Origin of the sequence: Streptomyces sp. NPDC101191 (assembly GCF_044767915.1) — a bacterium.
In the GTDB taxonomy this organism is placed as follows: Bacteria; Actinomycetota; Actinomycetes; order Streptomycetales; family Streptomycetaceae; genus Streptomyces.
Genome location: NZ_JBIWOU010000007.1, coordinates 337418 through 394772, shown reverse-complemented (window position 1 = coordinate 394772; position 57355 = coordinate 337418). Strand labels below are relative to the sequence as shown.

The window sequence follows — 57355 nt, the reverse complement described above, 5'->3', positions numbered from 1 at the left end:
CCTGATGAGAGCGAGGGTCCGGCGCGCCTCGCGCGGCAGCTCGGCCTCGGGCGTGGTGGGGAGCCCCGAGGAGACCGTGGGGCGGCCGGTGGCCCGCGTGGGGGCCCGTGACGGCGGGGGGACGGAGGCGACGGCCGCGGTACGGGAGGGGGCGACGTCGCCCGGTCCCGTGGCGCCGCCGGAGCACCCCGTGAGCCCCGTGAGCCCCGTGAGGAGCAGCGACAGCCCGGCCAGGAGGGCGAGCCCGAGCCGGGCGCAGCGGTCGATCATGCACCGATGCTGCCACCGCCCCGTCGGGGGCGCCGGTCGGGGCGCGCCCGGCGGGCGGAGTGGGTCGGGTGGGCGGCGGAGGACGGGCGCGGGGCCCGGGCCGCCGGCAGGCGCTACTTGCCGTCCGGGTCCGTGCGGTCGAGGGCCGGGCGGGTGCCCGGGCTGAACTCGGTGAGCAGGTAGTCGGCGGCCGAGCGGTCGGTCACCAGGCTGGTGACGAGACCGGAGCGGAGCACCGCGCCGATCGCCGCCGCCTTGCGCTGACCGCCCGCGATGGCGACGACCTCGGGGATCCGGCGCAGCCGGTCCGCCTCGACGGTGATGCAGCGCTCGCCCAGGTCGCGGCCGACCCGGCGGCCCTCCGCGTCGAAGAGGTGCGCCGACATCTCGGCGGCGACGCCGAGCGAGGCGTAGTGGGCGCGCTCCTCCTCGGAGAGCATGTCGTGCACGGTCGAGATGCCCGGCTCCCAGGAGCCGATGGACACGCAGGCGACCGTCACCTTGTCGAAGTACTCGAAGGCCCGGGCGATACCGGTCTGACTGCGCAGCGCGTTCGCGGTCGCCGCGTCCGGCAGCAGCATCGGCGCGTAGATCGGGTGCGCCTCGCCGCCGGACACCTGGGCGGCCCGGCGGACCGCCTCGACGGAGCCGCGCTCGGCCGTGCCCGCGTCGTACACGCCGGTGAGCTGGACGACGGTGCAGGGCGGCAGCCGGTCGAGAGCGGCCGCCATGTGGATGGTGGAGCGACCCCAGGCGAGGCCCAGGACGTCTCCCTCGGTGACCAGCTCTCCGAGCAGGTCGGCCGCGACCTCGCCGAGGTTCTCCGGGTCGGGCGACTCGTCATCGCCCTCCGCCGGCGACTCGACGACCACGGCATGGCGCAGCCCGTAGCGGGCGCGGAGCGCGTCGGAGCGCTCGGCGTCCAGCTCGGCCGGCACGCGGATCTCGATGCGCACGAGGTCGCGCTCCAGGGCGGTCTCCAGGACCCGGGCCACCTTGAAGCGGCTGACGCCGAACTCCTCGGCGATCTGGATCTTCGACTTGCCCTCGAGGTAGAAGCGGCGGGCCATGGCCGCCGCCTGCACGAGCTCCGCGGGGCCCATCCGCAGGGCTGACCGTCCCGCCGACATACCCGCCACCGCGATCTCCTCACTGCTGTTCACGTACCGCTGCTCATCCGCCGTGTTTCGGCCGATGCTGTTCACACTCTGGACTCACCGTTCATCCTGTCAGATCCGGCGGGCCCGAATCGGCCGTGTCGGCGGCCCGACGGGCCGCGTTCACGTACCGGTGGGTCAGTGGAGGCTCAGTGGCCACACGCCCACGCCGCCGAGGCGGTCGCGGTCTCGGCCCTGGCCCGCAGGGAACGGACGGCGGCGGCCGGATCCGCAGCCCCGTAGACGGCGGAACCGGCCACGAAGACGTCGGCGCCGGCCTCGGCGCACCGCTCGATCGTGGACTCGGCGACGCCGCCGTCGACCTGGAGCCAGAGCTCGAGCCCGTGCTTGGAGATCAGCTCACGGGTGCGGCGGATCTTCGGGAGCATGATGTCGAGGAAGGCCTGCCCGCCGAAGCCGGGCTCGACCGTCATGATCAGCAGCATGTCCAGCTCGGGCAGCAGGTCCTCGTACGGCTCGATCGGCGTGGCCGGCTTGAGCGCCATGGACGCCCGGGCGCCCTTGGCGCGGATCTCCCGGGCGAGGCGCACCGGCGCGGCCGCGGCCTCCACGTGGAAGGTGACGGAGCCCGCGCCGGCCTCCACGTACTGCGGCGCCCAGCGGTCCGGGTCCTCGATCATCAGGTGGCAGTCGAGGGGGGTGTCGGTCGCCCGGCTGAGCGACTCGACGATCGGCACGCCCAGCGTCAGATTGGGCACGAAGTGGTTGTCCATCACGTCGACGTGCAGCCAGTCGGCCCCGTCGACCGCCTTCGCCTCATCGGCGAGCCGGGCGAAGTCCGCGGACAGAATGCTGGGATTGATCTGCGCCATGTGCCAAGCCTGCCATGTTCTTGAGCACTTCTTTGCCGCGAAGCGGAATGGAGGGTGTGGAGACCGATTCACGCGAGGGACTTAATGGTACAGACCAGCTGATTCCGCCGTCAGGGGTCGGCGGCATCGGCTGTCACACGTCCGCGGACTGCGGACCGTCAAGGGGCGTCGTGACCGCCACCAGCACCGCACCGGTGTCCGAAACGGCGACCTGCGCGACCGTGCGCTCGTCGGGCCGGCCGGCGACGACGCCCGGGGCGCCCCCGGCCGTCGGCATGGGACGTACGCGCCATCCCGCGCCCTGGAAATACGCCTGAGCGCGTTCCACGGCCCGTACCTGCTCCTCCTCCGCCAGCGGCACGGTCGACCAGGCGTGGTGGACCGCGTCCCCGGACTCGTCCCGGACCCTGCGGAGGCCTTCACCCGGCCGCGTCGGCGCCGCGCCGACCCCCAGCACGTCGTAGATCCGGCTGGAGTGGCCGAGTGCCCGGCGCGCGGCGGGAGAGTCGGCGTCCGCGGTCTCGAACGCGGCGGGGTCGGCCGCGGCGGCCGAGCCCTTGCCGGGCGGGAGGAAGCAGGGCGAGGTCACCTTGAGGGAGGCGACCCCTTCGCCCTTGGCCCGGTCCACGACTCCGGTGACGGCGTCCATCCAGAAGTCGTCGGCCTCCGTGCGCATGTAGACCGTCGGAAAGGCTCCGGCCCAGTCGACCTCGCCCGAGGTGTTGTACTTGTGGCCCTTCTTGAGCCAGGCATCCCGTGCCTGGCGCACGAGGTTCTGGGCCTGGGCTCCCGGAACACCGGTCAGTTTGTAGATGAGGGTCACCTGCACCCGGTCGTCGGCACCGTGGTCGTCCCTGGCGATGCAGGCGCCGACGGGCGCGTTGCCCATGCGCTCCAGTGTCGGTCGGGGCGACATTCCGTCCACCGCCTCGCCGATGATCTCCTCTGCCCGGTCGATCGCCTGCTGCTCGTTCATCGTTACCTGCTTCGGTGCGTTTCCGCCGGTCTGTCCGTCCCCCTGCGCCCCGCACGCGGTCACCATGGTCGTCATGGCCAGCAGTGCGAGAGCCGGGATTGCCTTGCGTGGATTCACAGTCGTCCTCCGGTCACGATCTTCCCCAGGGTGCCGAGGGGCTTTTCGTCCCAGTACTGGGAGTGCGCGGGCATGACGTCCCAGTCGTGCACGAGCGGCAGCTTCCCGTTGGGGACCTCGAAGACCTGGCCGCCGAAGTCGTCGGAGGTCGGGTCGGTTCCGTGCACGATCGCGTCGTGGTCGAAGAACGTGTCCCAGTACCCCTTCGGGCTGAGGTAGTCCTTGGCGAACGGCGGGGCGACGTTGATGAGGTCGTTCTGGGCAGTGGCCGCGAAGACGTGGTCCGGCGGGATGTTCAGGTCCTTGGCGTGGTCCACTCCGACGCCCGGGCTGCCCACCATGATCGCATTGTCGACCGGCAGGTCGATGTGCGTGCTCATGGTCTCGCCCACCACCAGGGAGCCGTAGCTGTGACCGAGGAGCGTCTGGTTCACACCGCCCTCGCGGTGGTTGGCCTCCTCGATCCCCTGGATGAAGTTGCCGAGCGGCTCCTTCGCGTCGTCGGCCCACTTGGTCTCCGTGGCATCGGTCGTGATGCTCTGCGGAGCGTCGTAACCGAGCCACACGATCGAGGCCGTCGAGTGGGCCCCGTCCTGGCGCTCGGCCTCTGCCTGGAGCGCCACCGCCCGGTCCATGTCTCCGCCGATGGACTCCAGCTCGGCGAACGTCCCGGGCACGTAGGTCACCACGTTGTCGGCGGTGTCCGGATTCCCGATGGAGACGATGGCACGTCCCATGTTGTTGCCGTCGAACCCGAGGAGGTAGGGACGGTTGCTCTCGCTCGTGAAGCCGTCGAACCGCTTCTGTATGTCGTCCATGCCCTTGTAGCCGCTCTCGAGCTGCTTCCGCTTCTCGTCCCACTCCTTCCATTCCTCCGTCGGGACCATCGCGCCCTTCACCTCGCGCCCCGTGACGGGGCTGATGTAGGGCCTGTAGTGCGTCGGTTCCTTCGTGAGCCAGGCGTCGTACTCCAGCTGCTTGGCGGCGCGCTGCTCCACGAGCACGGTGCGGTTCGCCTCGTCGCGTACGGAGGAGGGGAGGCCGTCGAGCGCTCCGATGCTCGCCGGGTGCATGGTGACGTAGGCTTCGCGCTGCTCGTCGGTCAGGCCGTTCCACCAGTTGGCGTTGTCCTGGGGCCAGTCGTTCTTTGGCGGCGCCTTGATCGTGTGGAGGTAGGCGTCGGCCGCCTCGCGCACGCCCCCCGTGTCCGACGTGACGTCGGTCCAGTCCTTGGCGGACACGGTCAGGTCGTCGTCGGCCTTGAGGGCCCGTATCTTCGGTTCCCACTTGGCGTCCGCGTCCGTGGCCTCCTTGAGCGCGTCGGCGATCCGGTCGGCGTATCCCGCGGCCTTGCCGAAGTTCGGGTTCGGGTGGATGTTCGCCGCCTGGCGGTCCAGGGCGTCGGAGGTCTCGTTGCCTCCGGCGCTCCCCGTCACCGTGCCGCCCTCGGTGTCGTTGTCCGCGCCGGGCTTCCGACCTGCCGGATAGGTGACCGAGCCGTCCGCGTTCACGGTGCAGCCGTCCGCCGCGGCGTCGCCGACCGCCGCCTCCAGCTTCCGCTGGGCGGCCGCCATGTCGTAGGCGAACCCGTTGAGGGCCGTGCTGATCACGTGGCACTCGGTCACGGTGTAGTGGAAGTTCTTCGCCAGGGCTTGGAGCTGCTTCTGCGACGCGTCGTGCGCCTCGCCCGCCAGCGACTTCCGCATGCCCGTGGCGACCGTGTTCTCGATGTGCTCCTTGCCGGCCTGCGCCGCGTTGCCGAGGGCGCGGTACCCGTCGGCCGCGCCCTCGAACTCGGAGGGCTTGAAGGCCTTGAGGGTGGCGTAGTCCATGTCCGCCCTCACCGGCCCTTCGTCTGGCCGCCGACGGCGTCCGTGTCCGCGTACTCACGGCTCAGCCGGTCCATCTCACCCTTGACCGCGTCATCGGTCCTCAGCACGTCGTGGCCCACCTGCTGCAGGACTCCCTGGAGCGCACCGCACCGCTTGCCGACGCTCTCGGCGTACTTCTTCCAGGAGTCGTAGACGTCCTTCTGCGCGGCGGCGCTCAGACAGCCCGTGGTCGCGCCCAGCCCCGCCTGGCCCTCGTCCAGCTTGCTCAACCCGGTGCCGATGCCCTGCCGCAGGGAGCCCACGCCCTCGCCGGCCGTGTTCCACGCCTTCTGGCTGGACTTCAGGCCGCCCGTCACGGCGCTGGGCCCGCTGTCGGGCTCGACCGGGACATGGTTGAGCCGCATCGCCGCGGGCTGCCGATCGGCCACTCCGGCCTTGATCTGTTCCCACTCGTCCCACGCCACGTGCAGCCCCCGTATTCACCGTTGTGGATCACAAGCCGGAGAACACTCCATCGCACCGCGGCGCTCAACTCATGAGTATCCGTACCTATCTGACTGAGCATCTGACGCGCTCGAGGGCGGCACGGAGGGTGGCTGGGGGCGACGGGTGGCCCGGAAGCCGGCCGTGGTCCAGGGGGCGACGCTGCCGGCGGTCCAGCCCGGAAGCCGACCGCCGTCAGGGGCGACGGGCGGGCCGTCCGGAAGCCGGCCGCCGTCAGGGGGCGACGCGCGGGCGGCCGGGAATCCGGCCGCGGTCCCGGGGGCGATGCACGGCCGGTCCGGAATCCGGCCGCGGTCCCGGGGGCGATGCACGGCCGGTCCGGAATCCGGCCCCCGTCAGGGGGCGACGCTGCCGGCGGTCCGGACCGGGCCGCCCCCTCGGGCGCGGTTCAGGTTCAGGCGGTCCGCCGGATCAGCGCCAGGTACATCGCGTCCGTGCCGTGCACATGCGGCCACAGCTGGACGTCCGGCCCGTCGCCGAGGTCCGGCACGCCGGGCAGCAGCGGGCGGGCGTCGATCAGTTCGGCGCCGCCCACCTTCTTCAGGACGTCGTCGACCACCACGCGGGTCTCGGCGAGGTGCGGCGAGCAGGTCGCGTACCCCACCACTCCCCCGACGCGGACGGCCCGCAGCGCCTCGGTCAGCAGTCCCCGCTGCAGGGGGGCGAAACCGTCGAGGTCCGAGGGGCGGCGGCGCCACCGGGCCTCGGGGCGGCGGCGCAGGGCGCCGAGACCCGAGCAGGGCACGTCCATGAGGACCCGGTCGAAGACGCCCTCGCCCCACGGCGGGCGGGTCCCGTCGGCGGCGATGACCTGGTACGGGCCGGGGTTGCCGGCCAGCGCGCGCTCGACCAGGCGGGCGCGGTGCGGCTGCTTCTCCGAGGCGAGCAGGGCGGCGCCGCGCTCGGCGGCCAGGGCGGCGAGCAGGGCCGCCTTGCCTCCGGGGCCGGCGCAGCCGTCGAGCCAGCGGGCGTCGGGGCCGTCGAGGGGCGCGTTGGCGAGGGCGATCGCGACGAGCTGGCTGCCCTCGTCCTGGACGCCGGCCCGGCCGTCGCGGACGGCCTCGATGGCGCCGGGCTCGCCGCCCTCGGAGAGCCGCAGGGCGTACGGGGACCAGCGCCCGGGCTCGGTCTCGGCCGCGGCGGCCAGCTCCTCGGTGGTGGTCCGGCCGGGCCGGGCGACGAGGGTGACCTCGGGCCGCTCGTTGTCGGCCTCCAGCAGGGTCTCGATGCCGGCCCGCCCGCCGCCGAGGGCGTCCCACAGGGCGGAGACCACCCAGCGGGGGTGCGAGTGGACGACGGCGAGGTGCTCCTCGGCGTCCTCGTCGTAGGGCGGCGCGACCCGCTCCACCCACGTCTCGAAGTCGTCCTGGGCGATCTTGCGGAGCACGGCGTTCACGAACTTGGCCCGCCCGTCGCCGAGCACCACACGCGCCAGCTCGACGGTCGCGGACACGGCGGCGTGGCTCGGGATCCGCGTCCCGAGCAGCTGGTGCGCGCCGAGCGACAGCACGTCGAGCACCGGAGGGTCGACCTCGCGCAGCGGCCGGTCCACGCAGGCGGAGATGATCGCGTCGTACGTCCCCTGCCGGCGGAGCGTGCCGTACACGAGCTCGGTCGCGAGCGCGGCGTCCCGCCCGTCGAACTTCTCGGGCCCTTCCTGCTCCCGCGCCTTCTTCAGCATGGGCGGCAGCACCAGGTTCGCGTACGCGTCCCGCTCGTCCACGGCCCGCAGCACCTCGAAGGCGAGGATCCGCACGGGATCCTTCTTGGGCCGCCGGTGGGGCCTGGGGGCCTTGCCCGTGCCGGGCCTGGGCGCACGACGACGTGCCTGCTCGCTCAAAGGTGCTCCGCGTGAGAAGTGATCCGGTGGAGAGGGTCCGGCCGCCGGGGGCCGGCCCCCTCAGCCTACGTCCGGGCTGCGTACCCGGGAAAACGTGCCCCCGCGGCGGGCCGGGCCCGGGGGGCCAGTGCCCCGGGGGCCAGTGCCCCGGGGGCCCGTGCCCCGGGGGCCGTGCCGCGGGGGCCCTTGCCGCGGGGGACCCGGTGCCGTCCGGGACGGCCCGGGTCGGTCGGGACGGCCCGGGTCGGTCGGGACGGCCCGGGTCGGTCGGCTACGCGCCGACCCGCTCGCCCGGGGCGATGCGGACGCCGCGGGCCCAGTCCGCCGCCTTCATCGGCTTCTTGCCCTGGGGCTGGACCCACAGGAGCTCGACGGCGTGGGAGCCGGTGCCGACGTGGACGTTGTTCTTGGCGGCGGCGAGTTCGCCGGGGGCCAGATCGGTGCGGTCCGGGAGGAGGGCGACCTGGATCAGCTTCAGGCGCTCGCCGCGGAAGAGGGTCCAGGCGCCCGGCGCCGGGGTGCAGCCGCGGACCACCCGGTCGACGCGGAGCGCCGGGGCGGCGAAGTCGACGTGGGCGTCCTCGACCTGGATCTTCGGGGCGAGCGTGATGCCGTCGGCCGGCTGCGGCACGGCCTTGAGGGCGCCGTCCTCGATGCCGTCCATGGTCGCCGCGAGCAGCCCGGCGCCGGCGAAGGCCAGCCGGGTGAGCAGGTCGCCGCTGGTGTCGGTGGGCCGGACGTCCTCGGTGACGACGCCGTACACCGGGCCCGAGTCGAGGCCCTCCTCGATCTGGAAGGTGGACGCGCCGGTCACCTCGTCGCCCGCCATGACGGCGTGCTGCACCGGCGCCGCGCCGCGCCACGCGGGCAGCAGCGAGAAGTGCAGGTTGACCCAGCCGTGGGCCGGGATGTCGAGGGCCACGCGGGGCAGCAGCGCGCCGTAGGCGACGACCGGGCAGCAGTCGGGCGCGATCTCCCGCAGCCGCGCCAGGAACGCCTCGTCGCGCGGCTTCTCCGGCTTGAGGACCTCGATGCCGGCCTCCTCGGCGCGCTGGGCGACGGGACTCGCGACGAGCCGTCGTCCGCGCCCCGCGGGGGCGTCGGGCCGGGTGACGACGGCGGCCACCTCGTGCCGCCCGGAGGCGAGCAGGGCGTCCAGGGCGGGTACGGCGACCTCGGGGGTGCCTGCGAAGACGAGCTTCACGCGGGAAAACCTCGCATCTCGGGGCGATGTGGGTGCCTCCCCGCTCGACGAGCGATGCCGAGAGCTCGGGGGAGGGCAGCGCACCAGTCTAGGCCGGGTCGGGCGCACCCCGCCCTGCGGGCCCGTGCTCGGCCCCAGGGGGCGTACGCGCGGACGAGCGCCCTCCGCATATGCCCATACGCCCCCGCAGCGTGACCCAACTCCCGGTGGCGCGTTGGTCAAGAGAGATTGACCGAATCGGGTCGCCCTCCCCCAGCGGCCCGCCCCTTTGTCACGCCGGTTCGAGAGGCTTATCCATGGCCGACCACGCAACCCACGACGCCCAGGCCCGGGCGAGTCTGCACCTGCTGGTGCGGGACATCGAGCGGGTCCGGCGGCAGGTGGACGCACTGCGCACGCTCACGGCCCAGCTGGGCAATGTCTACCGCCCGCGTCGCTCCACCCCTTCGACGGGCTTCGTCGTCTACGGACGCGCCCCCGCCCCCACCGTCCGGCTCGCCCAGGAGCTGCGGGACAGCGTCGAGACCCTGGTGACGGCCGCCGTGGACTTCGACCGCTCGCTCGGGTTCTCGTGGGACGCGGTGGGTTCCGCGCTCGGAGTCACCAAGCAGGCGGTCCACCGCCGTTACGGCTCCCGCCGCGCCCCGCAGCCGGGCGTCGCCCTGGAGCCGGAGCGCGCGCCGGAGCCCGCCGCGGCCCGCCCGATGCCGGTGGTCCCGCCGGCCCGCAGCATGCCGCCGCAGCCCACCTCGGGCAGCCAGACCCTGCGCGAGGAGACCCGCCCCCCGGCCTTCCCGGCCCCGCGCAACGGCTGAGCCCCGCGCTCCCGCGCCCGGCGCCGGTGCCGTAACGCCCGTCGCCGCCCGGCGGTCGTACGACCGCCCTGGACGTCCCTCGTGCGACCGCCGACCCGTACGAGCCCGCCAGGGCCCCCGAGGCCCCTGGACGCGCGCCGAAAAGGCCGCCCGCTCCCCCGCGGGCGGCCTTTCGCGTGCGCCCGCACGTCTCTTCGGTCCCTCAGGGCGTCCGCACGTCCCTTCGGTCCCTCAGCGCGTCCGCACGTCTCTTCGGTCCGTCAGCCGATGTCCGGCGGGTCCACCCGCACCCGCACCGGCTCGCCCCCGCCCCGCGCGAGGCGGGAGGCCTGGGCCTTCTTCAGGGCCGTGGCCAGCGCGTGGCCGCTGCCCGGCCGCACGCGGATCAGGGCGCGGTCCCACTGCTCGCCCGGCGGGGTGTCGCCGGGCCGGCGCGGGCCGCCGGGGCGGGTCACCGGGAGCGGGACGGGGCCTAGGACCTCGGCGTCCCGGGGCAGTTCGGCGGCTTCAAGGAAGGCCGTGAGCGCCTCCGGCGGTCCGGCGACCGCCGCCATGCGCGAGACCGGCGGGAAGCCCAGCTCGGCCCGCTCGGCGAGTTCGCGCTGGGCGTGGCCGACGGGGTCCCAGCGGACCAGGGCCTGGACGGGCCGCAGGGTGGGCTCGGCGACGACCACGACGGTCCCGCCGGCGGCCTGGCCCCGCACCAGCGAGGCAGCGTCGATCCAGCGGCGCAGCGCCTCCTCACCGGCCCGCAGGTCGGGGCGGCCGAGCATGGCCCAGCCGTCGAGGAGCAGAGCGGCCGCGTAGCCGCCTTCGGCGACGGGTTCGGCGCCCGGCGTGCTGACGACGAGGGCGGGCCGGCCCGGCACCCGGTCGAGGATGTGGTCGCGTCCGGAGGTGCGGACGGGCACGGCCGGGAAGGCACGGCCGAGCTCCTCCGCCGTGCGGCGCGCGCCGACGACCTGGGCGCGCAGCCGGTGGGACCCGCAGGCCGGGCAGTGCCAGTCGGCCGCGGTGCGCCCGCACCAGCCGCAGTGCAGCTCCTGCTGCTCGGGGGCCTCCAGGGGGCCGGCGCAGTGCCGGCAGCGGGCGGGCGTGCGGCAGCGCTCGCAGGCGAGCCGGGGGACGTAGCCGCGGCGGGGAACCTGGACGAGGACGGGGCCGGTCTTGAGGCCCTCCCGCACGACCTGCCAGGCGAGCGTGGGCAGCCGGGCGGCGCGGGCGGCCTCGTCGCGGGCGAGGTCGGTGTCGCCGACGGTCCGTACGAGGGGCGCGGCGATCCGCACCTGGTCGCGGCCGGCCGCGAGGGGCTGGGCCCAGCCGGACTCGACGAGCTGGGCGGCCTCCACGGTGCAGGCGGTGGAGCCGAGCAGGAAGGCGCAGCGGTCGTGGGCGGCGCGCAGCAGCAGGACGTCACGGGCGTGCGGCTGCGGGGCGTGGGGCTCGCTGTGGCTGGTGTCGCCGTCGTCCCAGATGACGGCGAGCCCGAGGTCGCGCACGGGCGCGAACATGGCGGCGCGGGTCCCGACGACGGCGCGGACGGCGCCCCGCCGGACGGCGAGCCACTGCGCGTACCGCTTCTCGGGACCGGCCTCTGCGGTGAGCAGCGCGTGCCGCCCGTCGCCGAGGAGGTCGGTGAGGGCCTGGTCGACGCGGGCCGCGGCGCGCCCGTCGGGGACGACGACCAGGGCGCCGCGCCCGGAGGCCAGGGTCGCGGCGACGGCCCGGGCGATCTCCTCGGCCCAGTGCGGGCCCGGCAGGGCGTTCCACACGGCCCGGGGCACCCCGCCGCGGGCGAGGGAGTCCAGGAAGGCGGGCCCCCGCTCGTACCGCGTCCAGCTCCCCGGCTCGGGGGCGGCGGGCGGCGGCAGCGGCTCGGGCGAGGGCCGGCTCTCGGCGCGGGCGTTGCGCGGGGGCACGGCGAGCTGGAGCACGTCGGCGAGGCTGCCCGCGTAGCGGTCGGCGAGCGCCCGGGCGAGGCCGAGCAGTTCGGGGCCGAGCACCGGTTCGGGCGAGACGACGTCGGCGAGCGCGGCGAGCGGCCCGGAGTAGTCCGACTCGGCACGCCGCTCGACGAGGAACCCGTCGATCAGCCGCCCGCCCTCGCGCCGCCCGCCCCGCACCTGGTGCGCCCCGGCACCGAAGCGGACGCGGACCCGCACTCCGGGCTGCGCGGCCTCGTCGAGCTCCTCGGGCACGGCGTAGTCGAAGAACTGGTCGAGGTGCAGCACGCCCTTGTTCACCACGACCCGGGCGACCGGCAGCTCCTTGGCGAGGGCGGCCCCCCGCCACGTCCGGGGCTTGGCCCGCGGCACCTTGGCCTTGCGCACGCTCTCCCGGATGAGCGCGAGCTGCTCGGGCTCCGCCTGCCCGGGCGCCCCCTCGGCCTTCTCGTTCTCGCTGCTCACAGCCTCATACCTACCAGACGCCACCGACAGGGGAGCGGGCACGCCGAAGGCCCGGCACCACGAGGGTGCCGGGCCTTCGTCCCGCCAGGGGGGAGCCGGGGCTCAGACGCCGGCGGCCTTCTTCAGGGCGTCCACGCGGTCCGTGCGCTCCCAGGTGAAGTCCGGCAGCTCGCGGCCGAAGTGGCCGTAGGCGGCGGTCTGGGAGTAGATCGGGCGCAGCAGGTCGAGGTCGCGGATGATCGCGGCCGGGCGGAGGTCGAAGACCTCGCCGATGGCGTGCTCGATCTTCTCGGTCTCGATGGTGTTGGTGCCGAAGGTCTCGACGAAGAGACCGACGGGCTCCGCCTTGCCGATCGCGTACGCGACCTGGACCTCGCAGCGCGAGGCGAGGCCCGCGGCGACGACGTTCTTGGCGACCCAGCGCATGGCGTAGGCGGCGGAGCGGTCGACCTTCGACGGGTCCTTGCCGGAGAAGGCGCCGCCACCGTGGCGGGACATGCCGCCGTAGGTGTCGATGATGATCTTGCGACCGGTGAGGCCGGCGTCGCCCATCGGGCCGCCGATCTCGAAGCGACCGGTCGGGTTGACCAGGAGGCGGTAGCCCTCGGTGTCGAGCTTGATGCCGTCCTCGACGAGCTGCTTCAGCACGTGCTCGACGACGAACTCGCGGATGTCGGGCGCGAGCAGCGACTCGAGGTCGATGTCGGAGGCGTGCTGCGAGGAGACCACGACGGTGTCGAGGCGGACGGCCTTGTCGCCGTCGTACTCGATGGTGACCTGGGTCTTGCCGTCGGGGCGCAGGTACGGGATGGTCCCGTTCTTGCGGACCTCGGTGAGGCGGCGGGACAGGCGGTGGGCCAGCTCGATCGGCAGCGGCATCAGGTTCGGGGTCTCGTCCGACGCGTAGCCGAACATCAGGCCCTGGTCGCCGGCGCCCTGCTTGTCGAGCTCGTCCTCGTCACCCTCGACGCGCGACTCGTAGGCGGTGTCGACGCCCTGCGCGATGTCCGGGGACTGCGACCCGATGGAGACCGAGACGCCGCAGGACGCGCCGTCGAAGCCCTTCTTCGAGGAGTCGTACCCGATGTCGAGGATCTTGTTGCGGACGAGGGTCGGGATGTCCGCCCAGGCCTTGGTGGTGACCTCACCGGCGACGTGCACGAGGCCCGTCGTGATCAGCGTCTCGACGGCGACACGGGAGGTGGGGTCCTCCTTGAGCAGCGCGTCGAGAATGGTGTCGCTGATCTGGTCAGCGATCTTGTCGGGGTGGCCCTCGGTCACGGATTCCGAGGTGAACAAGCGACGGGACACAACGCTCCCTGAGGTTGCAGCGGCTGCTGGCTAGGCGATTGCGGACCGGCAGGGGGCTGCGCCCCGCGACGTTCCGAGGACAGTCTATCGGTCACGATCGGGTATCTGGCCAGGTCCCCCGGCATGCTCTTGCGTGATCCGGGCGCTCGCCGCCGTGTCGGGCCGGATTTTCGTCCGGTTTTGCGGATTTTCTCTCCGCCGGCGCACCGATATCCGGCCGCCCTGCTCCGTTGGCGGGGAATTCACCCGGTCGCGGAGCCCAGACGGGGTACCACGAGGTCCCACACCGTCTCGGCCAGCGCTTCCTTCGGCCCGTACGGCACGGGGGTCTCGGTGCCGTCGGCGGCGAGGACCACGGCCTCGTTCTCCTCGGAGCCGAAGGTCTTGCGCTCCCCCACCTCGTTGACGACGAGCAGGTCGCAGCCCTTGCGCCGGAGCTTCTCGCGCCCGTTGTCGAGGACGTCGTCGGTCTCCGCGGCGAAGCCGACGACCACCTGGCCGGACCGGGCGCGTTCGGCCGAGATCTCCGCGAGGATGTCCGGATTGCGGACCAGCTCGACGGTCGGGGCGCCGCCGTCGTCCGTCTTCTTGATCTTGCCGGTGGCGTACGCGGCGGGGCGGAAGTCGGCGACCGCCGCCGCCATGACGACCGCGTCGGCGTCGGCGGCGGCCTTGAGGACGGCCTCGCGCAGCTGGACGGCGGTGCCGACGCGCACGACGTCGACGCCCGCCGGGTCGGGCAGGCCGGTGTTGGCCTCGATCAGGGTGACCCGGGCGCCGCGGGCGGCGGCCGCCTTGGCGAGGGCGTAGCCCTGCTTGCCGCTGGAGCGGTTGCCCAGGTAGCGGACCGGGTCGAGGGGCTCGCGGGTGCCGCCGGCGCTGATCACCACGTGCCGGCCGGCGAGGTCGGGGGCGGTGACGCCGCGGGCCAGGACGCGGCGGCAGATCTCGAAGATCTCCGTCGGGTCCGGCAGCCGGCCCTTACCGGTGTCGACGCCGGTGAGCCGGCCGACGGCGGGCTCGATGACCACGGCGCCGCGGCGGCGCAGGGTGGCCACGTTCTCCTGGGTGGCGGGGTGCTCCCACATCTCGGTGTGCATGGCCGGCGCGAAGACGACCGGACAGCGCGCGGTGAGCAGCGTGTTGGTGAGCAGGTCGTCGGCGAGGCCGTGAGCGGCCTTGGCGAGCATGTCGGCGGTGGCGGGCGCGACGACGACGAGGTCGGCGGCCTGGCCGATGCGGACGTGGGGGACCTCGTGGACGGACTCCCACACCTCGGTGGAGACGGGGTTGCCTGACAGGGCTGACCAGGTGGCCGCGCCGACGAAGTGCAGGGCGGAGTCGGTGGGCACGACGCGCACGTCGTGTCCGGACTCGCTGAGCCGGCGCAGCAGCTCGCAGGCCTTGTACGCGGCGATGCCGCCGCTCACGCCCAGGACGACCTTCGGCTTCGTCACCGCGCTCAACTCTGCTCCCCTGAAGGCTCGGATGCGTACGTCTCCATGAGACACCACAGGCCCGGCGGATGTTCCGCCGGGCCTGTGGTGACAAGCGTTACAGCCTTACTGAGCCGGACCCTCGATGGCCTCGGAGGTCAGCAGGCCCGCGTTGATCTCGCGCAGGGCGATCGACAGCGGCTTCTCGTGGACATGCGTGTCGACGAGCGGACCGACGTACTCGAGCAGACCCTCGCCGAGCTGCGAGTAGTAGGCATTGATCTGACGCGCACGCTTGGCCGCGTAGATCACGAGGCTGTACTTGGAGTCAGTCGCCTCGAGCAGCTCGTCGATCGGCGGGTTGATGATGCCCTCGGGCGCGGTGATGGAAGAGGACACGCTCTACCTTCCGAAGATGGAAAAAGGATCAGACAACGTTCATCAACGTTAGCAGCTCACGCGCGACGCCCTCGACCGAGGTGTTGACGAGCGTGCTGTCGAACTCCGACTCGGCGGCCAGTTCGACCTTCGCGGCCCGCAGCCGGCGCTCGATGACCTCGGGCGACTCGGTGCCGCGGCCGGTGAGCCGGCGGACCAGCTCGTCCCAGCTCGGCGGGGCCAGGAAGACCAGCTGGGCCTCGCCCATGGACTCCTTGACCTGACGCGCACCCTGGAGGTCGATCTCCAGGAGGACCGGCTCGCCCGCCTCCAGGCGGTCGAGGACCGCGCGGCGCGGGGTGCCGTAGCGGTTGCCCGCGAACTCGGCCCACTCGAGCAGCTCGCCGTTGGCGATCAGCTTGTCGAACTCGTCGTCCGTGACGAAGAAGTACTGGACGCCGTGCTTCTCGCCGGGACGTGGCTTTCGTGTCGTGGCCGACACCGAGAGCCAGACCTCGGGGTGGACCTTGCGCATATGAGCGACGACCGTGCTCTTGCCCACCCCTGAGGGGCCGGAGAGCACGGTCAGTCGCGGACGTACCTCTGCTGCCATGCAGCGATTATTCCAGCTTTGCCGGGGTGCCCGGGACGCCTTCTCCCGGACGGGGTCGCCGTCAGGCGCCGGCGCCGCCGAACTCGCGCTCCAGGGAAGCGATCTGGTTGGAACCGAGGCCGCGAACCCGGCGGCTCTCGGAGATGCCCAGTCGCTCCATGATCTGCTTGGCGCGGACCTTGCCCACGCCCGGCAGGGACTCGAGCAGCGCGGAGACCTTCATCTTGCCGATGACGTCGTTCTCCTGGCCCTGCTTGATGACCTCGTGGAGGGAGGCGCCGGAGTGCTTGAGTCGATTCTTGACCTCGGCCCGCTCCCGGCGAGCCGCGGCGGCCTTTTCGAGCGCGGCTGCGCGCTGTTCAGGGGTAAGGGGCGGAAGAGCCACGCCTACGTCACCTCGGATGTCGAACTGTCGGATACGGACCGGTGGGAAGCCGGGCACCCCGCGGCGAAGCTGGGCGCCCCACACCAGTGGAGCAACGCCCGACGTGGAGTACGTCGAACGCCGACTCTGTCCCGGAGACTAGCGGCCAAGGCCGCTCCAGTCAGCGAGAACAGACGAAAAGTCCTGGTCAGCATCGACCGACCAGGACTTTTCCGACATAACGACGCTGTTTTGGGTCAACTTTTGGCAAGGAGTGAGACGGCGAGGACACGCCGCCCGACCTGCGGATTGGCGAGAACCGGCCGAAACCGGCCCGCGAAGTGCCTCAGGCGCCCACGGCCTCGCGGATCTCGTTCGCATAACGTTCCGCGGCCGCCTTCAGCGCGACGGCGTCCGGACCCGCCTTGAGCACCCCGCGGCTGACGTTCGGGACCACGTTGCGGACCGCCGCGCCGAAGACCGCCGGAAGGTCCGCCGGGGTCGCGCCCTGGGCGCCGATGCCCGGAGCCAGCAGCGGGCCGTTGATGTCGAGGTCGAAGGCGGACAGGTCGCCGAGCGTGGCGCCGACCACCGCGCCGAAGGAGCCCATCGGGGTCTCCCCCGCGTTCTCCTCCGCCAGGTGCGCGAGCATCGTCGCGCCGATGGTCCGCCCGTCCTCGCGCACGGCCCGCTGGACCTCGGCGCCCTCCGGGTTGGAGGTCAGCGCGAGCACGAAGAGCCCGGCGCCGCTCTCCCTCGCCAGGTCCACGGCCGGCCGCAGGGAGCCGTAGCCGAGGTACGGGGAGACGGTGAGCGCGTCGGAGAAGAGCGGGGAGTCCTTGCGCAGGAAGGCCTCCGCGTAGGCGCCCATCGTCGAGCCGATGTCGCCGCGCTTGGCGTCCATGACGACCAGGCCGCCCGCCGCCCGCAGGTCCGCGACGGCACGCTCCAGGACGGCCACGCCGCGCGAGCCGAAGCGCTCGAAGAAGGCGGCCTGCGGCTTGAAGACGGCGACCGTGTCGGCCAGGGCTTCGACCACGGTGAACGTGAAGCGCTCCAGGCCCGCGATGTCGTCGGCCAGGCCCCAGGAGTCCAGCAGGGAGGCGTGCGGGTCGACGCCGACGCACAGGGGGCCGCGCTCGTCCATGGCGGCGCGGAGGCGTGCACCGAAGGAGATCATGTGGTGGCCTTTCGGGTGTCGGCGCCGACGGCCTCGGCGAGGGTGGCGTACGGGGAGGCGGCCAGGCGCGCGGCGAGGCCCTTGTGGACGGCGCGGGCGTAGAACGGCCCCTCGTAGATGAAGGCGCTGTAGCCCTGGATCAGGGTGGCACCGGCGAGGATCCGCTGCCAGGCGTCCTCGGCGTTCTCGATGCCGCCGACGCCCACCAGGACGATCCGGTCGCCCACGCGCGCGTAGAGGCGGCGCAGGACCTCCAGGGAGCGCTGCTTGACGGGCGCGCCGGACAGGCCGCCGGTCTCCTGGACGAGCGCGGGGTCGGACTTCAGGCCGAGGCCCTCGCGGGCGATGGTGGTGTTGGTGGCGATGATGCCGTCGAGGCCGAGCTCCAGGGCCAGGTCGGCGACGGCGTCCACGTCCTCGTCGGCGAGGTCCGGGGCGATCTTCACCAGGAGCGGGACGCGGCGGCCCTCCACGGACCGGTCGGCGGCCTCCCGGACGGCCGTGAGGAGCGGCCGCAGCGACTCGGTGGCCTGGAGGTTGCGCAGGCCCGGGGTGTTCGGCGAGGAGACGTTGACGACCAGGTAGTCGGCGTGGCGGGCGAGCCGCTCGGTGGACTTCACGTAGTCGGCGGCGGCCTCGTCCTCCGGCACGACCTTGGTCTTGCCGATGTTGACGCCGACGACCGTCCGGAAGACCGGGTTACGGGCGCCCAGGCGGGCGGCGACCGCGGCCGAGCCCTCGTTGTTGAAGCCCATGCGGTTGATCAGTGCGCGGTCCGGGACGAGCCGGAAGAGGCGCTTCTTGGGGTTGCCGGGCTGGGCCTCCCCGGTCACCGTGCCGATCTCGACGTGGTCGAAGCCGAGCATCGCCATGCCGTCGATGGCGACGGCGTTCTTGTCGAAGCCGGCGGCGAGGCCGAAGGGGCCGTGCATGCGCAGGCCGAGCGCCTCGGTGCGCAGCTCCTTGTGGCGGGGGGCGAGGACGGCCGCGACGAAGGTGCGCAGGACCGGGGTGCGGGCGGCGAGCCGGATCCAGCGGAAGGCCAGGTAGTGGGCCTCCTCGGGGTCCATCCGCTTGAAGAGCAGGTTGAAGAAGAGCTTGTACATCGTCCGTTGTATCCCTCGTGCGCTCATGAAGAGGGGGACACCGCGGGTCCTGCCGGTGTCCCCCTGCTTCTTCGGGCTGCTTAGTCGCGGGCCGCGGTCAGGTGCTCCGCGTGCTCCTGGAGCGAACGGACGCCGACGTCGCCGCGGCCCAGGGCCTCGATGCCCTGGACGGCCGCCGCGAGCGCCTGGACCGTGGTCAGGCACGGGACGGAGCGGGCCACGGCCGCCGTGCGGATCTCGTAGCCGTCGAGGCGGCCGCCGGTGCCGTACGGGGTGTTGACGATGAGGTCGACCTGGCCGTCGTGGATCAGCTGGACGATGGTCTTCTCGCCGTTGGGGCCCTCGCCCTCCGACTGCTTGCGCACAATCGTGGCGTTGATGCCGTTGCGCTTGAGCACCTCGGCCGTACCGGAGGTCGCGAGCAGCTCGAAGCCGTGGGCGACCAGCTCACGGGCCGGGAAGATCATCGAGCGCTTGTCGCGGTTGGCGACCGAGATGAACGCGCGGCCCTTGGTGGGCAGCGGGCCGTAGGCACCGGCCTGCGACTTGGCGTACGCCGTGCCGAAGACGGTGTCGATGCCCATGACCTCGCCGGTGGAGCGCATCTCCGGGCCGAGGACGGTGTCCACGCCGCGGCCCTGGATGTCGCGGAAGCGGCTCCACGGCATCACGGCCTCCTTGACGGAGATCGGCGCGTCGAGCGGCAGGGTGCCGCCGTCGCCGTTCGCCGGCAGCAGGCCCTCGGCGCGCAGCTCGGCGATGGTGGCGCCGAGCGAGATGCGGGCGGCGGCCTTCGCGAGCGGCACCGCGGTCGCCTTCGAGGTGAAGGGGACGGTGCGGGAGGCGCGCGGGTTGGCCTCCAGGACGTAGAGGATGTCGCCGGCCATCGCGAACTGGATGTTGATCAGGCCGCGCACGCCGACACCCTTGGCGATCGCCTCGGTGGAGGCGCGCAGGCGCTTGATGTCGAAGCCGCCGAGGGTGATCGGGGGCAGGGCGCAGGCCGAGTCGCCGGAGTGGATGCCGGCTTCCTCGATGTGCTCCATGACGCCGCCGAGGTAGAGCTCGTGGCCGTCGTAGAGGGCGTCGACGTCGATCTCGATGGCGTCGTCGAGGAAGCGGTCGACCAGGACCGGCCGGGTGGGGCTGATCTCGGTGGACTCGGCGATGTACGACTCCAGGCGCGTCTCGTCGTAGACGATCTCCATGCCGCGGCCGCCGAGCACGTACGAGGGGCGTACGAGGACGGGGTAGCCGATCTCGTCGGCGATGGCCTTGGCACCGGCGAAGGTGGTCGCGGTGCCGTGCTTGGGGGCCGGGAGGCCCGCGTCGGCGAGGACCTGGCCGAAGGCGCCGCGGTCCTCGGCGGCGTGGATCGCCTCCGGGGAGGTGCCGACGACGGGCACGCCGTTGTCCTTGAGCGCCTGGGAGAGGCCCAGCGGGGTCTGGCCGCCGAGCTGGACGACGACACCGGCGACGGGGCCGGCCAGCGTCTCGGCGTGGACGATCTCCAGCACGTCCTCGAGCGTCAGCGGCTCGAAGTACAGGCGGTCGGAGGTGTCGTAGTCCGTGGAGACGGTCTCCGGGTTGCAGTTGACCATCACGGTCTCGTAGCCGGCGTCGCTGAGGGCGAACGAGGCGTGGACGCAGGAGTAGTCGAACTCGATGCCCTGGCCGATGCGGTTCGGGCCGGAGCCCAGGATGATCACGGCGGGCTTGGTGCGGGGCGCGACCTCGCTCTCCTCGTCGTACGAGGAGTAGAAGTACGGGGTCTTGGCCGCGAACTCGGCGGCGCAGGTGTCGACCGTCTTGTAGACCGGGCGGACGCCGAGCGCGTGCCGGACCTCGCGGACGACGTCCTCGCGCAGGCCGCGGATCTCGGCGATCTGGGCGTCGGAGAAGCCGTGGCGCTTGGCCTCGGCGAGCAGCTCGGGCTCGAGCTTCTCGGCCTCGGCCAGTTCGTCGGCGATCTCCTTGATGAGGAAGAGCTGGTCGACGAACCACGGGTCGATCTTGGTGTACGCGAAGACCTCCTCGGGCGTGGCGCCCGCGCGGATGGCCTGCATGACCGTGTTGATCCGGCCGTCGGTCGGGCGGACGGCCAGCTCCAGGAGCTCGGCCTTGTCGCCCAGCTCGCCGATGAAGGTGAACTGCGAGCCCTTCTTCTCCAGGGAGCGCAGGGCCTTCTGGAGAGCCTCGGTGAAGTTGCGGCCGATCGCCATGGCCTCGCCCACCGACTTCATGGTGGTGGTGAGGGTGGAGTCGGCCTGCGGGAACTTCTCGAAGGCGAAGCGCGGGGCCTTGACGACGACGTAGTCGAGGGTCGGCTCGAAGGAGGCCGGGGTCTTCTCGGTGATGTCGTTCGGGATCTCGTCCAGCGTGTAGCCGACGGCGAGCCGGGCGGCGATCTTGGCGATCGGGAAGCCGGTGGCCTTGGAGGCGAGCGCGGAGGAGCGGGAGACGCGCGGGTTCATCTCGATGACGATGATGCGGCCGTCGTCCGGGTTGACCGCGAACTGGATGTTGCAGCCGCCGGTGTCGACGCCGACCTCGCGGATGATCGCGATGCCGATGTCCCGCAGCCGCTGGTACTCACGGTCCGTGAGGGTCATCGCCGGAGCGACGGTGATCGAGTCACCGGTGTGGACGCCCATCGGGTCGAAGTTCTCGATGGAGCAGACGACCACGACGTTGTCGTTCTTGTCGCGCATCAGCTCCAGCTCGTACTCCTTCCAGCCGAGGATGGACTCCTCCAGGAGCACCTCGGTGGTCGGGGAGAGCGTGAGGCCCTGGCCGGCGATGCGACGCAGCTCGTCCTCGTCGTGGGCGAAGCCGGAGCCGGCGCCGCCCATGGTGAAGGAGGGGCGGACGACGACGGGGTAGCCGCCGAGCGTCTCGACGCCCTTGAGGACGTCGTCCATCGAGTGGCAGATGACCGAGCGGGCGGACTCGCCGTGGCCGATCTTGGCGTTGACGGCCTCGACGACGCCCTTGAAGAGGTCGCGGTCCTCGCCCTTGTGGATGGCCTCGACGTTGGCGCCGATGAGCTCGACGCCGTACTTCTCCAGGACGCCCTGCTCGTGCATCGAGATCGCCGTGTTGAGGGCCGTCTGGCCGCCCAGCGTCGGCAGGAGGGCGTCGGGGCGCTCCTTGGCGATGATCTTCTCGACGAACTCGGGGGTGATCGGCTCGACGTAGGTGGCGTCGGCGATCTCCGGGTCGGTCATGATCGTGGCCGGGTTGGAGTTGACCAGGATGACCCGCAGGCCCTCGGCCTTGAGGATCCGGCAGGCCTGGGTTCCGGAGTAGTCGAACTCGGCGGCCTGGCCGATGACGATCGGGCCGGAGCCGATGACCAGGACGGACTGGATATCGGTGCGCTTAGGCACGCTCGGCCTCCATCAGGGATACGAAGCGGTCGAAGAGGTACGCGGCGTCGTGCGGGCCCGCGGCCGCCTCGGGGTGGTACTGGACGGAGAAGGCCGGCTGGTCGAGCAGCTGCAGGCCCTCCACGACGTTGTCGTTCAGGCACACGTGGGAGACCTCGGCGCGCCCGAAGGGGGTGTCGGACACCTTGTCGAGGGGCGCGTCGACGGCGAAGCCGTGGTTGTGCGCGGTGACCTCGACCTTGCCGGTGGTGCGGTCCTGGACGGGCTGGTTGATGCCCCGGTGGCCGTACTTCAGCTTGTACGTGCCGAAGCCGAGCGCGCGGCCGAGGATCTGGTTGCCGAAGCAGATGCCGAAGAGCGGGGTCTTGCGGCGCAGGACCTCCTGCATGACACCGACGGGGCCGTCGGCGGTGGCCGGGTCGCCCGGGCCGTTGGAGAAGAACACGCCGTCCGGGGAGACCGCGTAGACGTCCTCGGCGGTGGCGGTGGCGGGCAGCACGTGGACCTCGATGCCGCGCTCGGCCATCCGGTGCGGGGTCATGCCCTTGATGCCGAGGTCGACGGCGGCGACGGTGAACTTCTTCTCGCCGATCGCGGGGACCACGTAGGTCTCCTTGGTGGCGACCTCGGCGGAGAGGTTCGCGCCCTTCATCTCGGGCTGCTGGCGGACCTCGGCGAGCAGGGTGCCGTCGTCCGGGAGCGCGCTGCCGGAGAAGATGCCGACGCGCATGGCGCCGCTCTCGCGCAGGTGGCGGGTGAGGGCGCGGGTGTCGATGCCCTGGATGCCGACGACGCCCTGGTGGCGCAGTTCCTCGTCCAGGGAACGCCGGGCGCGCCAGTTGGAGGAGACGCGGGCGGGGTCGCGGACGACGTAGCCGGAGACCCAGATGCGGGCGGACTCGGGGTCCTCGTCGTTGACGCCGGTGTTGCCGACGTGCGGGGCGGTCATCACGACGACCTGGCGGTGGTACGACGGGTCGGTGAGGGTCTCCTGGTAGCCGGTCATGCCGGTGGAGAACACGGCCTCGCCGAAGGTCTCCCCCACGGCCCCGTAGGCGCGGCCGCGGAAGATGCGGCCGTCCTCCAGGACGAGTACGGCGGGAACCTTGGAGGCTCCCCTGGTGGAGGTCGTCATCGTGCGCCTTCCGTCGTGTTTGCGTGGTTCGTGGAGCTCATGGAGTTGATCGCCTCGACCCAGGCGGCGTGGTCGGCCGCGCGGTCGGAGCGGAAGCCGGAGTCGAGCAGCGTGTCGCCGTGCGTCCAGGTGACGACCAGGAGGCCGCCCTCGGTGAGGACCTTGCCGGCGATGCCCTTGTCCAGCCGGGCCTCGCGCAGGGCGCCGGCCGGGATGAGGAAGTCGTTCGCGCCGGGGCGGACGACCGCGACGCCCTGGTCCGTCAGGGTGAGCTCGGCCCGGCTGCGGACGCCCAGGCCGTGGGCGACGATCCGGTCGAGCCAGTGCCCGGCGGTGGTGGAGCCGTGGTAGCGGCCGGCCAGCGTGAGCCTCGCCTCACCGGGTGCCTCGGGCACCTCGGGCAGGGCCGGGAGGCCGGACTGGAGGCTGCCGCGCCACTTCCACCCCTGGCGCATGAGCCAGTAGACGAAGGCGATGAAGAGCAGCAGTCCGGCGACCCAGCCGATCCGTCCGGCCCAGTCGGTGACCTCGGCGGACTTCTGTCCGCCCGCCTCGGCCAGTTGCATGAGAGGTGTCACGCCAGCTTCCCGTCGACGAGCGTTGCCCGGCCCCGCAGGAACGTGTGGGTGACGCGTCCCGGCAGCTCGCGGCCCTCGTAGGGGGTGTTGCGGCTGCGGGAGGCGAAGTCGGCGGGGTCCACGACACCACGGTATGCCGGATCGACCAGCGTCAGGTTGGCGGGCTCACCTGCCGAGACGGGGCGTCCATGGCCGGTGGCCTGCCCGATCTGGGCGGGCCTGACGGACATCCGGTCGGCGACGCCGGCCCAGTCGAGCAGGCCGGTCTCGACCATCGTCTGCTGGACCACGGACAGCGCGGTCTCCAGGCCGACCATGCCCATGGCGGCGGCGGCCCACTCGCAGTCCTTGTCCTCGTGCGGGTGCGGGGCGTGGTCGGTGGCCACGATGTCGATGGTGCCGTCGGCGAGGGCCTCGCGCAGCGCCATCACGTCACGCTCGGTGCGCAGCGGGGGGTTGACCTTGTAGACCGGGTTGTACGTGCGCGCCATCTCGTCGGTGAGGAGGAGGTGGTGCGGGGTGACCTCGGCGGTGACGTCGATGCCGCGGGACTTGGCCCAGCGGACGATCTCGACGGAGCCGGCGGTGGAGAGGTGGCAGATGTGCACGCGGGAGCCGACGTGCTCGGCGAGCAGCACGTCGCGGGCGATGATCGACTCCTCGGCGACGGCCGGCCAGCCGCCGAGGCCGAGCTCGGCGGAGACGACGCCCTCGTTCATCTGGGCGCCCTCGGTGAGACGGGGCTCCTGGGCGTGCTGGGCGACGACGCCGCCGAAGGCCTTCACGTACTCCAGGGCGCGGCGCATGATCACGGCGTCGTCGACGCACTTGCCGTCGTCGGAGAAGACGGTGACGCCGGCGGCGGAGTCGTGCATGGCGCCGAGCTCGGCGAGCTTGCGGCCCTCCAGGCCGACGGTGACGGCGCCGATCGGCTGCACGTCGCAGTAGCCGGCCTCCTTGCCGAGCCGGTAGACCTGCTCGACGACGCCGGCGGTGTCGGCGACGGGGTGGGTGTTGGCCATGGCGAAGACGGCCGTGTAGCCGCCGGAGGCGGCGGCGCGGGTGCCGGTGAGGACGGTCTCGGAGTCCTCGCGGCCGGGCTCGCGCAGGTGGGTGTGCAGGTCCACCAGGCCGGGCAGCAGGATTTTTCCTTCGGCCTCGATCACCTCGGCGCCCTCGGCCGACAGGCCGGTGCCGACCTCGGCGACGACCTCGCCGTCGATCAGGACGTCCTGCGCCTCGCCGCCGAGGACCTTCGCACCACGGATCAGGATCTTGCTCATGGGGGGTCTCAGCTCTCCTCGGTGGTACGGGTGGTGGCGGCGGGCTCGGAGCCGCCGAGCAGCAGGTAGAGGACGGCCATCCGGATGGAGACGCCGTTGGCGACCTGCTCGACGACCGTGCAGCGGTCGGAGTCGGCGACCTCGGCGGTGATCTCCATGCCGCGGACCATCGGCCCGGGGTGCATGACGATCGCGTGCTCGGGCATCTTCGCCATCCGGTGGCCGTCGAGCCCGTAGCGGCGCGAGTACTCGCGCTCGGTCGGGAAGAAGGCGGCGTTCATCCGCTCGCGCTGCACACGCAGCATCATGACCGCGTCGGACTTCGGCAGCACGCCGTCGAGGTCGTACGAGACCTCGCAGGGCCAGTTCTCCACGCCGACGGGGATCAGGGTGGGCGGGGCCACCAGGGTGACCTCGGCGCCGAGGGTGTGCAGCAGGTCGACGTTGGAGCGGGCGACCCGGCTGTGCAGGACGTCGCCGACGAGCGTGACGCGCTTGCCGGCCAGGTCCTTGCCGAGGCCGGCGTCCCGGCCGACCAGGCGGCGGCGCATGGTGAAGGCGTCGAGCAGGGCCTGGGTGGGGTGCTGGTGGGTGCCGTCGCCGGCGTTGATGACGGGGGCGTCGATCCAGCCGGAGGTGGCGAGGCGGTACGGAGCGCCGGAGGCGCTGTGCCGGATGACGACGGCGTCGACGCCCATCGCCTCCAGGGTCTGCGCGGTGTCCTTGAGGGACTCGCCCTTGGAGACGCTGGAGCCCTTGGCCGCGAAGTTGATCACGTCGGCGGAGAGGCGCTTCTCGGCGGCCTCGAAGGAGATCCGGGTGCGGGTGGAGTCCTCGAAGAAGAGGTTGCAGATCGTGCGCCCGCGCAGGGTCGGGAGCTTCTTGATGGGCCGGTCGGCCACCCGGGCCATCTCCTCGGCGGTGTCGAGGATGAGGACGGCGTCGTCGCGGGTGAGGTCGGCGGCCGAGATGAGGTGACGCATCATCGGGGTGTTCTCTCCGTGGTGGGGAGTGCGAGGGCGTGCGGGTGCGCAGGCGTGTGCCCCGGACCCGTCGGGGGTGCCGGTCCGGCTAGGAGGAGGCGGGCTTGCTGCCGAGCAGCACGGTGTCGCGACCGTCCTCCTCGGCGAGCAGGACCTTGACCGTCTCCCGCAGCGACGTGGGGAGGTTCTTGCCGACGTAGTCGGCGCGGATCGGGAGCTCGCGGTGGCCGCGGTCGACGAGGACGGCGAGCTGGACCGCGCGCGGGCGGCCGATGTCGCCGAGGGCGTCGAGGGCGGCGCGGATGGTGCGGCCGGAGAAGAGGACGTCGTCGACGAGGACGACGAGGCGGCCGTCGATGCCGTCACCGGGGATCTCGGTGCGGCCGATCGCGCGGGCGGGCTTCATCCGCAGGTCGTCCCGGTACATGGTGATGTCCAGGGAGCCGACGGGGATCTTGGTGCCGGTGATCGATTCGAGCTTCTCGGCGAGCCGGCGGGCGAGGAAGACACCGCGGGTCGGGATGCCGAGGAGGACCACGTCGTCGGCGCCCTTGGCGCGCTCGACGATCTCGTGGGCGATGCGGGTCAGGACCCGCGCAATGTCGGGGGCCTCGAGAACCGGCCGTGCCACATCGGTGTGCTGCTGTGCGTCCATATGAAACGGACCTCCTTCTCCGCCTCACGGGACGGACCTTAAAGGACGTCGGAATTGCGCCGTCCACCTTACCAGGGTGCCGTGGTGCCCAGGTCACCCCCCGTGCGCCGCTCCGGGCGACGTCCCTCGGGAGGGGGCGGTATGGACCATTCGGCTTGACGGGAGAGTGTCACGCTGCGTAACCTCACAGTGAGTTACCAGCCGCGCGGCGCAGCCGCATGTCGTCACAGCGTCCGGGAGCGTTATGTCCAGCGAATACGCAAAGCAGCTCGGGGCAAAACTCCGTGCCATCCGCACCCAGCAGGGCCTTTCCCTCCATGGTGTGGAGGAGAAGTCCCAGGGCCGCTGGAAGGCGGTCGTGGTCGGCTCGTACGAGCGTGGCGATCGCGCCGTGACCGTGCAGCGCCTGGCCGAGCTGGCGGACTTCTACGGTGTGCCGGTGCAGGAGCTGCTGCCGGGCACCACGCCGGGCGGGGCCGCCGAGCCGCCGCCGAAGCTGGTCCTCGACCTGGAGCGCCTGGCCCATGTCCCCGCGGAGAAGGCCGGCCCCCTCCAGCGCTACGCGGCGACCATCCAGTCGCAGCGCGGCGACTACAACGGCAAGGTGCTGTCGATCCGCCAGGACGACCTCCGCACCCTGGCCGTGATCTACGACCAGTCGCCCTCGGTCCTGACCGAGCAGCTGATCAGCTGGGGCGTCCTCGACGCGGACGCGCGCCGCGCGGTCGCCCACGAGGAGAACTGAGCCGACAGGTCGGCGCAGAAACGTGCCGCCGGGGCCCCGGGAGTCATCATGACTCCCGGGGCCCCGGCATTTTCGCGTGCTCCTGCGATCGGGTTCACCCGTTCGGCGGTACGACGCCGAAGAATTCGGCGGTAGGGCCGTCGGAGGGGCGATGGGGCTCGGCGGTAGTGGCCCGGAGCAGCGGCGGTACGCGGAAGGCGGGCCCCGGAGGCGCGGCGGTACGCGGAGGCGGGCGGTACGGCCCGGAGCAGCGGCGGTACGCGGACGGCGCGGCGGGGACGCGGCCGGGGACCGGCGGGCAGGGGCCGGGCAGGCGGCAGCGCGCCGCAAGGGACAACGCGCCAGGGAGCCGGGGAGACGGCGGAACGGGGCGCCGGGGACAAGGTCGCGGGGAGGCCGGCGAGGCGGCGGGTGCGGGCGCCGGGGACGAGGTCGCGGGGAGGCAGGCGAGGCGGCGGGTGCGGGCGCCGGGGACGAGGTCGCGGGGAGGCAGGCGAGGCGGCGGGTGCGGCCGAGGCCGGCGAGGCGGCGGGTGCTGCCGCCGGGGACGACGCGGCCGGGCGGCGCGGCACAGGCCGCTCCATGGACACGGCGAAGGGGCCCGCAGCACGGCGTGTGCTGCGGGCCCCTTCGACTGCCGGGGAGCGCTCAGGCGTCCCGGCGCAGGCGCGGCTTCAGGTCCTTGAAGCGCGCGAGGAGACCGTTGACGAAGGTCGGCGACTCGTCCGTGGAGAACTCCTTGGCGAGCTGCACGGCCTCGTCGATGGCGACCGCGTCCGGCGTGCCGTCCTCCCAGATCAGCTCGTACGCCGCGAGGCGCACGATGTTCCGGTCGGCGACGGGCATCCGGTCGAGGTCCCAGTCCACCGCGTAGGTCGCGATGAGGTCGTCGATGCGGGCCACGTGCTGGGCGTAGCCCTCGACCAGCTGCATGGTGAAGTCGTTCACCGGCGGCTGGCGGTCGTCGGCCCGGTGGTGCCGAACCTGGTCCGCGAGGACTTCCTGCACCGAGGCACCTCGCTGGTCGGCCTCGAACAGAATCTGGAAGGCCCGCCTGCGGGCCTTGCTCCGGGCGGCCACGGTTAGTCGTTCACCCGGCCGAGGTAGTCGCTGCTGCGGGTGTCGACCTTGATCTTCTCACCGGTGGTGATGAAGAGCGGGACCTGGATCTCGTGGCCGGTCTCCAGGGTGGCGGGCTTGGTGCCACCGGTGGAGCGGTCGCCCTGGACGCCCGGGTCCGTGTGCTGGATCGTCAGGACGACGGCGGCCGGGAGCTCGACGTAGAGCACGGAGCCCTCGTGCTGCGCCACGGAGGCGGTGAAGCCCTCGATGAGGAAGTTGGCGGCGTCGCCGACGGCCTTGCGGTCGACGTGCAGCTGGTCGTAGGTCTCCATGTCCATGAAGACGAAGTAGTCGCCGTCCATGTAGGAGAACTGCATGTCGCGGCGGTCGATGGTGGCCGTGTCGACCTTCACACCCGCGTTGAAGGTCTTGTCGACGACCTTGCCGGACAGCACGTTCTTGAGCTTGGTGCGCACGAAGGCCGGGCCCTTGCCGGGCTTGACGTGCTGGAACTCGACGACGGACCAGAGCTGGCCGCCTTCGAGCTTGAGCACCATGCCGTTCTTGAGGTCGTTCGTGGAAGCCACGGTTGCGGAATCTCCTGGACTGACGTCGACCGGGAGGCGTACGCGCCGCTACAGCGCGAGCAGCTCCTTGGTCGTGATGGTGAGTAGCTCGGGTCCGCCGTCCGCCTCCTGGCGTACGACGAGCGTGTCATCGATCCGGACCCCGCCCCGGCCCGGGAGGTGGACCCCCGGTTCGACGGTGACCGGCACGCAAGCGTCCAGTTTACCCATGGCCGCGGGTGCGAGCTGCGGGTCCTCGTCGATTTCCAGGCCCACTCCGTGCCCAGTGAGGGCCGTGGTGGCGTCGCCGTGGCCGGCCGCGGCGAGAATCTGCCGGGCCACGCGGTCGACGTCCCGGTACTCGGCGCCGGGCACGAGCGCCTCGCGGGCAGCCCGCTGAGCGGCGAAGACGAGCTCGTAGAGCTCGATCTGCCAGTCCGCCGGAGTGGTGCCGATGACGAAGGTCCGGCCGATCTCGCAGCGGTAGCCGCGATAGTTGGCACCGAGGCAGACGGAAAGGAAGTCTCCTTCCTCGACCCGCCGGTCGGTGGGCTTGTGCCCGGCCCGGCCCGCGTGCGGCCCGGTGGCCACGGAGGTGGGGAAGGCGGGCCCGTCGGCGCCGTGGTCGACGAGCCGACGCTCCAGTTCGAGGGCGAGGTGGCGCTCGGTCCTGCCGACCAGGATCGACTCCAAGAGCTCCCCGAGGGCCTGGTCGGCGATCTCGGCGGCGATCCGCAGACAGGCGATCTCGTCCTCGTCCTTGACGATGCGCAGCTGCTCCACGGCGTACGACAGGTCGGCGAGCCGCAGCTCGGGGGCGACGGTGCCCATGGCGCGGTGCCGGGCCACGGTCAGGTGGTGCTCCTCGACGGCGAGCGCGTCCGCACCCGCTTTGCGGGCGAAGTCGACGCCCGCGACCGCCGGATCGCCGCCGCCCGTGGGCAGCACCAGCTGACGCAGCAGTTCGTCGAGCCGTCCGTCGGCCGGATCGGCGCCGGGGGCGGTGGGGCAGAGCAGAACGTCCTCGTCGGGGCCGAGCAGCAGCACCGCACCGGCGGGAGACCCCCCGGTGAGATAGCGGACATTGGCGGGGCGGGAGACCAGGGCCGCCGGGCAGCCCGCGGCCGCACTCCGGTCGCGCAGCCGTAGTCGGCGGTCCGCATACACCTCTGACATGCTCCGAGCCTACGAGCGGCCGAGCACGACGGCCTGTTGTGGACGCCCGACCGGGCGGGGGCCGTGCGGGCGTGGGGCGCCGTGCGGGGCGGGAGCGCCGTGCGGGCGTGGGGCGCCGTGCGGGCGTGGGGCGCCGTGCGGGCGTAGGGCGCCGTGCGGGCGTAAGGCGCCGTGCGGGCGCAAGGCGCCGTGCGGGCGCAAGGCGCCGTGCGGGCGCAAGGCGCCGTGCGGGCGTAAGGCGCCGTGCGGGCGTAAGGCGCCGTGCGGGCGCAAGGCGCCGTGCGGGCGTAAGGCGCCGTGCGGGCGTAAGGCGCCGTGCGGGCGTAGGGCGCCGTGCGAGGAGAGGCGCCGAGAGGGGCCGGGCCACACGCCGCACCGGCGTGGCCGGTCACCGCGCTGCCCTAAGGCCCTGGACCGGCGGGGGCCGGACACGGCGCTGCACTACGGCCCCATACCCGCGGGGCCGGACACGGCGCTGCCCCACGGCCCCATACCCGCGGGGCCGGACACGGCGCTGCCCCACGGCCCCATACCCGCGGGGCCGGACTCCGCGGGGCCGGACTCCGCGCTGCCCCACGGCCCCAAACCCGCGACGGCCGGACTCTGCGGTGCCCGACAGCCCCAGACCGGCGGGCCCCCGGCGCCACACGCCCGACCGGCGGGCCCTCCCGCCTGATCCCCGCCCGGCGGGCCGTGCCGTGCGGGGATCAGGCGGGAGGCCGGCCGGATATCGCGCGGGCCAGCACGTCGTCCAGGACGCGGGCGGTGGTCTCCACGTCGTACGTCGAGTTGTCGATGATCGGGAGCCCCGACCCGTACCAGCCGGCCATCCGGCCGTGGATCGCGGCGACCTCCTCGTCCGAGAGGCGTCGGTTGCCGCTGCGTTCGGCGTTGCGCTCCAGGACGATGTCCAGGCCGGGCAGCAGGACGACCGGCAGCAGGCCGGGACCGACATGACGCTTCCAGCCGCCGAGGCCGACGACCGGCCAGTCGGGGAAGACGGCGTCGTCGAGGATGCAGGAGATGCCGTTGGCCAGGAAGTTGCGGGCGGCGAAACCGCAGGTGCGGCGGGCCAGCCGGTACTGGGCCTCGGAGTTCTCGTTCCAGCCGGACTGGGGGTCGGCGAAGCCGGAACAGACCCATTCGCGCACGTCGTCGAGGCTGATGTGGGCGGTGGGCACCGGACGCCTGGTGGCCCAGTGGCGGGCGACGGTCGTCTTGCCCGCGCCGGCCGGGCCTATCAGCAGCACGGCGAGCGTGGCGGCGCCGGTGCCGGTGACGGCGGGCGGCATGGTGACGTGCCCGGTGACCTGTCCGCCGCTCCACCCGGGGGGAGGCCCCTGGGGAGCCGGCGCGTGCGCGGCCTGCGCGTGCGGCACCGGAGGCCCCTGGGGGCCGGGCGGGGCCGCCGGGCCCTGGGGGCCGGGTGGGGCAGGGTACGGGTGGTGGGCCGGGACCGGCGGGTGACCGCCCTGGGCCCGGGCGCCGGGGGCCCCGCCGCCCCAGTGGGCCTGGCCCGCGGCTTCGTTCGGTGGCAACGGAGCCCCCATCCCGTGCTGCATCCGGTGCCCCACTCCGTCCCTGCGCCGATTCGTCGTTGCCGGAACGTTACCGCCCCCGGCTTCCCCAGGGGAAACGGCCGGGGGCGGATCGACGTGCCCGAAGCGGTGCCGTCAGGCGTCGAGCTCCTCCGCGAGGGCGCGCAGGGCGAGCCGGTAGGAGCCGATGCCGAAGCCCGCGACGGTCCCGGTGGCGACGGCCGCGACCACCGAGGTGTGCCGGAACTCCTCGCGGGTGTACGGGTTCGAGATGTGCACCTCGACGAGCGGCGCGGTGCGCTGGGCGGCCGCGTCGCGCATCCCGTACGAGTAGTGCGTGAAGGCACCGGGATTGAGGACCACCGGGAGGGCCTCGTCGGCGGCCTCGTGCAGCCAGCGGATCATCTCCCCCTCGTCGTTGGTCTCGCGCACCTCGACGTCGAAGCCCAGCTCCTCGCCGAGGCTCCGGCAGGACTCGACGAGCCCCTTGTAGGAGGTGGCGCCGTAGATGTCGGGCTCGCGGGAGCCCAGGCGGCCGAGGTTGGGGCCGTTCAGGACGAGCACGCGGCGCCGCTCGGTCACGCGGACACCTCGCCGTACGCGGCCACGAGGACGGCCGGGTCGGGGCCTTCCAGGACGACCGGCTTGCCCAGACCGTCGAGGACGATGAAGCGCAGCAGGTCGCCCCGGGACTTCTTGTCGACCTTCATGGTCTCCAGGAGCTTGGGCCACTGGTCGCCGCGGTAGGTGAGCGGCAGCCCGACGGACTCCAGGACGGCGCGGTGCCGGTCGGCGGTGGCGTCGTCGAGGCGGCCGGCGAGCCGGCCCAGCTCGGCGGCGAAGACCATGCCGACGGAGACGGCGGCGCCGTGGCGCCACTTGTACCGCTCGTTCTTCTCGATGGCGTGCGCGAGGGTGTGCCCGTAGTTGAGGAACTCGCGGCGGCCGGACTCCTTGAGGTCGCCGGAGACGACCTCGGCCTTGACCTCGATCGACCGCACGATGAGCTCGGCGGTGTGCGGTCCGGCCGGGGTGCGCGCGGCCTCGGGGTCGGCCTCGATCAGGTCGAGGATGACCGGGTCGGCGATGAAGCCGGCCTTGATGATCTCGGCGAGCCCGCTGACGTAGTCGTGCACGGGCAGCGAGTCGAGCGCGGCGAGGTCGCACAGCACGCCGGCCGGCGGGTGGAAGGCGCCGACGAGGTTCTTGCCCTCGGCGGTGTTGATGCCGGTCTTGCCGCCGACGGCCGCGTCGACCATCGCGAGGACGGTGGTCGGCACGGCGATCCAGCGCACGCCCCGCAGCCAGGTCGCGGCGACGAAGCCGGCCAGGTCGGTGGTGGCGCCGCCGCCGACGCCGACGATGACGTCGCTGCGGGTGAAGCCGGTCTGGCCGAGCGCCTTCCAGCAGTAGGCGGCGACCTCGACGGTCTTCGCCTCCTCGGCGTTCGGCACCTGGATGGCGACGGCCTCGAAGCCCTGGTCGGCGAGGTCGGCGCGCAGCGCCTCGCCGGTCTCGGCCAGCGCCTCGGGGTGGATCACGGCCACCCGCTTGGCCCGGGGGCCGATCAGGCCGGGAAGCTCACCGAGCAGCTGCCGGCCGACCAGCACCTCGTACGGATCGGTGCCCGCGGAGCCGCCGACCTGGATACGGGTCACTGCCTGGTCCGTCATACGTCCTTCAACTCCAGTGCGTCGAGGATCGCGTCGGCGACCTCTTCGGGCGTGCGGTCGTCGGTGGCGACGACGGCGCTCGCGACTTCTTCGTACAGATGGCGGCGCGCGTCCATCAGCTCGCGCCACTGGCGGCGCGGGTTGACGGCGAGCAGCGGCCGGGCGGCGCCGAGGCCGACGCGGCGCACGGCCGCCTCGACGTCCATCGAGAGGTACGCGACGGGCAGCCCGTGCAGCAGCTCGCGGGTGGCCGGGTCGAGCACCGCCCCACCGCCGAGGGCGAGGATGCCCTCGTGCTCGGCGACGGCGCGGCGCACGGCCTCGCGCTCCAGGGCGCGGAAGTGGTCCTCGCCGTCCTCGACGAAGATGTCCGCGATCTCGCGTCCCTCGGCGGCGACGATGTCGGCGTCCGTGTCCCGGTAGGGCGCGCGGAGCCGTTCGGCGAGGAGCGCGCCCACCGTGGACTTGCCGGAGCCCATCGGCCCGACGAGGACGACCAGCGGGCCGCCGGTCACCGGATGTGGAGGTTGTCGAGGTAGGACCGCACGTTGCGGCGGGTCTCGGGGACGCTGTCGCCGCCGAACTTCTCCAGCACGGCGTCCGCCAGGACCAGCGCGACCATCGCCTCGGCGACGATGCCCGCGGCCGGGACCGCGCAGACGTCGGAGCGCTGGTGGTGGGCCGCGGCGACCTCGCCGGTGGCGACGTCGACGGTGGCCAGCGCGCGCGGGACGGTGGCGATCGGCTTCATCGCGGCGCGGACGCGCAGCAGCTCGCCGGTGCTGAGGCCGCCCTCGGTGCCGCCGGCGCGGCCGGAGCTGCGGGTGATGCCGTCGGGGCCCTTGACGATCTCGTCGTGGGCCTGGGAGCCGGGCACGCGGGCGAGTTCGAAGCCGTCGCCGACCTCGACGCCCTTGATGGCCTGGATGCCCATGAGGGCCGAGGCGAGCCGGGCGTCGAGGCGCCGGTCCCAGTGCACGTGGGAGCCGAGGCCGACGGGCACGCCGTACGCGAGGACCTCGACGACGCCGCCGAGGGTGTCGCCGTCCTTGTGGGCCTGGTCGATCTCGGCGACCATCGCCTTCGACGCGTCGGCGTCGAGGCAGCGCACCGGGTCCGCGTCGAGCTTCTCGACGTCGGCCGGAGTCGGGTAGAGGCCGTACGGGGCCTTGGCGGAGGCCAGTTCCACGACGTGGGAGACGATCTCGATGCCGGCCGTCTCCTTCAGGAAGGAGCGGGCCACGGCGCCGAGGGCCACGCGGGCGGCGGTCTCCCGGGCGCTGGCGCGCTCCAGGATCGGCCGGGCCTCGTCGAAGCCGTACTTCTGCATGCCGGCCAGGTCGGCGTGACCGGGGCGGGGACGGGTCAGCGGCGCGTTGCGGCCGGTCTCCTTGAGCTCGGCGGGGTCGACCGGGTCGGCCGACATGACCTTCTCCCACTTGGGCCACTCGGTGTTGCCGACCATCACGGCGATCGGCGAGCCGAGGGACAGGCCGTGCCGGACACCGCCCAGGAAGGTGATCTCGTCCTGCTCGAACTTCATGCGGGCACCGCGTCCATAGCCGAGACGCCGCCGTGCGAGATGGTCCGCCACCAGCTCCGTGGTGACCGGAACGCCGGCCGGAAGTCCCTCAAGGGTTGCAACCAGCGCGGGTCCGTGGGACTCCCCCGCCGTCAGCCAACGCAACCTGCTCAACGATGCTCCTCATGCTCGCGCCTGGGCACTGCGACGGCGCGACCTGGGTGCGCGGCCCCGGTCCGCCTCCCCCGATCCTCCCACGTCCCGGGACCCGATCGATCTCCGGTCCACGAGTCGGGACACATGTCTCACGAGTCGGGTGAGGCTTCCGTCTCCGCCCCGGGCCCGCTCCCCCGCCGCCGCCACCTGTCGCGGCCCCAGGACCCCACCACGTACAGGACGAACGCGGTCCCCAGGCCGATGACCGGGTATCGGATCCAGGCCGGTCCGTCCATCAGGGCGAACCGCAACAACCCCCGGAGCAGCAGCAGGAGATCGATCCCCAGCTCCCACTTCGACGCGAGCAACACGTCGCCCCCCATGCCCTGCCTTCCCCCTGATCACTCCGGCTCAGCGCTCGGCGAGCGCCTGTTCCCCCGCCGCGCGCATCGCGGCCAGCGGCCCCGGCGCGCGCCCGGTCATCTGCTCGACCTGGAGCACCGCCTGGTGCACCAGCAGGTCGAGCCCGCCGACGATCTTCCCACCCCGCGCCGACCAGGCGGCCGCCAGCCGGGTGGGCCACGGGTCGTACAGCACGTCGAACAGGGTGCCGGGCGCCTCGGGGACGGCCGCGGCCAGGGCGTCCGTGGTCCCGGCCGGGGTGGTGGCGATCACCAGCGGCGCGGCGAAGGCCTCCGCCGCGGCGTCCCAGGCGGCGGTGCGCACCTCGACGCCGAGCCGCTCCCCCCAGCCGCGCATCTCGTCGGCGCGGGCCTCGCTCCGTACGTACGCGGTGACCGGCCCCGCGCAGATCCGGGCGAGCGCGGCGAGCGCCGAGGAGGCGGTGGCCCCCGCGCCGAGTACGGCCGCCGAGTCCACCTTGTCGACGCCCCGCTCGCGCAGCGCGGCGATCATGCCGGGGATGTCGGTGTTGTCGCCTATGCGGCGCCCGTCCTCGGTGAGGACGACCGTGTTGACGGCCTCCACCGAGGCCGCGGTGTCGGTGATCTCGTCGAGCAGCGGAATGATCGCCCGCTTGAGCGGCATCGTCAGCGAGAGGCCCGCCCAGGTGGTGTCCAGCTCGCGCACGAAACCAGGGAGCGCGGCCTCGTCGACCTCGAAGCGCCCGTACGACCAGTCGTCGAGACCGAGCTCCCGGTACGCGGCCCGGTGCAGCACCGGGGAGAGCGAATGGGCGATCGGCGAGCCGAGCACGGCCGCTCGTCGTGCTGCCGCCATCAGTTCTTCCTCGACTCGTTGAACTTCTGGACGAGCTTCTGGTGCTCCGCGTTCGTCTTCGTGAACTGGGAGGACTTCCCGTCGAGCGAGATGAAGTAGTACCAGCCGTCGCTCGTCGGGTTGACCGTGCCCGTCATCGCCTCGTTGCCCGGGTTGCCGATCGGACCCGGCGGCAGGCCCTTCACGAAGTACGTGTTGTACGGGTTGTCGTACTTCCGCAGCTCGGTGAGGGACAGGTCGAGCTTGCTCTGGTTCTTGATGTAGTTGTACGTCGAGTCGAACTCGAGCCCGCCGTAGGTCTGCGGGTTGGACGGCTTGAGGCGGTTGTAGACGACCTCGGCCATCTTGCGGAAGTCGTCGTGCGACGTGCCCTCCGCCTGGACCAGGCTCGCGATCGTGACGAGTTCCCAGGGGCTGTCGACGCCGAGCGCCTTGGCCTTGGCCTCCAGGTCGTACTTCCCGTACTCCTTGTTCGCGCGGCTCACCATCTTGCGGAGGACGTCCTCGGGCTTGTTGCCCTTGGCCACCGGATAGCTCGCCGGGAAGAGGAAGCCCTCCAGCGGGTCCTTCACGTTCTCGTGGTTCTTCGCCCAGTCGGGCAGACCGAGCTCGTTCGCCTTGGCCTTGGCGATGCCCTGGGTCGTGCCGGGCTTGAGGTCGAGCCTCTTGTCGATCTGCTCGTACACCCAGACGTTCCGGCGGCCCTCGGAGATGATGAAGTTGCTCTGGCTCGCCGGGTCGAGCATCAGGGCCACGGCGCTCTCCGCCGACATCTCCTTCTTCAGCGTGTAGACGCCGTCCTGGATCAGCATGCCCTTGGGGTTCTTCTGCTGGGCCGAGACGAAGGCGTCGACGCTCTTGACCACGCCGGCCTTCTTGAGGATGTTGCCGATCTCGTAGCCGCCGGCGTCCTTGGGGATCTCGATCTGGACGTCACCGGAGCCGGTGCCCGCGAAGTCGGGCGCCTCACCGAACTGACCCTGCCAGAACTGGTAGCCGAAGTAGCCGATGCCGCCCACGCCGCCGATGATGACGGCGGCCACCACCAGGCAGGCCATGCCGTTCTTCGCCTTGCGGCCCTTGTTGCCGCGGCGGTCGCCGCCGCCGGAACGGGAGCCGCGGCGGTCGCCCGGCTCGTCCTCGTCCTCGCCCTCGTCGGCGTACTCGTCCTCGCGGTCCTCACGGCCGCGACGACGGCGGGTGCCCGGGGCGGGCTCCTCACCGGTGAAGAAGGGATGGTCCTCCTCCGGCTGCTCCTCCTCCCAGTCCGTCGCCGGCTGCGGCGGGACCTGCCGGCGGCCCGGGGGCTGCGGCGGGGGGTAGGCCTCCGGGGTGCCGTAGAGGTCCGGGTTCTGGCCGCCGTACGGGTCGGCGGGAGGGGCGTTGTACGGCATGGCCGCCTGGCCGGTCTCCCAGTTGCCGTCGTACTGCTGTGCGGGATACCCGGGCGTGTCGTAGCCGCCCGGGTTCTCGTACTGCTGACCGCCGTACTGCTGCGCGTCGTACTGCCGGCCGTACTGGTCCGAGCCGTACTGCCGGCCGTCCTGGTCCGAGCCGTACTGGTCCGAGCCGTACTGCCGGCCGTACTGCTCCGCGCCGTACTGCTGCCCGTCATAGGCCTGCGGCTGCTGCTGGTACGTGCCGTCGGCGTACGCCTGCTGCTGCCCGTACGGGTCCTGGTGCCCCTGGGACTCCTGGTGCCCGTACTGCGCCTGCTGCGGATACTGCTGCTGGCCCTCCCACCCCTGATCCCCGTACAGGGGATCCGTGGGGTGCCACGGTTCGGAGCCGGGGCTCCGGCCATACTCAGTCATCGATCCCCAAACAGCCGCGAGGCTTCCGGACGTTCCGCCTCTACGTAGTGCGGCAGCTGTTCGAACACGGCCGCATCGCGCGGAACGTTACCGTATCGCGATCAGATGACCACTTCGACGCCCTCGCCGGGCGGATTACCTGATACCCGTTCGGACTCAAGAGCGTTCTGAAGGATGATCACAGCGGCGGCCTGGTCGATCACCGAGCGTCCCTTCTTGGACTTCACGCCCGAGGCCCGCAGGCCCTGGGTCGCCGTGACCGTGGTCATCCGCTCGTCGACGAGCCGGACCGGGACCGGCGCGACGCCCTTGGCCATCTCGCGGGCGAAGGCGCGGACCTTGGTCGCGGCCGGGCCCTCCCGCCCGCTGAGCGAGCGGGGCAGACCCACGACGACCTCGATCGGCTCGTACTCCTCCACGATCTGGCGGAGCCGCCGGTGGGCGGCCGGGACGTCGCGCCCCGGCACGGTCTCCACCGGCGTGGCGAGGACCCCGTCGGGGTCGCACGAGGCGACCCCGATCCGGGCGTCCCCGACGTCGACCGCGATACGGCGGCCCCGACGCATCGTCACGCCGTCTCCACGACGAGACGCTCCACGGCGGCGATGGCCTCGCCGACGGCCTGCGGGTTCGTACCGCCGCCCTGGGCGACGTCCGGCTTGCCGCCGCCACCGCCGCCGAGGGTCTTGGCGGCCGTACGGACCAGCTCGCCGGCCTTGAGACCGCGCTCACGGGCGGCCTCGTTGGTGGCGATGACCGTGAGGGGCTTGCCGTTGGCCGTGGTGAACAGGGCGACGACGGCCGGACGGTCGGCCGGGAAGCGGCCACGGACGTCGAGGACCAGCTTGCGCAGGTCGTCGGCGCCGGTGCCGTCCTGGACCTGGCCGGTGACGAGGGCGAGGCCGCGGATGTCCTGGGCGGAGTCGACGAGACCGGCGGCGGCCTGCAGGACCTTCTCCGCGCGGAACTTCTCGATCTCCTTCTCGGCGTCCTTCAGCTTGCCGAGCATGGCCGAGATCTTCTCGGGGAGCTCCTCCGGACGGCCCTTGACCAGCTCCTGGAGCTGGGCGACGACCGTGTGCTCGCGAGCGAGGAAGTTGTACGCGTCGACACCCACGAGGGCCTCGATACGGCGCACGCCGGAGCCGATGGACGACTCGCCGAGCAGCTTCACCAGGCCCAGCTGGGCGGTGTTGCCGACGTGCGTACCGCCGCACAGCTCCTTGGAGAAGTCGCCGATGGTGACGACGCGGACCTGCTCGCCGTACTTCTCGCCGAACTCGGCGATGGCACCCTGGCGCTTGGCCTCGTTGATCGGCATGACCTCGGCGTGCACATCGAGCTCGCGCGCGAGGACCTCGTTGATCTTCTGCTCGACGTCGGTGAGGACCGCGCCGGGGACGGCGTTCGGCGAACCGAAGTCGAAGCGGAAGCGGCCGGGCTGGTTCTCGGAACCGGCCTGGGCGGCCGTCGGGCCGAGGGCGTCGCGCAGCGCCTGGTGGGTCAGGTGGGTGGCCGAGTGGGCGCGGGCGATGGCCCGGCGGCGGCGCACGTCGATGGAGGCGTAGGCGGTGGCGCCCACGGTCACCTCGCCGACCTGCACGGAACCCTTGTGCACGGAGACACCGGGAACGGGCTGCTGGACGTCACGGATCTCGATGACCGCGCCGCTGTGCAGCTTGATCCGGCCCTGGTCGGCGATCTGACCGCCGCCCTCGGCGTAGAACGGGGTGCGGTCGAGGACGACCTCGACCTCGTCGCCCTCGGAGGCGGCCGGCGAGGAGACACCGTTGACGAGGAGACCGACGACGGTGCTCTCGCCCTCGGTGTTGGTGTAGCCGGTGAACTCCGTGGCGCCGTTGCTGTCGGCGATCTCCCGGTACGACGTCATGTCGGCGTGGCCGGTCTTCTTGGCCTTGGCGTCGGCCTTGGCGCGGTCCCGCTGCTCCTTCATCAGGCGGCGGAAGCCGTCCTCGTCCACGGAGAGGCCCTGCTCGGAGGCCATCTCGAGGGTGAGGTCGATCGGGAAGCCCCAGGTGTCGTGGAGCAGGAACGCCTTGTCGCCGGAGAGGACCGTGCCGCCGGCGGCCTTGGTCTCGGTGACCGCGGTGTCGAGGATGTTGGTGCCGCCCTTGAGGGCCTTGAGGAAGGCGGCCTCTTCGGCGAGCGCGACGGTCTCGATCCGCTTGCGGTCGGTGACCAGCTCCGGGTACTGCTCGCCCATCGTGTCGATCACGGTGTCGACGAGGTCCTGGACGACCGGACCGGTGGCGCCGAGCAGGCGCATGTTGCGGACGGCGCGGCGCATGATGCGGCGCAGCACGTATCCGCGGCCCTCGTTGCCGGGGGTGACGCCGTCGCCGATGAGCATGACGGACGTGCGCATGTGGTCGGCGACCACGCGCAGCGAGACGTCGCTGTCGTGGGCCTTGCCGTAGGCGACACCGGTGAGCTCGGTGGCCTTGTCGATGACGACCTGGAGGGTGTCCGTCTCGTACATGTTCTGGACGCCCTGGAGGATCATCGCCAGGCGCTCGAGACCGAGGCCCGTGTCGATGTTCTTGGACGGCAGCTCGCCGAGGATCGGGAAGTCGTCCTTCCCGGTGCCCTCACCGCGCTCGTACTGCATGAAGACCAGGTTCCAGATCTCCACGTACCGCTCGTCGTTGACGGCCGGGCCGCCCTCGACGCCGAACTCGGGGCCGCGGTCGTAGTTGATCTCGGAACAGGGGCCGCAGGGGCCGGGGACGCCCATCGACCAGTAGTTGTCCTTCTTGCCGAGGCGCTGGATGCGCTCGGCGGGGACGCCGACGACGTCGCGCCAGATCTGCTCGGCCTCGTCGTCCTCCTGGTAGACGGTGATCCAGAGCTTCTCCGGCTCCAGCCCGTAGCCGCCGTGCTCCACCGAGGTGGTCAGCAGCTCCCAGGCGAGCTTGATGGCGCCTTCCTTGAAGTAGTCGCCGAAGGAGAAGTTGCCGCACATCTGGAAGAACGTGCCGTGGCGGGTGGTCTTGCCGACCTCTTCGATGTCGGGCGTGCGCACGCACTTCTGCACGCTGGAGGCGCGCGTGAAGGGCGGCTTGACCTCACCCAGGAAGTAGGGCTTGAAGGGCACCATGCCGGCCGGGACGAGGAGCAGAGTCGGGTCGTCCGCGATGAGCGACGCCGAAGGGACGACGGTGTGCCCGCGCTCCTCGAAGAAGCTCAGCCAGCGGCGGCGGATTTCAGCCGACTCCATCAGTGGTCCTCATTCCGGTTGTACGAAAGCGAATACGTGGTGACGTTGGGGGTGCCGTGCTGCCCGAGCGCGGCCCTGCGGCGCGGTGCCGGGAGCGCGTGGTCGCGCTCCGGGTCGACCGGTGCGTCCAGGCCCAGGGCGTCGCCGAGCTCGGCCTCCCGCTGGAGCATGTTCGACCGCACGTCGAGGGCGAAGCCCACGGCGCGGTCCTTCAGCTTGTGACCGGCCGCGACGGCCTTGTCGGCCGCCTGGGCGGCGAGGCTCTCGGGGGTCAGCTGCTTGATCTTGCGGTTGACCTTGGTGGTGGCCCACACACCGGCGGCCGCGCCCGCGGTGAACCAGAACGTACGGCGGAACATCGTGCTCAGCCCTTCTGCTTCCGGCGCCTCGCGGACGGCACGGAGCGACCGACGATCACAGTACGCCGCTCGGCGGCGGGCGGCGCGTCCTGGCCCCCGCGTCCGCCCAGCGCCTTGCGCACCCCGTAACCGAAGGCGGCGACCTTGACGAGCGGGCCGCCGAAGGTGGACGCGACGGTGGTGGACAGCGCGGAGGCGTTGGACGTGACCTCCTGGACGTCCGAGGCGATGGCGTCGACCCGGTCGAGCTGGGTCTGCGCCGAGCGCACGGTCGCGGAAGCGTCGGCGAGCAGCGGGACGGCCTGTTCGGTCACGTCCGCCACGAGTTTGGTGGTCGCCTTGAGCGTCTGCGCCAGCCTCACCAGCACCACGGCCAGGAAGGAGACGAGGATCGCCCAGAACACGGCCACCAGGATCCCGGCAACCTCACCACCGGTCACTCCGCACCGCTCTCTGCTGTCGTCGGGCCCCGGACGGTCGTCGGACCCGTGCTGGTAAACGTCCTCCGACCCTATCGCGCCGGAGCTCTTGCGCCGTACCGCATTACCGCTTGTGGGAGGGGAGTTGTCCGGCGCCGATTGTACGGAGTGCGCGCGGGTGAGTACGCTCCGTGTCCCATGCGACGGAGCAATCTCCCTGCGGAGCTGAACCGGTTCGTGGGACGGGCCGCGGAACAGGACGAACTGGCCCTGATGCTCGACGAGTTCCGGTTGGTCACGGTTGTCGGGGTGGGCGGTGTCGGCAAGACCCGGCTCGCGTTGCGGGCGGCGGCGGCGGTGCAGAAACGCTACGTCGACGGGGTGCGGCTGGCGGGGCTGTCCTCGCTGCGCGACCCGGATCTGGTGGCGCACGCGCTGGTCGACGCGCTGGGGCTGACCGACCACACGCTGCGCGGGCCGCGCGAGGTGCTCGTGGAGCATCTCGCGGAGCTGCGGCTGCTGCTCGTGGTGGACGGCTTCGAGCATCTGGTGGAGGAGTGCGCGGCGCTGCTGCGGGAGCTGCTCCAGGGGTGCCCGGGGCTCACGGTGCTCGCGGCGGGGCGGCGGGCGTTGCGGGTGGACGGCGAGGCGGTGCTGACGCTGGCGCCGATGGCCGACGAGGACGCGATGGCCCTGCTGACGGGGCGGGCCGTGGAGGCGGGGGCGGCCGCGCCCGGCGATCCGGCGGGGCTGCGGGAGCTGTGCCGGCGCCTGGACGGGATCCCGCTGGCGCTGGAGCTGGCGGCGGCGCGACTGCCGCTGCTCACGGTGGACCAGCTGCTGCGGCGCCTCGACGACCGGTTCCGGCTGCTCGATCACGGACGGCGTGGCGCGCTGCCCCGGCACCGGACGCTGCGGACGGCGATCGGCTGGAGCCACGAGCTGTGCACGCCGGAGGAGCGGCTGCTCTGGGCGCGCCTCTCGGTGTTCGCCGGGCCCTTCGACCTGGAGGCGGTGGAGTACGTGTGCGGGGGCCCCGGCCTCCCCGCGGACCGGGTGCTCGACGTGCTCGGCGAGCTGCTGGCGCAGTCGCTCGTGGCGCGCGAGGACTCGGCGGCGGGCCCGCGCTACCGGATGCTCGACACGGTCGGCGCGTACGGCGCGGAGTGGCTGGCGGCGCTCGGCGACACGGAGCGGATGCGGCGCCGGCACCGGGACTGGTACATGGGGCTCGCCACCTGGTGCGAGCTGGAGTGGTTCAGCCCCCGGCAGGCGGAGGTGGCGGCCTGTACGGACCTGGCGCTGCCGAATCTGCGGGCGGCGCTCGAACTCTGCCTGGAGTCGGCGGAGGACGCGTCCCTGGCCCAGCACCTGGCCGGCACGCTGTGGTTCTACTGGGTGGGCTGCGGGCGGCTCTCGGAGGGGCGGCACTGGCTGGACCGGGCGCTCGGAGCGGCCGCGTTCCCGCCGGTGACGGCGCACGAGGACACCCGGCTCAAGGCCTTGTGGGTCCTCGGTTACGTCGCGATCCTGCAGGGCGACGACACGGCGGCGGTGGCGGCGCTGCACGAGTGCGGGGAGCGGGCGCGGGCCGCGGGGAACGCGTTGGCGCAGGCGTACGCGACGCACCGGATGGGCTGTCTGGCGCTGCTCTCGGACGACATGCCGCGGGCGGAGCAGCTGATCGAGCGGGCGCTGGGCACCTACCGGGAGCTCGGCGAGCTGAACAGCAACGTGCTGATGGGCCAGGTGGAGCTGGCGATGGCGCGGGCCTTCCAGGGGGACCTGGAGGGTGCGGTGGTGCTGTGCGCCGAGGTGCGTGAGATCTGCGAGGAGCGGGGCGAGCGCTGGACCCGTGCGTACGCGCTCTACGTGCTGGGCTATGCGGCGCTGAACGCCGGGGACCACGCTGCCGCGCGGGAGCTCCTCGCCGAGTGCCTCACGATCAACCACACGTTCCACGACCTGGTGGGGCTGGTCCTGGCGATCGAACTGCTGGCTCTGGTGACGGTGTCCGAGGGCGACGCGGCGGAGGCGGCGGTGTTGCAGGGGGCGGCGATGCCGGTGTGGGACGCGGTGGGGCTGCCCTTGTTCGGTTCGGCGCACTTCAACGGCGCGCGGGCGCTGTGTGCGGGGCAGGCGAGCGAGTTGCTCGGGGCCGAGGGCTACGGCACCTGGTACCGCGAGGGCGAGGCGCTCTCGCTGGACGCGGCGGTGGACCGGGCACTGAGCGAGCGCCGGGATCCGGCCATGATCGCGGGCGGGGCCGGGGCGCGGGCGCCGCGGCCGTTCCGCAGCGGACGGGCGCCGGTCCCGGACACGCGGAAGCCCGCCGGCTCCCCCTCCGGTAAGGGCGGGGAAGCGGCGGGCTGAACACCGCGGGGGTGGTACTACGTCCGTCGAAGGATCAACGGGCGTAGTACTCGACGACCAGCTGCTCGTCGCAGATGACCGGGATTTCCTTGCGGTTCGGGTCGCGGTCGAGGCGGAAGGCCAGGGCCTTCAGGTTGACCTGCAGGTAGCGCGGGGTCTCACCGTCGGGGGCGAAGCCACCCTCGCGAGCGACCTGGAAGAGGGTCTTGGCGCGGGACTTCTCGCGGACCATCACGACGTCGTCGGGACGGACGCGGAAGGACGGCTTGTCGACCTTCTGGCCGTTGACCTGGATGTGGCCGTGGACGACCATCTGGCGGGCCTGGTAGATGGTGCGGGCGATGCCCGAACGCAGGACCAGGGCGTCGAGGCGACGCTCGAGCTCGACGACCAGCGCCTCGCCCGTCTTGCCCTCGGCCTTCTTGGCGCGGTCGTAGGCGCGGGCCATCTGGCGCTCGCTGATGTCGTACTGGGCGCGCAGACGCTGCTTCTCGAGCAGACGGACCTTGTAGTCCGAGTTCTGCTTGCGGCCACGGCCGTGCTCGCCCGGCGGGTAGGGGCGGGCCTCGAAGTACTTGACGGCCTTCGGCGTCAGCGCGATACCGAGCGCACGGGACTTCTTGACCTTGGGACGCGACTGGTTAGGCACGTTCTCCAGACCTCCGTTGTAGGTTAGGTTAGGCTCACCTTACTCAAGGAGATCGCATGTCTCGCCCGGGGAACACCACGCGCATCACGGACGGCAGCACAAATAACGATGCTTCTTCACCCACGCATCCCGAAAGGGATGCCTCAAGCGGCATCGATGTGACGGAGGTCCGGTCAGCTCATGGTCAGCCGCGTCCAAACGGGCTTGAAATCGCGCGGATGCCGTCAGCAGCCGAGCGCACACGAACTCTCGTACAGAGTACATGCTCCGCGGTGCTGCTGATTCCCGGGGTCGAGGGCCACCGCCCCGAGCAGCTCTCCCCCGAGGCCCGCACGGTCGGACCCGACGGCGAGATCTTCCTGCTCTACTCGGCGGACGCACCGCCCGTCCGGGCCGCCACCCACGCCCAGGACGACGAGCTGCCGGTCGTGCTGGAGCTCACCGATGTCGCCCCCGTCTCGGTCCCCCACCGTATCCGGGGCCGCGCGTGGGTCTCCGGCTGGCTCACCTGCCTGCCCGGGCTCGCCGAACCCGGGCGGATGATGCTGCGTCTGGAGGTCGGCTCGGCGGACGTCGACGACCTGTGGGGCAGCGGCACGGTGGACCCGGAGGACTTCTCGGCGGCCTCCCCCGACCCGACGCACCCGCACGAGACCGAGGTCCTCCAGCACCTGCACGCCGCCCACGGCGACCGGCTGCGCGAGCTGACCGCACTGCTCGGCAGCCACGCCGCCGCGATCGTCCCCACGCGCGACGTCGCCCCGCTGGCCCTCGACCGCTTCGGGCTCCGCGTGCGCTTCAGCGCCGGGCCGGAGCACTGCTTCGACGCGCGCTTCGACTTCCCGCGGCCGGTGCGCGACATCTCCGGACTGCGCCGCGAGATGCACCGCCTCTTCGAGGCCGCCCGCGCCTGAGCGCTCACGGACAGGTCGCCAGCAGTTCCTCCACCGCCGCCTTCTCCGGCGGCGAGATCGTCAGCCGGTACTTCTCCTTGATCCCGGTCCAGCGCCGGCCGTACTCGCACCAGTACTCCCGGCGAGGCGGCTTCCACCGGTCCGGCGTCCTCGCGCTCTTCTCCTGGTTGGCCGCCTCGTCGGTGGCCACGAGCACGTCGAGGTCGTTGGCGTACGCGAGCCGCCGTCCGGCCGGCCACGCCCACGCCCCGGACCGCCAGGCCGCGGCGAGTGCCACGACATGGTCGGTCCGGATCCGCGAGGCCTTCCGGTAGGAGTAGCGCAGCTCCTTGCCGGTGTACGGGTCGTGCAGGACCCCGGAGAGCGGCACGCACGGATCGAGGGGGCCCGCGCGCTGCTCGCTCAGATCGCGCCGCAGCACGTCGTCCCGGGTGTCACAGCCGTTGTGCCCGCCGGGGGCGTCGGTGGCGTCGGACCAGGTCGCACCGAACGCGGACCGCTCGTACGTCCCCCCGTGCTCGCCCCAGGCCACCTCCAGCCCGGCCAGCTGCGCCCTGGCGCGCTCCGCCGTGGGCGGGAAGCCGGGCGAGCCCACCACCGGCAGGGGCGTCGTGGCGGCGGCCTCGCCCACGGCCGGACCGCCCCGGGAGGAGCAGCCGGCGAGCGCGGCGATCGCCAGAAGGACCGCCGGAGCCGTACGGATCACGGGACGAGCGTAGGTCCGGACCGGCCGCGGGGCGGCTCGGCCGCCCCCGCCCGTCAGGCGCCCTCACCCTTCAGGCGCTCGCGGACCTTCTCCACCACGTCCGCGTAGCGGGCCTCCGCTCCGTAGCGGGTGGGTTCGTAATAGCGCTTGCCGTGCACGGCGTCCGGTGCGTACTGCTGCGGTGCGATGGCGCCCGGGACGTCGTGCGGATACACGTAGCCCTGGGCGTGGCCCAGCTTGGCGGCGCCCTTGTAGTGCCCGTCGCGCAGATGCGGCGGCACCGGGCCCGCCAGGCCGTCGCGGACGTCGGCCCGAGCGGCGAAGATCGCGTTCGTCGCGGCGTTGGACTTCGGGGCCAGGGCCAGGGCGATCGTGGCGTGGCTCAGGGTCAGCGCCGCCTCGGGGAAGCCGATCATCGCGACGGCCTGGGCGGCGGCCACGGCGAGCGGCAGGGCGCCCGGGTCGGCGAGGCCGATGTCCTCGCTCGCCGAGATCATCAGCCGGCGGGCGATGAATCGCGGGTCCTCCCCCGCCTCGATCATCCGGGCCAGGTAGTGCAGCGCCGCGTCCACGTCCGAACCGCGGATCGACTTGATGAGGGCGCTCGCCACGTCGTAGTGCTGGTCGCCCTCCCGGTCGTACTTCACCGCCGCCCGGTCGACGGTCTCCTCGACCGTCTCCAGGCTGATCTCCGGCTCGCCCTTGTCGATCGCGGCGCCCGCGGCCGCCTCCAGGGCGGTCAGGGCACGCCGGGCGTCGCCGCCGGCGATCCGCAGCAGATGGGCCTCGGCGTCCTCGGGCAGGGTGACCGCCCCGCCGAGCCCGCGCTCCTCCTCGAGGGCCCGGTGCAGCAGTCCGCGCAGGTCGTCGTCGGTGAGCGGCTCCAGGGTGAGCAGCAGCGAGCGGGAGAGCAGCGGGGAGATCACCGAGAAGTACGGGTTCTCCGTGGTGGCCGCGATCAGCGTCACCCAGCGGTTCTCCACGGCCGGGAGCAGCGAGTCCTGCTGGGCCTTGGAGAAGCGGTGGATCTCGTCGAGGAAGAGGACGGTCTCCTTGCCGTAGCCGCCGGCGGCCCGGCGGGCCCCGTCGATGACGGCTCGGACCTCCTTGACGCCCGCGGTGATCGCGGAGAGCTCGACGAAGCGCTTGTCGGTGGCCTTCGAGACCACGTACGCCAGGGTCGTCTTGCCGGTGCCGGGCGGCCCCCAGAGGATCACGGAGGAGGCGCCCGCCGGTCCCCCGGCACCGTCGGCGACGAGTCTGCGCAGCGGCGAGCCGGGCTTGAGCAGGTGGCGCTGGCCCACCACCTCGTCGAGGGTGCGCGGACGCATCCGGACGGCCAGCGGACTGCTGGACGGGTCCTTCTCCTGGCGCTCTTCGGCGGCTGCGGTAAAGAGGTCGGGCTCCACGGTCATGAAGCCTAAGCGAGAGCACTGACAGTCCGGTCCGGGACCGGCGCCGGGCTCAGCTGGTCCAGAAGTCCCACCAGCGGGTCAGGATGAGCATGCCGATGATGCCGACGTGCAGTACCGGGAGCACCCAGGTGAACTCGTCGAAGAAGCTGCGCACGGCGCCCGGGGCGCGGATCACGCCGTGGCGGACGTTGTGCGAGGTCGTGTACCAGAACATGACGATCGTGGCGACCCAGGCCAGGCAGCACCACAGGCACAGGGCGTTGATCTCGTACAGCGACTGGGTCATCAGCCAGGTGCAGAAGCCGACGCCGAAGAGGGTGCCGGCGTTGAGGCCGAGCCAGTACCAGCGGCGGTAGCGGGCACCGGCGAGCAGCCCGACGCCGATGGCGATCACCACGGCGTAGGTGACGAGGCCGAGCATCGGGTTCGGGAAGCCGAACGCGGAGGCCTGCTCGCTCTTCATGACGCTGCCGCAGGACACGATCGGGTTCAGGCTGCAGCCGGGGGTGAAGTTCGGGTCCTCGAGGAGCTTGAACTTGTCGAGCGTGATCACCCAGGAGGCCAGCAGTCCGGCGGCCCCGGTGATCACCAGCAGCCAGGCGAAGGCCTTGCCGGCGCCGATGGTGGAGGCGTCGCTCCGTCCGGCGGAGACGTCCTCGGCGGTTGCTCGGCTCATGTGGCGCTTCCTCGTTCGGCTGTCCGGTGCACGGTCATTGTGCCGCACAGGGTGACACGGGCGGTGTTCGGCGGCCGTAAGAGGGGCCCGGCCCACGTCGCACGTGGGCCGGGCCCCTGTCACAGCCGTACGGCTCGGGTCAGGCGAGCTTCGCCTTCACCGTTCCCACCAGGTCGTCCAGGGCGACCGGCTGCTGCTCGCCGGACTCCATGTCCTTGAGCTGGACCACGCCCTCGGCGAGGTCGCGCTCGCCGGCGACGACGGCGAGGCGGGCGCCGGAGCGGTTGGCGTCCTTCATCGCGCCCTTGAGGCCCTTGCCGCCGAAGGAGAAGTCCGCGGCGACGCCCTCCCTGCGCAGCTCGGTGACCTTGCCGAAGAGCACGCGGCGGGCCTCCTCGCCGAGCGCGACCGCGAAGACGCTGGTCGTCGCCGGGAGGTCCAGCTCGACGCCCTCGGCCTCCAGGGCCAGAACGGTGCGGTCCACCCCGAGCGCCCAGCCCACGGACGGGAGCGCCGGGCCGCCGATCATCTCGGACAGGCCGTCGTAGCGACCACCGCCGCCGACCGCCGACTGCGAGCCCAGTCCCTCGTGGACGAACTCGAAGGTGGTCCGGGTGTAGTAGTCCAGACCGCGCACCAGCTTCGCGTCGTCCTCGAAGACCACGCCCGCCGCGGTGATCAGCGCGCGCACCTCCTCGTGGTACGCCTTGCACGCGTCGCACAGGTAGTCGCGCAGCAGCGGGGCGTCGGCCAGCTGCTTCTGCACCGACTCGCGCTTGTCGTCGAGCACGCGCAGCGGGTTGATCTCCGCACGGCGCAGGGTGTCCTCGTCCAGGTCGAGTCCGCGCAGGAAGGTCTGCAGGGCCTCGCGGTAGACGGGGCGGCACTCCTTGTCGCCCAGGGAGTTCAGCAGGATGCGGTAGTTGCGCAGGCCGAGCGAACGGTAGGCCTGGTCGGCCAGGATGATCAGCTCGGCGTCCAGCGCCGGGTCCTCGGCACCGATGGCCTCGGCGCCGACCTGGGAGAAGTGGCGGTAGCGGCCCGCCTGCTGGCGCTCGTAGCGGTAGTAGGAGCCCGAGTACCAGAGCTTCACCGGAAGGTTGCCCTGCTTGTGCAGGTTGGCCTCCAGGGCCGCGCGCAGCACGGACGCGGTGCCCTCCGGACGCAGGGCGAGCACTTCGCCGCCCTTCGTCGTGAGGGTGTACATCTCCTTGCTCACGATGTCGGTGGACTCGCCGACACCGCGGGAGAACAGGCCGACGTCCTCGAAACCGGGCGTCTCGACGTACCCGTAGCCGGCGTTCTTCACCTGCGTGGCGATCGTGTCGCGCACCGCGAGGAACTTCGCCGAGCGCGGCGGGATCAGGTCGTACGTGCCCTTGGGGGCCTTGAAGGTGCTCACGTGGATTCTCGTCACATTCCTCGTCGGGGAGCCTGGAAATCGCTCCCGAGGCCGGCCGCCACCTGCCGCAGGTAGGGGTTGGTGGCGCGCTCCTGGCCGATGGTCGTCTGGGGACCGTGCCCCGACAGCACCACGGTCGAGTTGTCGAGCGGCAGGCACACGCGGGCCAGCGACTCCAGCATCTCGTCCATGTCACCGCCGGGCAGGTCGGTGCGTCCGACGGAGCCGGCGAACAGCAGGTCGCCGGAGAAGAACACGGAGGGGATCTCCGTGGTCTCCGGGGTCCTGAAGGTCACCGACCCCTTGGTATGGCCGGGCGCGTGCGCGACGGAGAAGTCGAGACCGGCGAGCTTCAGCGCGGCGCCGTCGGTGAGCTCGTGCACGTCGTCGGGCTCGCCCACGGTCAGCTCGCCCATGAGGGGCATCCCGATGGAGCGGCCGAGGGCCTTCTCCGGGTCGCTCATCATGTACCGGTCGGCGGGGTGGATCCACGCGGGTACGTCATGGGCACCGCAGACCGGGACGACGGAGGCGACGTGGTCGATGTGGCCATGGGTGAGGACCACCGCCACGGGCTTGAGCCGATGCTTCTTCAGCGTCTCCTCGACACCCTGGGCGGCCTGGTGGCCCGGGTCGATGATGACGCACTCCTCGCCTGCGGCGGGGGCGACCACGTAGCAGTTGGTGCCCCAGGCCCCGGCGGGGAACCCGGCAATCAGCACGATCTTCCTCTTGTCTCGTCCGGCAATTGGCTGCGGCGATGCGGAATGCAGCAGATCAGAGCCTACCGGCGGTGCGTATTCCACAGCCAACCCGTATACGGTACGGGCACACCCGGCCAGGACAGAACACACGATCGACAAGGAGCGGACCCGGTGGTCAGCAGCGATCAGCGGCGGCGGCAGCTCGCCAGGGACAAGTACCAGCGGCAGCAGCAGCGGCGTGAGGAGGCGCGGCGCAGGACGCGGCGGAACACCGTCATCGCCTCCACCCTCGCCGTGGTGCTCGCCGCGGGCGGCGCCGTGTGGGCGTCGGTGGCGCTGACCGACGACGACAAGAAGGGCTCGGACAACGTCGCCTCCGACCCGACCGGCACGCCGAGCGCCGAGCCGACGAAGGCGCAGCCCGAGCCGGCCATGTCGGTCGACAAGAAGGCCACGTACACGATGGCCCTCAAGACCAACGTCGGCGACATCACGGTCACGATGGACGCGGCCAAGGCCCCGCACACCGTGAACTCCTTCAAGCACCTCGCCGACAAGAAGTACTTCGACGGGACCAAGTGCCACCGCCTCACCACCTCGGGCATCTACGTGCTCCAGTGCGGCGACCCGAAGGGCGACGGCACCGGCGGCCCGGGCTACTCCATCCCGGACGAGAACCTGAACGGGCTCGGCAAGGCCGGCGCGGACGGCACCGTGACCTTCCCGAAGGGCACCGTGGCCATGGCGAACGCCGGCCCGGGCACCGGCGGCAGCCAGTTCTTCCTCGTCTACAAGGACACCAAGCTCCCGCCGAACTACACCCCCTTCGGCACCTTCGACGCCGCCGGCGTCAAGGTCGTCGAGGAGGTCGCCAAGGCCGGTGTCGCGGGCGGGTCGGGCGACGGCGCACCGCAGAAGGCCGTCACGATCGAGAAGGCGACCGTCTCCAAGAAGTAGCGGCGTGGGCGGCCCGGGGACCGCACCCGCGCACGACCGTTGAATTTCGGTCGTGCTGAGTGCGGACAGCCGGGCCGCCGTTCGCCTAGATTGGCGTTGTGCAGCGCAGGCCGTCGGCCGTGCTGTGGAGGGCGGGCGAGGCCCGCCGGGAAACCGTGGACGATGCCAGGGGGCGGGGCCCCCACGACGGCATCATGGTGAGGAGGCGCTGTGAGCAGCGACCCGTGGGGCCGCGTCGACGAGACGGGCACCGTGTACGTGCGTACGGCCGAGGGCGAGCAGGTCGTCGGATCGTGGCAGGCCGGCAGCCCCGAGGAGGCGCTGGCCTACTTCGAGCGCAAGTACGAGGGCCTGGTGGTCGAGATCGGCCTCCTCGAGAAGCGGGTGAGGACCACCGACCTCTCCGCCAAGGACGCCACGGCGGCCATCGAGCACATCCGTCAGCAGGTCGCGGAGCACCACGCGGTGGGCGACCTGGCCGCGCTGGCGACCCGGCTCGACAAGCTGACCGAGACGGTGGAGTCCCGCCGCGAGGAGCGCAAGGTCCAGAAGGCGAAGCAGGCCGACGAGGCCCGTTCCGCCAAGGAGGCCCTGGTCACCGAGGCCGAGGAGCTGGCGCAGAGCGAGCAGTGGCGTGCCGCCGGCGAGCGGCTGCGGGCGCTCGTGGACACCTGGAAGGGTCTGCCGCGCCTCGACCGCAAGTCCGACGACGAGCTGTGGCACCGCTTCTCGCACGCCCGCTCGGCGTTCTCCAAGCGCCGCAAGGCCCACTTCGCGGCGCTCGACGCGCAGCGCGAGGACGCCCGCAAGACCAAGGAGAAGCTGGTCGCCGAGGCCGAGGCGCTGTCCGGCTCCAGCGACTGGGGTGCGACGGCCGCCCGCTACCGCGAGCTGATGGCGGACTGGAAGGCGGCGGGCCGCGCCCAGCGCGAGCACGAGGACGACCTGTGGAACCGCTTCCGCGGCGCCCAGGACGTCTTCTTCGCGGCCCGCGGCGAGGTCTTCGCGGAGCGCGACGCCGAGCAGGGCGAGAACCTCAAGCTGAAGGAGGAGCTCGCCACCGAGGCCGAGAAGCTGGTGCCCGTGACGGACCTGAAGGCGGCCCGCGCGGCCTTCCGCTCCCTCAACGAGCGCTGGGAGGCCATCGGCCACGTGCCGCGCGACGCCCGTCCGAAGGTCGAGGGGCGGATGCACGCGGTGGAGCGGGCGATCCAGGAGGCCGAGGAGGCCGAGTGGCGCCGTACCAACCCGGAGGCGCGGGCGCGCGCCGCGGGTCTCACGGGCCAGCTCCAGGACGCCGTCGACAAGCTGCGGAAGCAGATCGACGCCGCCCGTGCCGCGGGCAACGACGCCAAGGCCGACAAGCTCTCCAAGGAGCTCGAGGGCCGTCAGGCGCTGCTCGACCAGGCCCTGAAGGGTCTGCAGGAGTTCGGCGGCTGATGCCGTAGCCGACGTACGAGAAGGGCCCCCGGCAGCGCGCCGGGGGCCCTTCTCGTACGCCGTCGCGGCCTTCCTGGCCGCGACGGCGCCTCTTCTACGGCCTACGGGCGCTGGTGACGCGGTAGACGTCGTACACGCCCTCCACGCCCCGGACCGCCTTCAGGACGTGGCCCAGGTGCTTCGGGTCGCCCATCTCGAAGGTGAAGCGGGAGGTGGCCACCCGGTCGCGGGAGGTCTGGACGGCCGCCGACAGGATGTTGACGTGCTGGTCCGACAGGACGCGGGTGACGTCCGAGAGCAGCCGGGACCGGTCCAGGGCCTCGACCTGGATGGCGACCAGGAAGACCGAGGACTGGGTGGGCGCCCACTCGACCTCCAGGATCCGCTCGGGCTCCCGGGACAGCGAGTCGACGTTGACGCAGTCGCTGCGGTGCACGGACACACCGCTGCCTCGGGTGACGAAGCCGATGATCGGGTCGCCGGGCACCGGGGTGCAGCAGCGGGCCAGCTTCACCCAGACGTCGTCGACACCCTTGACGACCACGCCCGGGTCGGCGCTGGAGCGGCGCTTGGAGCGGCCGCGGGTGGGCGGCGCGGTCTCGGCGATGTCCTCGGTGGCCGCCTCCTCGCCGCCGAGTGCCTGGACCAGCTTCTGGACGATGGACTGCGCGGTGACATGGCCCTCGCCGATCGCCGCGTACAGCGAGGAGATGTCGCTGTAGCGCATCTCGTGGGCGAGGGTGACCAGCGAGTCGCCGGTGAGGATGCGCTGGATCGGCAGGTTCTGCTTGCGCATGGCCCGCGCGATGGCGTCCTTGCCCTGCTCGATGGCCTCGTCGCGGCGCTCCTTGGAGAACCAGGCGCGGATCTTGTTGCGGGCGCGCGGCGACTTGACGAAGCCCAGCCAGTCCCGGGAGGGGCCGGCGCCGGCAGCCTTGGAGGTGAAGACCTCCACCAGGTCGCCGTTGTCGAGGGTGGACTCCAGGGGCACCAGGCGTCCGTTGACGCGGGCGCCTATCGTCCGGTGGCCGACCTCGGTGTGGACGGCGTAGGAGAAGTCCACGGGGGTGGCGCCGGCGGGCAGGGCGATGACGTCGCCCTTGGGGGTGAAGACGAAGACCTCGTTGCGCGACAGGTCGAAGCGCAGGGACTCCAGGAACTCGCCCGGGTCCTCGGTCTCCTTCTGCCAGTCGAGGAGCTGGCGCAGCCACGCCATGTCGTTGAGGTGGTCGTCCTTGCCGGTGTTCCTCGGCACGTCCGTGCGCACCTTGGAGGCGCCGGCGACGGCCTCCTGCTTGTACTTCCAGTGCGCGGCGATGCCGTACTCGGCGCGCCGGTGCATGTCGAAGGTGCGGATCTGCAGCTCGACCGGCTTGCCGTTGGGTCCGATGACCGTCGTGTGGAGCGACTGGTACATGTTGAACTTCGGCATCGCGATGTAGTCCTTGAACCGGCCGGGGACCGGGTTCCATCGCGCGTGGACGGTGCCGAGGGCCGCGTAGCAGTCGCGGACGGTGTCCACGAGGACGCGGATGCCGACCAGGTCGTAGATCTCCGCGAAGTCACGGCCGCGGACGATCATCTTCTGGTAGACGCTGTAGTAGTGCTTCGGGCGGCCGGTGACGGTGGCCTTGATGCGGGCGGCGCGCAGGTCCGTCTGGACCTCGTCGGTCACTATGGCCAGGTACTCGTCGCGCTTGGGGGCCCGCTCGGCGACGAGACGGACGATCTCGTCGTACATCTTGGGGTAGAGGATCGCGAAGGCGAGGTCCTCCAGCTCCCACTTGATGGTGTTCATGCCCAGCCGGTGTGCCAGCGGGGCGTAGATCTCGAGGGTCTCGCGGGCCTTCTTCTCCTGCTTCTCCCGCTTGAGGTAGCGCATCGTGCGCATGTTGTGCAGGCGGTCGGCGAGCTTGATGACGAGGACCCGGGGGTCCTTGGCCATCGCGACGACCATCTTGCGGACGGTCTCGGCCTGCGCGGCCTCGCCGAACCTGACCTTGTCGAGCTTGGTGACGCCGTCGACGAGGAGCGTGACCTGGTCACCGAAGTCGCGGCGCAGGTCCTCCAGCCCGTACTCGGTGTCCTCGACGGTGTCGTGGAGCAGTCCGGCCATCAGGGTCGCCGGATCCATGCCGAGCTCGGCGAGGATGGTGGTGACGGCGAGCGGGTGCGTGATGTACGGGTCGCCGCTCTTTCGCTTCTGGCCGCGGTGCCAGCGCTCGGCGACCTGGTAGGCCCGCTCGATCTGGCGCAAGGTCGCCGTCTCGATCTTCGGGTCATTGGAGCGGACGATCCGCAGCAGCGGTTCGAGGACCGGGTTGTACGGGGAGGAGCGCTGGACGCCGAGGCGGGCGAGCCGGGCACGGACGCGGCTGGAGGAGCCGCCCGAGCGGGCGGGCGGGGTCGGCGTGGGCCGGGCGGACGGGGCCGGTGCCGCGGGCCGGGGCTTGGTCTCCGCCGGCGGGTCCTGGGGCGCGGCGGCCCGCTGCGCGGCCTGGTCGGCCTGCTGCTCGGGCTGCGCGGCGGAGAGTGGCTGGGCCTCGTCTGGCAAGAGCGCTCCTCGTGCGTCTCCGGGTCCCCCGGTCAGGCCCGGAAAGGCCATCGTATCGACCTGGAAGCGCCTGCGCTCACGCGCCTGAGGGCTGAGACGTCGCCGGGACGCCCGCGCTGCCGCGCCGGGACCCGCTTCCGGGCTGTGTCCGGAAAACGACGGGGGCGGTCCGGGTAATTCCCCGGACCGCCCCTCTCGCAGGTCGGCCTGCGTCAGACGCTGATCAGCGCGGTGAGCGGTGCGCCGTCCAGGACGGGCTCCAGACGGGCCCGGCCCGGCAGGAAGCCCAGCTCCATGAGGACCGCTACCCCGGCGACCTCGGCCCCGGCGCGCCGGATGAGCTCGATCGAGGCCTCGGCGGTGCCGCCGGTGGCGAGGACGTCGTCGATGACCATGACGCGGTCGCCCGCAGCCAGGTCCTCGGCGTGCACCTCGATCTCGGCGGTGCCGTACTCCAGCTCGTACGCCTGGCGCAGGGTGGCCCCGGGCAGCTTCCCGGCCTTGCGGACCGGGATGAAGCCGAGCCTCGCCCGCACGGCGACCGGAGCCGCCAGGATGAAGCCGCGGGCCTCCAGGCCGACGATCTTCGTGGCGCCGTGCTCCGCGCAGAGCGCGGCGAGGGCGTCGGTGAGCGCGGTGAACGCCTCCGGGTCCGCGAGCAGCGGGGTGATGTCCTTGAACAGCACCCCCGGCTTCGGGTAGTCGGGAACGTCCCGGATGCGGCTGAGGAGCAGCTCCACGGTGCCCGGCGCCTCCGCGGTCATCCGCGGCGCTCCGAGGAGCGGCCCCGGCGGCCGCGCGGGCCGACGACGGCCGGCTCGGCGCCGGCGTCCGACGCGTCGTCCGCGAGGTCGTCGACCGACTCGCCCTTGGCGGCAGCGGCGGCCCGCTTGGCCAGGACGCGCTTCCGCAGGGCCTTCATCGCCGGCTCGCGCTCCTTGAAGTCGGCGACGAGCGGCGTGGCGATGAAGATCGAGGAGTACGCACCGGCGGCGAGACCCACGAACAGCGACAGCGAGATGTCGTTCAGCATGCCGGCGCCGAGGACGCCGCCACCGATGAAGAGCAGACCGGCGACCGGCAGCAGGGCCACGACCGTGGTGTTGATCGAACGGACCAGGGTGCTGTTGATCGAGCGGTTCGCGACGTCGCTGTAGGTCCAGCGGGTCTGTTTGGTGATGCCCTTCGTCTGCTCCTTGAGGGAGTCGAAGACGACGACCGTGTCGTAGAGCGAGTAACCGAGGATCGTGAGCAGACCGATGACCGTACCGACCGTGACCTCGAAGCCGACCAGCGAGTAGATGCCGACGGTGATGGTGAGGTCGTGGATCAGCGCGATGAGGGCCGCGACGGCCATGCGCCACTCGAAGGCGATGGCGAGGTAGATCACCACGAGGATCATGAAGACCCCGAGGCCGGTCCAGGCCTTGTTGGCGATCTGCTCACCCCAGCTGGGGCCGACGAGCTCTGCCGCGATCTTCGTCTCTGGGACGTTGAGGTCCTTGGCGAGCTCCGCGCGGACCTGGTCGGACTTCTCGGTGTCGAGACCGCCGACCTGGATGCGCAGCGAGCCGCTGCCGAGCTCCTGCACGAGCGCGTCGTGGCCGGAGGCCTCTTCCGCGTACTCCTGCGCCTGGGAGACCGAGACCTCCGTCTTCGGGGTGGTGAAGACGGCGCCGCCCTGGAACTCG

General features: G+C 72.1%; 52 protein-coding genes (2 of these 52 cut by a window edge). 6 read left to right on the top strand and 46 right to left on the bottom strand.

The genetic code is table 11. The features are described 5' to 3' along the window. The 8 genes from ACIRQF_RS27980 to fmt form a co-directional block, all read right to left on the bottom strand. Positions 1 to 270, bottom strand: partial view of a ribonuclease domain-containing protein gene (locus tag ACIRQF_RS27980; RefSeq protein WP_404095959.1) — the 5' portion only. It extends 225 nt beyond the left edge of the window; the window shows 270 of its 495 coding nt (coding positions 1-270); it begins with the start codon at positions 268 to 270; its stop codon lies off the left edge, out of view. 113 nt (positions 271 to 383) lie between these two features. Further along, positions 384 to 1433: a sugar-binding transcriptional regulator gene (locus ACIRQF_RS27975; protein WP_404095957.1), complete on the bottom strand. Its 1050-nt coding sequence runs from the start codon at positions 1431 to 1433 to the stop codon at positions 384 to 386. A gap of 143 nt (positions 1434 to 1576) precedes the next feature. Continuing rightward, the gene (gene rpe, locus ACIRQF_RS27970) at positions 1577 to 2260 is read right to left on the bottom strand and encodes a ribulose-phosphate 3-epimerase (protein WP_376637394.1); all 684 of its coding nucleotides are present in this window, start codon (positions 2258 to 2260) and stop codon (positions 1577 to 1579) included. Positions 2261 to 2393: 133 nt separating this feature from the next. After that, on the bottom strand, positions 2394 to 3236 hold the full coding sequence (locus tag ACIRQF_RS27965; protein ID WP_404095954.1) for a hypothetical protein: 843 nt from the start codon (positions 3234 to 3236) through the stop codon (positions 2394 to 2396). A 113-nt stretch (positions 3237 to 3349) separates the two neighbouring features. Then, complete coding sequence (locus ACIRQF_RS27960; RefSeq protein ID WP_404095952.1) at positions 3350 to 5185, bottom strand: alpha/beta hydrolase; 1836 nt, start codon at positions 5183 to 5185, stop codon at positions 3350 to 3352. 8 nt (positions 5186 to 5193) lie between these two features. After that, positions 5194 to 5649, bottom strand: a complete 456-nt coding sequence (locus ACIRQF_RS27955) for a hypothetical protein (RefSeq protein WP_376637391.1) — start codon at positions 5647 to 5649, stop codon at positions 5194 to 5196. A gap of 434 nt (positions 5650 to 6083) precedes the next feature. Continuing rightward, positions 6084 to 7529 (bottom strand): RsmB/NOP family class I SAM-dependent RNA methyltransferase, encoded by a 1446-nt coding sequence (locus ACIRQF_RS27950; RefSeq protein ID WP_376637390.1) that lies wholly within the window; start codon positions 7527 to 7529, stop codon positions 6084 to 6086. A gap of 271 nt (positions 7530 to 7800) precedes the next feature. Next, positions 7801 to 8733: a methionyl-tRNA formyltransferase gene (gene fmt, locus ACIRQF_RS27945; RefSeq protein WP_382482625.1), complete on the bottom strand. Its 933-nt coding sequence runs from the start codon at positions 8731 to 8733 to the stop codon at positions 7801 to 7803. A 296-nt stretch (positions 8734 to 9029) separates the two neighbouring features. On the opposite strand from fmt, the gene ACIRQF_RS27940 reads away from it, so the two are divergent. Further along, complete coding sequence (locus ACIRQF_RS27940; protein ID WP_382482627.1) at positions 9030 to 9548, top strand: hypothetical protein; 519 nt, start codon at positions 9030 to 9032, stop codon at positions 9546 to 9548. Positions 9549 to 9808: 260 nt separating this feature from the next. On the opposite strand, the gene ACIRQF_RS27935 is transcribed toward ACIRQF_RS27940, so the two are convergent. From ACIRQF_RS27935 to pyrR, 14 genes are all read right to left on the bottom strand, one after another. Next, positions 9809 to 11956: a primosomal protein N' gene (locus ACIRQF_RS27935; RefSeq protein WP_404095949.1), complete on the bottom strand. Its 2148-nt coding sequence runs from the start codon at positions 11954 to 11956 to the stop codon at positions 9809 to 9811. Positions 11957 to 12058: 102 nt separating this feature from the next. Then, complete coding sequence (metK, locus tag ACIRQF_RS27930; RefSeq protein ID WP_376637386.1) at positions 12059 to 13267, bottom strand: methionine adenosyltransferase; 1209 nt, start codon at positions 13265 to 13267, stop codon at positions 12059 to 12061. A 242-nt stretch (positions 13268 to 13509) separates the two neighbouring features. After that, positions 13510 to 14724 (bottom strand): bifunctional phosphopantothenoylcysteine decarboxylase/phosphopantothenate--cysteine ligase CoaBC, encoded by a 1215-nt coding sequence (gene coaBC / locus ACIRQF_RS27925; protein ID WP_389754531.1) that lies wholly within the window; start codon positions 14722 to 14724, stop codon positions 13510 to 13512. A 105-nt stretch (positions 14725 to 14829) separates the two neighbouring features. Continuing rightward, positions 14830 to 15102 carry a DNA-directed RNA polymerase subunit omega gene (gene rpoZ, locus ACIRQF_RS27920; RefSeq protein ID WP_005319902.1) on the bottom strand — a complete coding sequence of 91 codons (273 nt, stop codon included), beginning with the start codon at positions 15100 to 15102 and terminating at the stop codon, positions 14830 to 14832. 28 nt (positions 15103 to 15130) lie between these two features. After that, positions 15131 to 15694, bottom strand: coding sequence for a guanylate kinase (gene gmk, locus ACIRQF_RS27915; RefSeq protein WP_404095945.1), 564 nt, complete (start codon positions 15692 to 15694; stop codon positions 15131 to 15133). 61 nt (positions 15695 to 15755) lie between these two features. Further along, positions 15756 to 16079, bottom strand: coding sequence for an integration host factor (locus ACIRQF_RS27910; protein WP_030493613.1), 324 nt, complete (start codon positions 16077 to 16079; stop codon positions 15756 to 15758). Positions 16080 to 16404: 325 nt separating this feature from the next. Beyond that, on the bottom strand, positions 16405 to 17238 hold the full coding sequence (gene pyrF / locus ACIRQF_RS27905; protein ID WP_376637383.1) for an orotidine-5'-phosphate decarboxylase: 834 nt from the start codon (positions 17236 to 17238) through the stop codon (positions 16405 to 16407). Continuing rightward, positions 17235 to 18344: a quinone-dependent dihydroorotate dehydrogenase gene (locus tag ACIRQF_RS27900; RefSeq protein WP_382482634.1), complete on the bottom strand. Its 1110-nt coding sequence runs from the start codon at positions 18342 to 18344 to the stop codon at positions 17235 to 17237. Before ACIRQF_RS27900 ends, pyrF begins: the two co-directional genes overlap by 4 nt. 80 nt (positions 18345 to 18424) lie before the next feature. Further along, the gene (gene carB / locus ACIRQF_RS27895) at positions 18425 to 21733 is read right to left on the bottom strand and encodes a carbamoyl-phosphate synthase large subunit (protein WP_404095940.1); all 3309 of its coding nucleotides are present in this window, start codon (positions 21731 to 21733) and stop codon (positions 18425 to 18427) included. After that, a complete protein-coding gene (gene carA / locus ACIRQF_RS27890; protein ID WP_376637380.1) occupies positions 21726 to 22868 on the bottom strand; it encodes a glutamine-hydrolyzing carbamoyl-phosphate synthase small subunit in 1143 nt (380 codons plus the stop codon). The genes carB and carA overlap by 8 nt, the downstream gene beginning before the upstream one ends. Next, positions 22865 to 23446 carry a hypothetical protein gene (locus ACIRQF_RS27885; RefSeq protein WP_404095937.1) on the bottom strand — a complete coding sequence of 194 codons (582 nt, stop codon included), beginning with the start codon at positions 23444 to 23446 and terminating at the stop codon, positions 22865 to 22867. Before ACIRQF_RS27885 ends, carA begins: the two co-directional genes overlap by 4 nt. Then, positions 23443 to 24729 carry a dihydroorotase gene (locus tag ACIRQF_RS27880; RefSeq protein WP_376637378.1) on the bottom strand — a complete coding sequence of 429 codons (1287 nt, stop codon included), beginning with the start codon at positions 24727 to 24729 and terminating at the stop codon, positions 23443 to 23445. The genes ACIRQF_RS27885 and ACIRQF_RS27880 overlap by 4 nt, the downstream gene beginning before the upstream one ends. A gap of 8 nt (positions 24730 to 24737) precedes the next feature. Continuing rightward, entirely contained in the window at positions 24738 to 25715 is a 978-nt protein-coding gene (locus ACIRQF_RS27875) for an aspartate carbamoyltransferase catalytic subunit (RefSeq protein WP_376637377.1), read from the bottom strand. An 85-nt stretch (positions 25716 to 25800) separates the two neighbouring features. Beyond that, positions 25801 to 26367, bottom strand: coding sequence for a bifunctional pyr operon transcriptional regulator/uracil phosphoribosyltransferase PyrR (pyrR, locus tag ACIRQF_RS27870; RefSeq protein WP_376637376.1), 567 nt, complete (start codon positions 26365 to 26367; stop codon positions 25801 to 25803). A 244-nt stretch (positions 26368 to 26611) separates the two neighbouring features. Between pyrR and bldD the strand changes: the two genes are divergently transcribed. After that, the gene (gene bldD / locus ACIRQF_RS27865; RefSeq protein ID WP_189976704.1) at positions 26612 to 27112 is read left to right on the top strand and encodes a transcriptional regulator BldD; all 501 of its coding nucleotides are present in this window, start codon (positions 26612 to 26614) and stop codon (positions 27110 to 27112) included. A gap of 648 nt (positions 27113 to 27760) precedes the next feature. Here bldD and nusB read toward each other — a convergent pair. The 15 genes from nusB to ACIRQF_RS27790 all read right to left on the bottom strand — a co-directional run bounded on the left by nusB (position 27761) and on the right by ACIRQF_RS27790 (position 41895). Beyond that, positions 27761 to 28192, bottom strand: coding sequence for a transcription antitermination factor NusB (gene nusB, locus ACIRQF_RS27860; protein WP_376637375.1), 432 nt, complete (start codon positions 28190 to 28192; stop codon positions 27761 to 27763). 2 nt (positions 28193 to 28194) lie between these two features. Next, the gene (efp, locus tag ACIRQF_RS27855) at positions 28195 to 28761 is read right to left on the bottom strand and encodes an elongation factor P (RefSeq protein ID WP_260231136.1); all 567 of its coding nucleotides are present in this window, start codon (positions 28759 to 28761) and stop codon (positions 28195 to 28197) included. A gap of 48 nt (positions 28762 to 28809) precedes the next feature. Further along, positions 28810 to 29916 carry an aminopeptidase P family protein gene (locus ACIRQF_RS27850; RefSeq protein WP_382482641.1) on the bottom strand — a complete coding sequence of 369 codons (1107 nt, stop codon included), beginning with the start codon at positions 29914 to 29916 and terminating at the stop codon, positions 28810 to 28812. A gap of 707 nt (positions 29917 to 30623) precedes the next feature. Continuing rightward, positions 30624 to 31478 (bottom strand): AAA family ATPase, encoded by an 855-nt coding sequence (locus tag ACIRQF_RS27845; protein WP_404095930.1) that lies wholly within the window; start codon positions 31476 to 31478, stop codon positions 30624 to 30626. A 111-nt stretch (positions 31479 to 31589) separates the two neighbouring features. After that, on the bottom strand, positions 31590 to 32036 hold the full coding sequence (aroQ, locus tag ACIRQF_RS27840) for a type II 3-dehydroquinate dehydratase (protein WP_376637372.1): 447 nt from the start codon (positions 32034 to 32036) through the stop codon (positions 31590 to 31592). Next, on the bottom strand, positions 32033 to 33127 hold the full coding sequence (gene aroB, locus ACIRQF_RS27835) for a 3-dehydroquinate synthase (RefSeq protein ID WP_376637371.1): 1095 nt from the start codon (positions 33125 to 33127) through the stop codon (positions 32033 to 32035). The genes aroQ and aroB overlap by 4 nt, the downstream gene beginning before the upstream one ends. Then, complete coding sequence (locus ACIRQF_RS27830; RefSeq protein ID WP_404095926.1) at positions 33124 to 33642, bottom strand: shikimate kinase; 519 nt, start codon at positions 33640 to 33642, stop codon at positions 33124 to 33126. Before ACIRQF_RS27830 ends, aroB begins: the two co-directional genes overlap by 4 nt. Continuing rightward, positions 33639 to 34823 carry a chorismate synthase gene (gene aroC, locus ACIRQF_RS27825; RefSeq protein ID WP_376637369.1) on the bottom strand — a complete coding sequence of 395 codons (1185 nt, stop codon included), beginning with the start codon at positions 34821 to 34823 and terminating at the stop codon, positions 33639 to 33641. Before aroC ends, ACIRQF_RS27830 begins: the two co-directional genes overlap by 4 nt. Positions 34824 to 34954: 131 nt before the next feature. Next, the gene (locus ACIRQF_RS27820) at positions 34955 to 35188 is read right to left on the bottom strand and encodes a hypothetical protein (RefSeq protein WP_376637368.1); all 234 of its coding nucleotides are present in this window, start codon (positions 35186 to 35188) and stop codon (positions 34955 to 34957) included. Between the two features lie 28 nt (positions 35189 to 35216). Then, entirely contained in the window at positions 35217 to 36044 is an 828-nt protein-coding gene (locus ACIRQF_RS27815; RefSeq protein ID WP_404095921.1) for a shikimate dehydrogenase, read from the bottom strand. Further along, on the bottom strand, positions 36044 to 37858 hold the full coding sequence (gene mltG, locus ACIRQF_RS27810; protein WP_404095920.1) for an endolytic transglycosylase MltG: 1815 nt from the start codon (positions 37856 to 37858) through the stop codon (positions 36044 to 36046). Before mltG ends, ACIRQF_RS27815 begins: the two co-directional genes overlap by 1 nt. A 101-nt stretch (positions 37859 to 37959) precedes the next feature. Next, complete coding sequence (gene ruvX / locus ACIRQF_RS27805; RefSeq protein WP_200428327.1) at positions 37960 to 38424, bottom strand: Holliday junction resolvase RuvX; 465 nt, start codon at positions 38422 to 38424, stop codon at positions 37960 to 37962. 2 nt (positions 38425 to 38426) lie between these two features. After that, positions 38427 to 41096: an alanine--tRNA ligase gene (gene alaS, locus ACIRQF_RS27800; RefSeq protein ID WP_404095917.1), complete on the bottom strand. Its 2670-nt coding sequence runs from the start codon at positions 41094 to 41096 to the stop codon at positions 38427 to 38429. Then, positions 41096 to 41455 (bottom strand): hypothetical protein, encoded by a 360-nt coding sequence (locus tag ACIRQF_RS27795; protein WP_404095914.1) that lies wholly within the window; start codon positions 41453 to 41455, stop codon positions 41096 to 41098. The genes alaS and ACIRQF_RS27795 overlap by 1 nt, the downstream gene beginning before the upstream one ends. A 5-nt stretch (positions 41456 to 41460) precedes the next feature. Next, entirely contained in the window at positions 41461 to 41895 is a 435-nt protein-coding gene (locus ACIRQF_RS27790) for a DUF948 domain-containing protein (protein WP_404095913.1), read from the bottom strand. Positions 41896 to 42072: 177 nt separating this feature from the next. On the opposite strand from ACIRQF_RS27790, the gene ACIRQF_RS27785 reads away from it, so the two are divergent. Further along, positions 42073 to 44247, top strand: coding sequence for an ATP-binding protein (locus ACIRQF_RS27785; protein ID WP_404095911.1), 2175 nt, complete (start codon positions 42073 to 42075; stop codon positions 44245 to 44247). A gap of 34 nt (positions 44248 to 44281) precedes the next feature. Here ACIRQF_RS27785 and rpsD read toward each other — a convergent pair whose 3' ends face one another. Next, on the bottom strand, positions 44282 to 44896 hold the full coding sequence (gene rpsD / locus ACIRQF_RS27780; RefSeq protein ID WP_128976412.1) for a 30S ribosomal protein S4: 615 nt from the start codon (positions 44894 to 44896) through the stop codon (positions 44282 to 44284). A gap of 218 nt (positions 44897 to 45114) precedes the next feature. Here rpsD and ACIRQF_RS27775 point away from each other — a divergent pair, with 218 nt between their 5' ends. Then, positions 45115 to 45810 carry a DUF2470 domain-containing protein gene (locus tag ACIRQF_RS27775; RefSeq protein WP_404096117.1) on the top strand — a complete coding sequence of 232 codons (696 nt, stop codon included), beginning with the start codon at positions 45115 to 45117 and terminating at the stop codon, positions 45808 to 45810. Positions 45811 to 45814: 4 nt separating this feature from the next. Here ACIRQF_RS27775 and ACIRQF_RS27770 read toward each other — a convergent pair whose 3' ends face one another. From ACIRQF_RS27770 to ACIRQF_RS27750, 5 genes are all read right to left on the bottom strand, one after another. Beyond that, on the bottom strand, positions 45815 to 46516 hold the full coding sequence (locus tag ACIRQF_RS27770; protein ID WP_404095909.1) for an HNH endonuclease family protein: 702 nt from the start codon (positions 46514 to 46516) through the stop codon (positions 45815 to 45817). Positions 46517 to 46569: 53 nt separating this feature from the next. After that, positions 46570 to 47925, bottom strand: coding sequence for a replication-associated recombination protein A (locus tag ACIRQF_RS27765; RefSeq protein WP_376637432.1), 1356 nt, complete (start codon positions 47923 to 47925; stop codon positions 46570 to 46572). A 55-nt stretch (positions 47926 to 47980) separates the two neighbouring features. Further along, positions 47981 to 48607, bottom strand: a complete 627-nt coding sequence (locus ACIRQF_RS27760; protein ID WP_376637359.1) for a vitamin K epoxide reductase family protein — start codon at positions 48605 to 48607, stop codon at positions 47981 to 47983. A 139-nt stretch (positions 48608 to 48746) separates the two neighbouring features. Further along, positions 48747 to 50009 (bottom strand): histidine--tRNA ligase, encoded by a 1263-nt coding sequence (hisS, locus tag ACIRQF_RS27755; protein WP_389754497.1) that lies wholly within the window; start codon positions 50007 to 50009, stop codon positions 48747 to 48749. Between the two features lie 11 nt (positions 50010 to 50020). Then, entirely contained in the window at positions 50021 to 50731 is a 711-nt protein-coding gene (locus ACIRQF_RS27750) for an MBL fold metallo-hydrolase (protein WP_376637357.1), read from the bottom strand. 153 nt (positions 50732 to 50884) lie between these two features. Here ACIRQF_RS27750 and ACIRQF_RS27745 point away from each other — a divergent pair, with 153 nt between their 5' ends. Both ACIRQF_RS27745 and ACIRQF_RS27740 read left to right on the top strand, forming a co-directional pair. After that, positions 50885 to 51670: a peptidylprolyl isomerase gene (locus ACIRQF_RS27745; protein ID WP_404095907.1), complete on the top strand. Its 786-nt coding sequence runs from the start codon at positions 50885 to 50887 to the stop codon at positions 51668 to 51670. Between the two features lie 210 nt (positions 51671 to 51880). Continuing rightward, complete coding sequence (locus tag ACIRQF_RS27740) at positions 51881 to 53110, top strand: DUF349 domain-containing protein (protein ID WP_382482654.1); 1230 nt, start codon at positions 51881 to 51883, stop codon at positions 53108 to 53110. 94 nt (positions 53111 to 53204) lie between these two features. On the opposite strand, the gene ACIRQF_RS27735 is transcribed toward ACIRQF_RS27740, so the two are convergent. The 3 genes from ACIRQF_RS27735 to secF form a co-directional block, all read right to left on the bottom strand. Then, entirely contained in the window at positions 53205 to 55664 is a 2460-nt protein-coding gene (locus ACIRQF_RS27735; protein ID WP_376637354.1) for a RelA/SpoT family protein, read from the bottom strand. A gap of 212 nt (positions 55665 to 55876) precedes the next feature. Next, positions 55877 to 56428: an adenine phosphoribosyltransferase gene (locus ACIRQF_RS27730; protein ID WP_404095904.1), complete on the bottom strand. Its 552-nt coding sequence runs from the start codon at positions 56426 to 56428 to the stop codon at positions 55877 to 55879. Continuing rightward, positions 56425 to 57355 carry the 3' portion of a protein translocase subunit SecF gene (gene secF / locus ACIRQF_RS27725; RefSeq protein WP_382482655.1) on the bottom strand. The gene runs 152 nt beyond the window's last position, so the window shows 931 of its 1083 coding nt (coding positions 153-1083); its start codon lies off the right edge, out of view; the stop codon is at positions 56425 to 56427. Before secF ends, ACIRQF_RS27730 begins: the two co-directional genes overlap by 4 nt.

What these genes read in the sequence shown, in the direction of transcription:
- mltG (WP_404095920.1), bottom strand. Translation starts at nt 37,858, where the DNA reads ATGACTGAGTATGGCCGGAGCCCCGGCTCCGAACCGTGGCACCCCACG.
- ACIRQF_RS27940 (WP_382482627.1), top strand. Translation starts at nt 9,030, where the DNA reads ATGGCCGACCACGCAACCCACGACGCCCAGGCCCGGGCGAGTCTGCAC.
- pyrR (WP_376637376.1), bottom strand. Translation starts at nt 26,367, where the DNA reads ATGGACGCACAGCAGCACACCGATGTGGCACGGCCGGTTCTCGAGGCC.
- ACIRQF_RS27960 (WP_404095952.1), bottom strand. Translation starts at nt 5,185, where the DNA reads ATGGACTACGCCACCCTCAAGGCCTTCAAGCCCTCCGAGTTCGAGGGC.
- ACIRQF_RS27820 (WP_376637368.1), bottom strand. Translation starts at nt 35,188, where the DNA reads ATGGGGGGCGACGTGTTGCTCGCGTCGAAGTGGGAGCTGGGGATCGAT.
- carA (WP_376637380.1), bottom strand. Translation starts at nt 22,868, where the DNA reads ATGACGACCTCCACCAGGGGAGCCTCCAAGGTTCCCGCCGTACTCGTC.
- ruvX (WP_200428327.1), bottom strand. Translation starts at nt 38,424, where the DNA reads ATGCGTCGGGGCCGCCGTATCGCGGTCGACGTCGGGGACGCCCGGATC.
- ACIRQF_RS27785 (WP_404095911.1), top strand. Translation starts at nt 42,073, where the DNA reads ATGCGACGGAGCAATCTCCCTGCGGAGCTGAACCGGTTCGTGGGACGG.
- pyrF (WP_376637383.1), bottom strand. Translation starts at nt 17,238, where the DNA reads ATGATCTCCTTCGGTGCACGCCTCCGCGCCGCCATGGACGAGCGCGGC.
- ACIRQF_RS27900 (WP_382482634.1), bottom strand. Translation starts at nt 18,344, where the DNA reads ATGTACAAGCTCTTCTTCAACCTGCTCTTCAAGCGGATGGACCCCGAG.
- ACIRQF_RS27850 (WP_382482641.1), bottom strand. Translation starts at nt 29,916, where the DNA reads ATGTCAGAGGTGTATGCGGACCGCCGACTACGGCTGCGCGACCGGAGT.
- aroB (WP_376637371.1), bottom strand. Translation starts at nt 33,127, where the DNA reads ATGACGGACCAGGCAGTGACCCGTATCCAGGTCGGCGGCTCCGCGGGC.
- gmk (WP_404095945.1), bottom strand. Translation starts at nt 15,694, where the DNA reads ATGGCAGCAGAGGTACGTCCGCGACTGACCGTGCTCTCCGGCCCCTCA.
- ACIRQF_RS27815 (WP_404095921.1), bottom strand. Translation starts at nt 36,044, where the DNA reads ATGGCGGCAGCACGACGAGCGGCCGTGCTCGGCTCGCCGATCGCCCAT.
- ACIRQF_RS27845 (WP_404095930.1), bottom strand. Translation starts at nt 31,478, where the DNA reads ATGCAGCACGGGATGGGGGCTCCGTTGCCACCGAACGAAGCCGCGGGC.
- rpe (WP_376637394.1), bottom strand. Translation starts at nt 2,260, where the DNA reads ATGGCGCAGATCAATCCCAGCATTCTGTCCGCGGACTTCGCCCGGCTC.
- ACIRQF_RS27795 (WP_404095914.1), bottom strand. Translation starts at nt 41,455, where the DNA reads ATGTTCCGCCGTACGTTCTGGTTCACCGCGGGCGCGGCCGCCGGTGTG.
- alaS (WP_404095917.1), bottom strand. Translation starts at nt 41,096, where the DNA reads ATGGAGTCGGCTGAAATCCGCCGCCGCTGGCTGAGCTTCTTCGAGGAG.
- ACIRQF_RS27875 (WP_376637377.1), bottom strand. Translation starts at nt 25,715, where the DNA reads ATGATGCGTCACCTCATCTCGGCCGCCGACCTCACCCGCGACGACGCC.
- ACIRQF_RS27775 (WP_404096117.1), top strand. Translation starts at nt 45,115, where the DNA reads ATGCCGTCAGCAGCCGAGCGCACACGAACTCTCGTACAGAGTACATGC.
- ACIRQF_RS27880 (WP_376637378.1), bottom strand. Translation starts at nt 24,729, where the DNA reads ATGAGCAAGATCCTGATCCGTGGTGCGAAGGTCCTCGGCGGCGAGGCG.
- ACIRQF_RS27760 (WP_376637359.1), bottom strand. Translation starts at nt 48,607, where the DNA reads ATGAGCCGAGCAACCGCCGAGGACGTCTCCGCCGGACGGAGCGACGCC.
- ACIRQF_RS27965 (WP_404095954.1), bottom strand. Translation starts at nt 3,236, where the DNA reads ATGAACGAGCAGCAGGCGATCGACCGGGCAGAGGAGATCATCGGCGAG.
- bldD (WP_189976704.1), top strand. Translation starts at nt 26,612, where the DNA reads ATGTCCAGCGAATACGCAAAGCAGCTCGGGGCAAAACTCCGTGCCATC.
- ACIRQF_RS27730 (WP_404095904.1), bottom strand. Translation starts at nt 56,428, where the DNA reads ATGACCGCGGAGGCGCCGGGCACCGTGGAGCTGCTCCTCAGCCGCATC.